The 56,684-nt window shown below is 64.3% G+C and carries 49 protein-coding genes and 4 pseudogenes (2 of these 53 only partly in view); 12 read left to right on the top strand and 41 right to left on the bottom strand.

Annotated features, from left to right (window positions below):
- On the top strand, positions 1-262 hold the 3' portion of the coding sequence (locus tag ACE3QW_RS22580; protein ID WP_374254155.1) for an NHL repeat-containing protein. The gene continues 539 nt to the left of window position 1, outside the view; only the last 262 of its 801 coding nucleotides appear in the window; its start codon lies beyond the left edge, outside the window; its stop codon occupies positions 260-262.
- 312 nt (positions 263-574) lie between these two features.
- Here the strand turns inward: ACE3QW_RS22580 and ACE3QW_RS22575 are convergent, their stop codons facing one another.
- The 6 genes from ACE3QW_RS22575 to ACE3QW_RS22550 all read right to left on the bottom strand — a co-directional run bounded on the left by ACE3QW_RS22575 (position 575) and on the right by ACE3QW_RS22550 (position 8,038).
- Positions 575-1,846 (bottom strand): tyrosine-type recombinase/integrase, encoded by a 1,272-nt coding sequence (locus ACE3QW_RS22575; protein WP_374254153.1) that lies wholly within the window; start codon positions 1,844-1,846, stop codon positions 575-577.
- A 442-nt stretch (positions 1,847-2,288) separates the two neighbouring features.
- Positions 2,289-2,870 carry a terminase small subunit gene (locus ACE3QW_RS22570; RefSeq protein WP_374254151.1) on the bottom strand — a complete coding sequence of 194 codons (582 nt, stop codon included), beginning with the start codon at positions 2,868-2,870 and terminating at the stop codon, positions 2,289-2,291.
- Between the two features lie 338 nt (positions 2,871-3,208).
- On the bottom strand, positions 3,209-4,930 hold the full coding sequence (locus tag ACE3QW_RS22565) for an AAA family ATPase (protein ID WP_374254149.1): 1,722 nt from the start codon (positions 4,928-4,930) through the stop codon (positions 3,209-3,211).
- A gap of 482 nt (positions 4,931-5,412) precedes the next feature.
- A complete protein-coding gene (locus tag ACE3QW_RS22560) occupies positions 5,413-6,282 on the bottom strand; it encodes a hypothetical protein (RefSeq protein ID WP_374254147.1) in 870 nt (289 codons plus the stop codon).
- Positions 6,283-6,531: 249 nt separating this feature from the next.
- Positions 6,532-6,834, bottom strand: coding sequence for a hypothetical protein (locus tag ACE3QW_RS22555; protein WP_374254146.1), 303 nt, complete (start codon positions 6,832-6,834; stop codon positions 6,532-6,534).
- A gap of 616 nt (positions 6,835-7,450) precedes the next feature.
- The gene (locus ACE3QW_RS22550; RefSeq protein ID WP_374254144.1) at positions 7,451-8,038 is read right to left on the bottom strand and encodes a hypothetical protein; all 588 of its coding nucleotides are present in this window, start codon (positions 8,036-8,038) and stop codon (positions 7,451-7,453) included.
- Positions 8,039-8,131: 93 nt separating this feature from the next.
- Between ACE3QW_RS22550 and ACE3QW_RS22545 the strand changes: the two genes are divergently transcribed.
- The 3 genes from ACE3QW_RS22545 to ACE3QW_RS22535 are packed head-to-tail and all read left to right on the top strand — an operon-like array spanning position 8,132 to position 9,421.
- The gene (locus ACE3QW_RS22545; protein WP_374254142.1) at positions 8,132-8,377 is read left to right on the top strand and encodes a helix-turn-helix domain-containing protein; all 246 of its coding nucleotides are present in this window, start codon (positions 8,132-8,134) and stop codon (positions 8,375-8,377) included.
- A gap of 4 nt (positions 8,378-8,381) precedes the next feature.
- Positions 8,382-8,831, top strand: a complete 450-nt coding sequence (locus ACE3QW_RS22540; RefSeq protein WP_374254140.1) for a hypothetical protein — start codon at positions 8,382-8,384, stop codon at positions 8,829-8,831.
- Positions 8,828-9,421: a helix-turn-helix transcriptional regulator gene (locus ACE3QW_RS22535; protein WP_374254138.1), complete on the top strand. Its 594-nt coding sequence runs from the start codon at positions 8,828-8,830 to the stop codon at positions 9,419-9,421. The genes ACE3QW_RS22540 and ACE3QW_RS22535 overlap by 4 nt, the downstream gene beginning before the upstream one ends.
- A gap of 236 nt (positions 9,422-9,657) precedes the next feature.
- On the opposite strand, the gene ACE3QW_RS22530 is transcribed toward ACE3QW_RS22535, so the two are convergent.
- The 4 genes from ACE3QW_RS22530 to ACE3QW_RS22515 all read right to left on the bottom strand — a co-directional run bounded on the left by ACE3QW_RS22530 (position 9,658) and on the right by ACE3QW_RS22515 (position 15,905).
- A complete protein-coding gene (locus ACE3QW_RS22530) occupies positions 9,658-14,193 on the bottom strand; it encodes a hypothetical protein (protein WP_374254136.1) in 4,536 nt (1,511 codons plus the stop codon).
- Between the two features lie 314 nt (positions 14,194-14,507).
- Positions 14,508-15,230 (bottom strand): hypothetical protein, encoded by a 723-nt coding sequence (locus tag ACE3QW_RS22525; RefSeq protein ID WP_374254134.1) that lies wholly within the window; start codon positions 15,228-15,230, stop codon positions 14,508-14,510.
- Positions 15,231-15,421: 191 nt separating this feature from the next.
- Entirely contained in the window at positions 15,422-15,664 is a 243-nt protein-coding gene (locus tag ACE3QW_RS22520) for a hypothetical protein (RefSeq protein WP_374254133.1), read from the bottom strand.
- Positions 15,665-15,731: 67 nt separating this feature from the next.
- Entirely contained in the window at positions 15,732-15,905 is a 174-nt protein-coding gene (locus tag ACE3QW_RS22515; protein WP_374254131.1) for a hypothetical protein, read from the bottom strand.
- A 142-nt stretch (positions 15,906-16,047) separates the two neighbouring features.
- Between ACE3QW_RS22515 and ACE3QW_RS22510 the strand changes: the two genes are divergently transcribed.
- Positions 16,048-21,354 (top strand): hypothetical protein, encoded by a 5,307-nt coding sequence (locus tag ACE3QW_RS22510; RefSeq protein ID WP_374254129.1) that lies wholly within the window; start codon positions 16,048-16,050, stop codon positions 21,352-21,354.
- A 637-nt stretch (positions 21,355-21,991) separates the two neighbouring features.
- Here the strand turns inward: ACE3QW_RS22510 and ACE3QW_RS22505 are convergent.
- The 6 genes from ACE3QW_RS22505 to ACE3QW_RS22480 all read right to left on the bottom strand — a co-directional run bounded on the left by ACE3QW_RS22505 (position 21,992) and on the right by ACE3QW_RS22480 (position 27,468).
- Complete coding sequence (locus ACE3QW_RS22505) at positions 21,992-23,134, bottom strand: tail fiber domain-containing protein (protein ID WP_374254128.1); 1,143 nt, start codon at positions 23,132-23,134, stop codon at positions 21,992-21,994.
- Positions 23,135-23,153: 19 nt separating this feature from the next.
- Positions 23,154-24,959, bottom strand: coding sequence for a hypothetical protein (locus tag ACE3QW_RS22500; RefSeq protein WP_374254126.1), 1,806 nt, complete (start codon positions 24,957-24,959; stop codon positions 23,154-23,156).
- Between the two features lie 2 nt (positions 24,960-24,961).
- Positions 24,962-25,363: a hypothetical protein gene (locus tag ACE3QW_RS22495; protein WP_374254125.1), complete on the bottom strand. Its 402-nt coding sequence runs from the start codon at positions 25,361-25,363 to the stop codon at positions 24,962-24,964.
- Positions 25,353-25,571 (bottom strand): helix-turn-helix transcriptional regulator, encoded by a 219-nt coding sequence (locus ACE3QW_RS22490; RefSeq protein WP_374254176.1) that lies wholly within the window; start codon positions 25,569-25,571, stop codon positions 25,353-25,355. The genes ACE3QW_RS22495 and ACE3QW_RS22490 overlap by 11 nt, the downstream gene beginning before the upstream one ends.
- 65 nt (positions 25,572-25,636) lie before the next feature.
- Complete coding sequence (locus tag ACE3QW_RS22485) at positions 25,637-26,167, bottom strand: hypothetical protein (protein WP_374254123.1); 531 nt, start codon at positions 26,165-26,167, stop codon at positions 25,637-25,639.
- Positions 26,164-27,468 carry a tyrosine-type recombinase/integrase gene (locus ACE3QW_RS22480; protein WP_374254121.1) on the bottom strand — a complete coding sequence of 435 codons (1,305 nt, stop codon included), beginning with the start codon at positions 27,466-27,468 and terminating at the stop codon, positions 26,164-26,166. The genes ACE3QW_RS22485 and ACE3QW_RS22480 overlap by 4 nt, the downstream gene beginning before the upstream one ends.
- A 597-nt stretch (positions 27,469-28,065) precedes the next feature.
- Between ACE3QW_RS22480 and ACE3QW_RS22475 the strand changes: the two are divergent.
- Positions 28,066-28,920 (top strand): annotated as a pseudogene (locus ACE3QW_RS22475) (MBL fold metallo-hydrolase); the annotation flags it as partial.
- A 112-nt stretch (positions 28,921-29,032) separates the two neighbouring features.
- Complete coding sequence (locus tag ACE3QW_RS22470) at positions 29,033-29,323, top strand: hypothetical protein (RefSeq protein ID WP_237355893.1); 291 nt, start codon at positions 29,033-29,035, stop codon at positions 29,321-29,323.
- A gap of 225 nt (positions 29,324-29,548) precedes the next feature.
- Here ACE3QW_RS22470 and ACE3QW_RS22465 read toward each other — a convergent pair whose 3' ends face one another.
- The 3 genes from ACE3QW_RS22465 to ACE3QW_RS22455 all read right to left on the bottom strand — a co-directional run bounded on the left by ACE3QW_RS22465 (position 29,549) and on the right by ACE3QW_RS22455 (position 31,728).
- Positions 29,549-30,313: an alpha/beta fold hydrolase gene (locus ACE3QW_RS22465; protein ID WP_374254119.1), complete on the bottom strand. Its 765-nt coding sequence runs from the start codon at positions 30,311-30,313 to the stop codon at positions 29,549-29,551.
- A 67-nt stretch (positions 30,314-30,380) separates the two neighbouring features.
- Positions 30,381-30,992, bottom strand: a complete 612-nt coding sequence (locus tag ACE3QW_RS22460; RefSeq protein WP_237355891.1) for a 2-hydroxychromene-2-carboxylate isomerase — start codon at positions 30,990-30,992, stop codon at positions 30,381-30,383.
- A 10-nt stretch (positions 30,993-31,002) separates the two neighbouring features.
- Positions 31,003-31,728, bottom strand: a complete 726-nt coding sequence (locus tag ACE3QW_RS22455; RefSeq protein ID WP_237355890.1) for an SDR family oxidoreductase — start codon at positions 31,726-31,728, stop codon at positions 31,003-31,005.
- A gap of 79 nt (positions 31,729-31,807) precedes the next feature.
- Between ACE3QW_RS22455 and ACE3QW_RS22450 the strand changes: the two are divergent.
- The 3 genes and pseudogenes from ACE3QW_RS22450 to ACE3QW_RS22440 form a co-directional block, all read left to right on the top strand.
- A pseudogene (locus ACE3QW_RS22450) lies at positions 31,808-32,107 on the top strand (nitronate monooxygenase); the annotation flags it as partial.
- Positions 32,108-32,167: 60 nt separating this feature from the next.
- A pseudogene (locus ACE3QW_RS22445) lies at positions 32,168-32,377 on the top strand (LysR family transcriptional regulator); the annotation flags it as partial.
- 39 nt (positions 32,378-32,416) lie between these two features.
- Positions 32,417-33,088, top strand: a complete 672-nt coding sequence (locus tag ACE3QW_RS22440) for a LysR family substrate-binding domain-containing protein (protein WP_237356860.1) — start codon at positions 32,417-32,419, stop codon at positions 33,086-33,088.
- Here the strand turns inward: ACE3QW_RS22440 and ACE3QW_RS22435 are convergent.
- The 22 genes and pseudogenes from ACE3QW_RS22435 to ACE3QW_RS22330 all read right to left on the bottom strand — a co-directional run bounded on the left by ACE3QW_RS22435 (position 33,051) and on the right by ACE3QW_RS22330 (position 52,891).
- Positions 33,051-33,317, bottom strand: coding sequence for a DUF2274 domain-containing protein (locus ACE3QW_RS22435; protein ID WP_374254116.1), 267 nt, complete (start codon positions 33,315-33,317; stop codon positions 33,051-33,053). The two genes, ACE3QW_RS22440 and ACE3QW_RS22435, sit on opposite strands and share 38 nt — an antisense overlap.
- Before the next feature lies 1 nt (position 33,318).
- Positions 33,319-34,566, bottom strand: coding sequence for a TrbI/VirB10 family protein (locus ACE3QW_RS22430; protein WP_237355888.1), 1,248 nt, complete (start codon positions 34,564-34,566; stop codon positions 33,319-33,321).
- Positions 34,563-35,615: a P-type conjugative transfer protein TrbG gene (gene trbG / locus ACE3QW_RS22425; RefSeq protein WP_374254115.1), complete on the bottom strand. Its 1,053-nt coding sequence runs from the start codon at positions 35,613-35,615 to the stop codon at positions 34,563-34,565. The genes ACE3QW_RS22430 and trbG overlap by 4 nt, the downstream gene beginning before the upstream one ends.
- On the bottom strand, positions 35,612-36,301 hold the full coding sequence (gene trbF, locus ACE3QW_RS22420) for a conjugal transfer protein TrbF (protein WP_237355886.1): 690 nt from the start codon (positions 36,299-36,301) through the stop codon (positions 35,612-35,614). Before trbF ends, trbG begins: the two co-directional genes overlap by 4 nt.
- The gene (gene trbL, locus ACE3QW_RS22415) at positions 36,298-37,578 is read right to left on the bottom strand and encodes a P-type conjugative transfer protein TrbL (protein ID WP_374254113.1); all 1,281 of its coding nucleotides are present in this window, start codon (positions 37,576-37,578) and stop codon (positions 36,298-36,300) included. Before trbL ends, trbF begins: the two co-directional genes overlap by 4 nt.
- Positions 37,575-37,835, bottom strand: coding sequence for a putative entry exclusion protein TrbK-alt (gene trbK-alt / locus ACE3QW_RS22410; protein WP_374254112.1), 261 nt, complete (start codon positions 37,833-37,835; stop codon positions 37,575-37,577). Before trbK-alt ends, trbL begins: the two co-directional genes overlap by 4 nt.
- A 9-nt stretch (positions 37,836-37,844) precedes the next feature.
- The gene (gene trbJ / locus ACE3QW_RS22405; protein WP_374254110.1) at positions 37,845-38,579 is read right to left on the bottom strand and encodes a P-type conjugative transfer protein TrbJ; all 735 of its coding nucleotides are present in this window, start codon (positions 38,577-38,579) and stop codon (positions 37,845-37,847) included.
- The gene (trbE, locus tag ACE3QW_RS22400; protein ID WP_374254108.1) at positions 38,576-41,005 is read right to left on the bottom strand and encodes a conjugal transfer protein TrbE; all 2,430 of its coding nucleotides are present in this window, start codon (positions 41,003-41,005) and stop codon (positions 38,576-38,578) included. The genes trbJ and trbE overlap by 4 nt, the downstream gene beginning before the upstream one ends.
- Positions 41,006-41,017: 12 nt before the next feature.
- On the bottom strand, positions 41,018-41,290 hold the full coding sequence (locus tag ACE3QW_RS22395; RefSeq protein ID WP_348841475.1) for a VirB3 family type IV secretion system protein: 273 nt from the start codon (positions 41,288-41,290) through the stop codon (positions 41,018-41,020).
- Positions 41,290-41,589 (bottom strand): TrbC/VirB2 family protein, encoded by a 300-nt coding sequence (locus tag ACE3QW_RS22390; protein WP_229646893.1) that lies wholly within the window; start codon positions 41,587-41,589, stop codon positions 41,290-41,292. Before ACE3QW_RS22390 ends, ACE3QW_RS22395 begins: the two co-directional genes overlap by 1 nt.
- A gap of 77 nt (positions 41,590-41,666) precedes the next feature.
- Positions 41,667-42,605 carry a P-type conjugative transfer ATPase TrbB gene (gene trbB, locus ACE3QW_RS22385; RefSeq protein WP_374254106.1) on the bottom strand — a complete coding sequence of 313 codons (939 nt, stop codon included), beginning with the start codon at positions 42,603-42,605 and terminating at the stop codon, positions 41,667-41,669.
- A 183-nt stretch (positions 42,606-42,788) separates the two neighbouring features.
- Positions 42,789-43,302: pseudogene (locus ACE3QW_RS22380) on the bottom strand (transposase); the annotation flags it as partial.
- A gap of 255 nt (positions 43,303-43,557) precedes the next feature.
- Positions 43,558-44,355: a thioesterase family protein gene (locus ACE3QW_RS22375; protein ID WP_374254104.1), complete on the bottom strand. Its 798-nt coding sequence runs from the start codon at positions 44,353-44,355 to the stop codon at positions 43,558-43,560.
- Positions 44,356-44,381: 26 nt separating this feature from the next.
- The gene (locus tag ACE3QW_RS22370; RefSeq protein WP_229646698.1) at positions 44,382-45,533 is read right to left on the bottom strand and encodes a CaiB/BaiF CoA-transferase family protein; all 1,152 of its coding nucleotides are present in this window, start codon (positions 45,531-45,533) and stop codon (positions 44,382-44,384) included.
- Positions 45,534-45,559: 26 nt separating this feature from the next.
- Positions 45,560-46,372, bottom strand: a complete 813-nt coding sequence (locus ACE3QW_RS22365) for an IclR family transcriptional regulator (protein ID WP_229646699.1) — start codon at positions 46,370-46,372, stop codon at positions 45,560-45,562.
- Positions 46,373-46,462: 90 nt separating this feature from the next.
- Positions 46,463-47,209 carry an enoyl-CoA hydratase-related protein gene (locus tag ACE3QW_RS22360; RefSeq protein ID WP_237355881.1) on the bottom strand — a complete coding sequence of 249 codons (747 nt, stop codon included), beginning with the start codon at positions 47,207-47,209 and terminating at the stop codon, positions 46,463-46,465.
- A 60-nt stretch (positions 47,210-47,269) separates the two neighbouring features.
- On the bottom strand, positions 47,270-48,259 hold the full coding sequence (locus ACE3QW_RS22355) for a nitronate monooxygenase family protein (protein WP_237355880.1): 990 nt from the start codon (positions 48,257-48,259) through the stop codon (positions 47,270-47,272).
- Positions 48,256-48,978, bottom strand: coding sequence for an ABC transporter ATP-binding protein (locus ACE3QW_RS22350; RefSeq protein WP_237355879.1), 723 nt, complete (start codon positions 48,976-48,978; stop codon positions 48,256-48,258). The genes ACE3QW_RS22355 and ACE3QW_RS22350 overlap by 4 nt, the downstream gene beginning before the upstream one ends.
- Positions 48,971-49,681, bottom strand: a complete 711-nt coding sequence (locus ACE3QW_RS22345) for an ABC transporter ATP-binding protein (RefSeq protein ID WP_237355878.1) — start codon at positions 49,679-49,681, stop codon at positions 48,971-48,973. The genes ACE3QW_RS22350 and ACE3QW_RS22345 overlap by 8 nt, the downstream gene beginning before the upstream one ends.
- Positions 49,674-50,705, bottom strand: a complete 1,032-nt coding sequence (locus ACE3QW_RS22340) for a branched-chain amino acid ABC transporter permease (protein WP_237355877.1) — start codon at positions 50,703-50,705, stop codon at positions 49,674-49,676. The genes ACE3QW_RS22345 and ACE3QW_RS22340 overlap by 8 nt, the downstream gene beginning before the upstream one ends.
- Before the next feature lie 11 nt (positions 50,706-50,716).
- Positions 50,717-51,589 carry a branched-chain amino acid ABC transporter permease gene (locus tag ACE3QW_RS22335; protein ID WP_237355876.1) on the bottom strand — a complete coding sequence of 291 codons (873 nt, stop codon included), beginning with the start codon at positions 51,587-51,589 and terminating at the stop codon, positions 50,717-50,719.
- A gap of 123 nt (positions 51,590-51,712) precedes the next feature.
- The gene (locus ACE3QW_RS22330; protein WP_237355875.1) at positions 51,713-52,891 is read right to left on the bottom strand and encodes an ABC transporter substrate-binding protein; all 1,179 of its coding nucleotides are present in this window, start codon (positions 52,889-52,891) and stop codon (positions 51,713-51,715) included.
- A gap of 454 nt (positions 52,892-53,345) precedes the next feature.
- On the opposite strand from ACE3QW_RS22330, the gene ACE3QW_RS22325 reads away from it, so the two are divergent.
- Both ACE3QW_RS22325 and ACE3QW_RS22320 read left to right on the top strand, forming a co-directional pair.
- On the top strand, positions 53,346-55,430 hold the full coding sequence (locus ACE3QW_RS22325; protein WP_374254100.1) for a 3-hydroxyacyl-CoA dehydrogenase NAD-binding domain-containing protein: 2,085 nt from the start codon (positions 53,346-53,348) through the stop codon (positions 55,428-55,430).
- Positions 55,430-56,684: the 5' portion of an AMP-binding protein gene (locus tag ACE3QW_RS22320; protein WP_237355873.1), read on the top strand. It continues 455 nt past the right edge of the window; 1,255 of the gene's 1,710 nt are visible here — the first part of the coding sequence; the start codon lies at positions 55,430-55,432; its stop codon lies beyond the right edge, outside the window. Before ACE3QW_RS22325 ends, ACE3QW_RS22320 begins: the two co-directional genes overlap by 1 nt.

Below are 56,684 nucleotides of genomic sequence, written 5' to 3'. Positions count from 1 at the left end.
GATCTTGCGTGGCGATGGTCGCCGGATCGAGACCGGCGAGGCATTACGCACGCCGGGTCCGGGGATCGCGCAGACGGCAGGCGGTCGGGTCTTCGTGGTCGATTACGGCGGAACGGGCATTTATGAGGTCTTCGGCGACGGCCGCACGAGCCTGTTCGTCGATGGTCTTTCCAGTCCCGTGGGCCTGACAGTCTCGCCATCGGGCGATCTCTTCTCGGCCGACTGGGGTCATAGCGCCGTCTTTCGCATCAGACTTGCGTGAGGCTGGCATTCGACAACGCCAGCTGTCATCGGAAAGCTGCACTCTGAGACCACAAACCTGGAACGCACCGAGACAGTCTTTTTGCCCGGAGCCACCTCGCGATTTGGGGGCCGCTCTCTGACGTCTCGGTTTCGCAGAAGATTCAACTGCCTGGGTGGATCTCTCCGCCCCTCGGGGCCATTTTAGCGGACAGTTGACCACCAAACACTGGCGCGCATTGTACAGAGCGGTGGCAAGGACAGCACCCGCCTCATCGAAAGCAAAGTACGGGCATTCCAAGAACCAAGTCGCGATGTGGAAGTCGCCCAGCAATTAGCGTTCCCCGCGTCGAAGGGGATGCCGAACCGACGCCTTGCTGTCCAGGATATCTGCCATTTCGACAGCGACCCGATCTGCCGTCAGCCGCAGCGCCTCGTCGATATGGATATAGCGCTGCGTAACACCGCGCGCCGCGTGGCCGAGCAGAGCCGCGATGGTCAATTCCGAAAAGCCGAGATCGCCAGCCACGCTTGCGAAGGTATGGCGCAGCGTGTGCGGTGTGACGTCCTCCAGCCGTGCCGTCGCGCACACGCGGTCCAGCACACGCACGACACCGACGAAATGCCCATCGCCCCAATCGGCTGAGAAGAAGAAGCGCGATCCGGTCTGCGGCTGCGCCAGCAGGAGGTCCACGGCGGCACGACCGATCACCCGCGTCTGTGCTCCGCTTTTCGTGTCGGGAAAACGGATCGAACCTTCCTCGTCATTGAGCCAAGCACGCTCCAAAGCGAGCCCTTCCATGCGACGCAGACCCGTCATTAGGAAGAAGCGGATTGCCGCGAGGCCGGTCGGGTGCTCCCCATCCTGCTCCGCAGTCCGCATCGCCCTGCCCAGTCTCTCGATCTCGGCTCGGCTCAGCCGGCGGTCGCGAGGTATGCTGGCGAGGCGGCGCACTCCCTTTGCCGGGTTGCTCTGGATTTTCCCAAGTCGCACTGCGTGTTCCAAGATGGAGTGCAATGTCGACATAGTGCGTGCAGCTACACCTTCGCCACCCGTGGTGGCACCTCCACGGCTTCCGGTGCGCCCCTTGGAGGTCTTACCGGCCGCGATGTCGGCTTGGGCGCCTTCGACGTCCCCGAGCTTGAGCGTGCCAATGATCCGCTTGCCCAGCAGTGGTTTTATATGCGCGTCAATTCGGCTGCGATCCATGGCGAGCGTCGACGCCTTGATGGGCCGGCGTCGCTTGCCAAGAATACGCCCGGCTTCAGCCTCAGCCAGATACCAGTCGCAAACCGCCCCCACAGTCAGCTCGTCCGGTTTTGTGGCGGCCAGTTTCGGATCCAATCCTTTCGCAACGGCTGTTAAGACGTCTCTTGCGACCTCCCGCGCCTGCTCTACGGTCATCAAACCATATCGCCCGATGACGGTTCGGCGGTGGCGTCCTTCAGGCGATCGATACTGCACAATGAAGCTCTTGAGGCCGGCCGGGCTGACTCGCACTCCGAAGCCTCGAAGCTCGCCATCCCAGAGGAACTGCTCAGAACCCTGGATCCCAACCTTGGAAGGATTCAGAGCGTCCAAGCGGCGTTTCGTGATCTTTTCCATTTTGTTACAGCATCTTATGTAGTTTTTGCTTCCATTGGCTCCAGCCTAGCTGCCTTGGAAGCTAAATGGAAGCATCTGGAATCAAATCGCGTCGTCCCGCAGGCGGAATTCGGCGGACGTTAATCTCAATAAGTTTATGTTTTATCGGCAATTTTCGATCTCTAGCGCGCGACCGGATAGGGTGGCGGAGGCCCCTCGGGCACCTTGCCAAGGTTGGGGTCGAGGGTTCGAATCCCTTCGCCCGCTCCAGTTTTTCTCAAGAAAAATCAAAGACTTGCAGAGGTGCCGCCTTCGGGCGGTTGCTTGCTGATTTCATCTGTTAGGCACCTGTGAGGCACGTGAGGAGATTTGCGCTTTTTGGAACGGGCGGGCAGATCGGCCGGACGCCCTTCCGACCGATCTCCACATGCCGGGCTTGGCGAGAGCCTCCCGCTCCCGTTCATCAATGCCGCCCACGAAGCTCCAGCTCCTCCTGCGGGGGCACGATTTCGACCGGCCGTATCGACGTGCCCTGCATTTGTCTGACGAACAGCGTCATCGGGTTCTCGGCGTCACCCCTCAGGGTGAGCTTGTCGTTAAACATGCCGAGATGGCGGCCGATATCGACCAGCGCTGCGCGCTTGTCATGGAGCTTGAATTTCACACGCCGCACCGGGCGGGCATCGTCCCCGTTGCCGTCTCTGAATTCCTCGACAGTGATCTCGCTGATAGCCGCCGCCTGCTCGGCCGTCAGCCTGGAAAAGTCGAGGACAGCAGAGCCATCCGGCGTGAGCTTCATGAAGTCGTCCATGTTCGCGAAACCGATCTTGGCCAGCTCGCGCAACACCCGCTCCGCCGTGATCTCCGTTTTCGCCGCCCGTTCGGCCATGGCAACCCGGATCGCCTCAGCCACATAGGGTTTCTTGAGGTTTTCGGCCCCGATGAACGCCGCAGTGCGCTTGCTGTATCCAGCGCGGATTGCAGCCTGGGTGGCATTGAGGTCGGCCAGATATTCGCGAACGAACGTCGCCTGCTTGGGGGTCATCGGAAGTCTCCTATCAATTTTGAAAGAGGTATTAAATTGCCATCTAGCCGGACATTTTGATGTGTCCGGCACCTACCCCGATGTCCGGCCTTTGTGTCCGGCCAAAGTGGTATTACTGCACGGCCGGACACGCCGGACACCGCCCGGACATCTTGACGTGTCCGCCTCGTATCCATCTGTTTTAATTGATCTTTCTCCACAAAGCCGCGCAACCCGGACATTCTCGAAATGTCCGGCTGCACAGTGCGCAGGGCGCCCGGACACGTCGTCCCCAGCACCTATAGGTGCTGGGGACTTGTCCGGCCCGCTGTGTCCGGTCCTGTCCGTGGCAATGGAGTTCACGCCGAAACTCCCCCATCACGCCCAGTCCTTTCTGCCGCCAGCCACACGAGCTGCGTCTCGTGGACCTCTCGACACGCGATCCGGCTTCCGGCCAGCAGCGCATCCTCGCCTCGGCGAAACGCCTTCTGGCGGGCCGATGACAGCTTTCCCGCATCGTCCCCGTCAGCAGGGCGCGACGCGTAGAACTCCCGCCGCACATCCTCCCGATCCGCAGCCACGACCTCCGGCCCCTCGGAGCCGAACGGGCGGACTTTCTGACCGCCCTGGGTCAGCACCACCATAAGCGCGTCGAAATAGGCCTTGGCGTCGCCCCGGAGGGGCCTCGCCTTGAGGATTTCCGTCTCTCCACCATCGCCACGCTGGGGAGGCTGCGCGTCGATATAGCAGGACCCAATCACGCTCCCGTCTTCATCAATACCGCTAGGAATGAACCTCAGATCGAAAGCGGAGGACCATCCCCCTCCGCCGATCCGGCTTTTGGTGACAACAAGGCGGCGGTTGCCCACATGTCCGGTAATCTGGTCTCTGTCGGCTTGGACGGAAAGGACGGCATCGGCGCCGGCTTGCCACGCGCTCGCGCCTCGCAAACCCGTCTCGACGCCCTTCCCATAGTGATGCACTGGCATGACGGCGACAGAGAGCGCCTTCGCAATGCCCTTCATGGATCGAATGATCGCAGATGCCTCTGCATTGTCGTTCTCATCCTTCATCGAAAAGGAGGCGGCCATGGTGTCGATCACCACCAGCCCCAAGCGAACGCCATGCTTATCGCGAAAGGCCTGATCCGCTCCGCGCAGGGCATCGACGGTCGCAGCCATGGATTGCTTATCGTTCAGGTCTGGAACGTCCATCCAGGCGATGGGGAGCCGCCAATCCATCCCGCGCGCCATCCGCGCAGCGAGCACTCGGGAGGCGAGCGTGTCGCCGCCTTCACCAGCGAGAATGACTACCCCGACGCGCTCTTGGACTGGGCAGCCGAAGAAGGTCGATCCGCTCGCAAGAGCTACGGCAAGGTCCACGGCAACAAACGTCTTCCCTGCCCCGCTCTGGCCACCCAGGAAGGCAATGCCGGTCAACGGCACGAGCTTCTTCACGAGCATTGGAGGCGGACTAGCAGAGGCGTCGCCATCAAACGTAAGCGTGAGCCCAGCTTTGCGGGCTTTCATGCCCACACGCTGCCGAAGCAATGCGTCCAGCAGCGTCTCGTGACGGTACTTTATCTCCGGCTTCATGGGACGCGCTCGCGCGATCATTGCTTCCATGGAAAGGGGAACGTACTCACCTCTGTCCACGGCCACAGCGTCGATCTGCTCTGACCAGAAATGAAACGCCGAGAGGTGAAAAAGGCCGGGCAAAATGTAGTTTTTCGAGTTGAACTCAGCCAACGCATTGGCAAGCATCCCGCTGTCCGCGCGAACCACATCCCCATGCGCTAGAAGCGTTGCCTCACGCCATTGAATTCCGTCGCGCCGCCTCAGTCGCCCGATCCTCTCGAACACCGTGATCGGCTCAAGGCCCAGGTGCATGAGGTACGCCAAACGACGCGCCCGCACCTCTCCATCTCTCGACTGAACGTCAATCCGGTCGATATCCTGTGGGAGGGCTTTTCCAAAAAAAGCGGTTCGTTCGGGATGTTTCTGGAAAAATTCAGCGACATACTCGCGGTTTATGCCAGTTTCCGGCTTGCCATAGGCAAACTTTTCGTCCATAAGTTCCATGCTGATACATTCCTTCGCTTATCCGAAAGCCCGCCGCGCCAACGGCGGGTTTTCTAATTTCGATGCCTAAGCTCGAAATTACATGTCGAGGAATGTGCAGGCGATCTGATCACATATAAAGCGCGGTAGTTCTCGTGATCGCGACCCGCTCACGCAGATCGGGTGACGGCTGTTGCCAAGGAGGGCGATAGCCGGGGCTATGCCGAAAGTCGCGCGCAAAGTGCTGGCAGGGCGCCAAGCACAGCGGCGCGTAGAAAGCCGAATGCCGCCCCGATGTGCACCAGAGTGCATGGAGGGCAATCAAAGCTCGGAGAGACGCCCCAACCAATGGCAGGAGCTTCGCGCCCTGTGCATGGTGTGCAGGCATTCCGCTCCGATCGACGTGGATCGCTTCCCGATCTGGGAAGACCTCCTGATGCTGCAGCGGAAGCTGCATTGCATGAAGTGCGGCAACAAGGGATCGAACGTGTTTCTGATAGGACCTAAACAGTCTGGGTGAATTCCCCATCTGGAATAAAGTGTACATCTTGGATGAGGAACTTTCTAAATCGTTCTACAAATTCTGGGCCCCATGTTCGGTGATAGATAAGGGTAAGCCGGTTTCCTTGGTTTTTTGGCCACAAGAATTCAGGTGGGAATTCACTTCCTTCAAAGCAGAAGTCTTTTATCATTCTTTCAATTTTAACGCCGTTGACTGATACTCCAGCTATAACGCCAGATATACCGCTTATGTAGCGCTGGTATCCTTCAGAAACGTTGACAGTCGCTGTCGATATCGCGGATGTTTTATCAAAAACTTGACCTTCGATTCTATCCAGTCGGTCAAGTACAGCATTTTCAAAAGTCCCGCCGGTAGATGCAATATCTATGCGACTCCTGACTGAGGTTACTGGATTTATTACCGTTGTTGATCTGCGAGTTTCATTTATATGATTTATCAATTGTTCAATTGCTAAATTATAGTCAGAAGGCAGTATCGTATTGTACGTAATTGTTCTATATGGGCCAACGTCGAATGGAATTTTAATGTTCGATGTTTTCTTCATCATATGAATTATTGGCTTTGCTACGGTGTGCCGTATTCCCATTTCATAGAAAACATTTGCATTTAATAGCGTCATGTCGGCTATTACTAATTCGTCATCGAGCAAATGCTCGATAATCTGATTAATGATTATTCCTGGGGTGTGGATGTCAGCGCTAGATTTTACATCATATTCAGGAAAATTACGAAATGCCGGGTCAATAATTCCGTGCCGCAACCATTCGTAGTGATGGCGGCTCTCGGAGCCCTCTTCTCCAATTGCGGAGATGATGAAGCAATTCTTGGTCTTCTTGTCGGTACCCGACACGGCATGCTCCGAGCTGGCTTGAATCGCCCGCAACTAAAGCACGGCCGTGCAACCTCAGGAAGAGCTGCCTAACGCGGCTGGCTGCCGCCATCTCCAACCGCGTCGCCAGCCTTAGGCCAAAGCCACTTCGGCACGTCGGCGGTCACGTCAGGCGTTCCGCGCCGAACCCATACGCGCCTTTGGAAGCAACGTAAGCCGCCGGCACTTCCAGCACCCCACGCGCGCCGCACATCAATGGAAGGATGGCTCTTAGACATTCGCCATCTGAAGTTCCCACTTCTTCCGTTGGTATGCGATCGCGCTGTCCGAAACGCCGAAGAATCGCGCAAGTTCAACGTTCTTTTTACCCTCGCCAAAGAAATGGCGGAGTCGCTTAAGGCCAGCGTCGGTGAACGCACCGTCGCGCAAATACTCCCCCTCACCCCCGAACTTGGCCTCGTGGAGCTGCCAAAGTCGGCCCAACTCCTTCTGCGCGGTTTCCAGCGCCCCGCCAAGGCGCTCAAGCGTAGCACGTTCATCGTCGCGCTGATCTGAGATTGTCTTCGCCACCATCGCCACTCTCCGTGAAAAGCAAACTGTTTCGGAAAGATAGAAATTTATTAATGAAAATGCAAGGGGCCGGTTCTCGGTCCGCTGAATGGAATGAGGGAAGGGCGCGATCCGCATGCGAAGGCAGCCCGGGCTTGCTCCGCACGGGCGGCAGGTTCCGAATGCGCCTAGTCTCCGAGTGAAGTTTAGATCAAGGTTGTGCTGTCTTATGCGTTACCCGTCATGGCGCGCCGCCCCCCCCTACACCGGGATTTTGATTGTGGCGTTTAACGACGAGCCGCGCCGCGCCTCTTCGCGTGAAGCAACTTCGATCCGGTGATCGATCGTCACTCTTGCAGCGACTGCCCGCCCCCAGCTCGGACATAGACGCCTCACAAGCTTTGGATAGATTGACCCGCAAGACGGCGAGAGCAATCAGCCAGCGCCAACCACATCACGTCGAAATACGGAGAGCGGCAGTCGCGCCCGGTGAGTGCGTAAAGCCGGTTGCGATGGTGCTTCAGCTCTTCCCGGCTCGCATCCACTGGCGCCGGAGAGCGCAGGCTGAAAACACGCAGAAGGCCCTGATGGTGGGCGGAGTTGAGCATGGGTGTCCCCGTTCGGGTTGAAGTTGGTTCAATCAGACGATGCCGGCGAGGCGCAGGGCTTCGTCGGCAGCGCGTACCTTGGCGAGGGCTGCCGGTACACCGGCCCAAGGCACGAATGCGGCGCGCACCCGCTCGGCGAGGGCGGCGTCGGTGCTGGTAAAGGCGAGCCGATCGGCAGGGCCGATCAGGCGGCCGAACTCGATTCCGTCACGCTTCAGTACGTAGGCGGCGCCATCGCGCTTGGCTGTGTAGGTGGCGGCGAGGCCAGCGGCGGCCTTCTCGGTGCGCAGTATGGCTTCCACGTTGGCGAGGCGCATCAGGTCGTTGGAGCGGTGCTTGCTGCCTGACCATGAGGCAGCCGCTCCCGCCCGGCTGTATTGCGCCGAGCGGGAGCGGGCTTCCGCCAAGGCGTTTTCCAGCTTGCCGATCACCTCGGCCCGGTGCGCACCGCGCGAGATGACGATGTAGCGCTGAAGCACCGCCCAGTCCGTCTCTGGAGCGTTGCGCGCTTCGTGCCACGCCTGCCGCAGGTGGGCAGCGAAGGCGGGCCGGCTGTAGGGCGCCGTGGACTGCCGATGGAGAGCCCAGGCGCGGCACATCAGAAGAGATTTGTTGAGCATGACAGTTGGTCCCGCTTTGATCCAAAGCGTCAATGTGATACCTATGGATCAATCCGAAACATTAGTCAACTCTTAAGGATAAATTTAATCCCTATGGATCACTCGTCGCTAACGGGAAGGCAGATCGCAGCAGCTCGTGCGCTCGTCGGCCTGACGCAAGCTGAAGTCGCCACCACGGCGAACATCTCGGTGCCGACGCTGAAGCGAATGGAGGCGAGCGAAGGGCCTGCGGTCGGCTTGGCGAACAATGTCGCTGCCGTCATGCGCGCCCTTGAAGATGCTGGCATCGAGTTTCTGAATCACGGACAGCCGGGCGTAAGGCTGCGCAAAGTGGTTTGATGACGTGGCCCCTCGCGCGCACAGCGATGAAGCCTATGTGATCGACCTATGCGACCACATCCTCGGGACGAAGGCGCATCGACAATGGCGCTTCCCGTTTCTCCTTAGTGATCTCGGCCGAAACGGAAGATGCGCCCGGCTTCCGGTGGATGCCTTCTATCCTCAGCTTCGCCTTGTCGTGGAGTACCACGAGCGCCAGCACTCTGAGCCGGTGCCCTTTTTCGACCGCCGGATTTCTGCGGTTGGAATTTCGCGCGGAGTGCAGCGCCGGGCCTATGACGAGCGGAGACGCGTCGTTCTACCCGAGCACGGGATGACGTTGGTCGTGATCTGCTGTTCCGAACTGTCGCATAACGGCAGGCGGCGGCTGATGCGGGACCGAGAGCGCGATCAAAACGCCATCCGGAAGACCTTCGAAGCCGCAGGCGTCATCCTCACCCTGGAGCGGCAATGAACTCGGAAAACCCTCTTGATGAACAGCTCCTCAAGCTTCCCGAGGTCGTCGCCATGGTCGGCTCCAGCTCGTCCACAATCTACCGGTGGATCGATGAAGGACGCTTCCCGTCCCAGCTCATTCTCGGACCTGCCACCGTTCGCTGGAAGCTCTCCGAAATCAAAGCGTGGCTCCGAGGTCTTGCACCGGTCAACGAGCACGAAGCACCTCTGTTGCCCCCTCCGACAGCTGTCCCGTCACAGCCCGAGCGCATGCTATCGACGCCATCCCCTGCCGAGAGTGCTCAAATGCCACCCACCAAGCCGCAGCGCCCTTCCCAGGCCGCGCCCGAAGTCATCACCGACGCCGATGGCCGCCGAAACGTGCTGCCCCTATCCCTGCCACCGCGAGGCCTAAGCCGGGTGATGGCTGCGGCCTACATTGGGGTGTCACCGTCCCTCTTCGATGATCTGGTGGCGAACGGGCGAATGCCCGGGCCGAAGCTAATAAACGCGCGCCACGTGTGGGATCGGCTAAGGATAGACGCGGCGTTCGAGGCGTTGCCGGAGAAGGCCGGGCCAAGAAATCCGTTCGCCGAATTCCGAGCGTGAGAAGGCACCGATCGCGGACCGCTGTTGGCGTAGGCTTCTAATTCCTGCGCTCACAAGGAGCCGCCCATGGCCGAACATAGCGATCGCCGCCAGCTACTGCCTCTCTCCCTGCCGCCGCGAGGCCTAAGCCGCGTAGAGGCCGCTACAGCCACTGCGCGCAAGCTTAGCGCCCCCATTAAAAACAAGGGGAGTGGCCCGCCTTCCTAAGAGCAGGCATAATTTGAAAAGCGCGGATCCTATTTCTCGCGTTGTATTCTTTGCCTCAGTACGTCGTTGGCGTGCTTCTCAAACGCGGCGGGGAGCTCGTCCGTCAGAACGTGGCCCAGCCAGAGCGGATCATCGCGGTCCTTCAATAAGTGCGCATCAGCTCCCTCCAGAATGGCCGTGAGCAGGCTCCATCGCTTCTCGTAACCTTCAGTTCTGAACGCATCCAGCAGCGCCCTCAGGCTAGCTTCCTTCCGATGGCACTCCAGCGCCATCAGCGCCGCAAGCCGGACCTCGCTCGCGCTGTCATGGTCAGCGAGTCCGGCGAGGGCGTCGGCAATAGCAGGGGCTGGCACCCAGCCGGCCAACTCGGCGGCTGTCTTCCTCTCGAGAACGGTGCCTCTCATGCGCTCGGCGAGCAGCGGCGCAACGACCGCGGGATCAAGCCGCCGCAAGGCACGCCCCACGGCACCGCGCAGCGAACCTCGCTTAATCAGGACCGCCGCCTTGATCAGCTTTTCAGGCGCCGCGACCGGCGCGAGACGAACGAGCAGCCGGCACAGCTCACGCTCGATCTTCGGGTGGGATTGAAGAGCCAACGCGATTGCATCGACGGCTCGCGCTATGTCGAACTTCGCGAGACCTTTGATTGCGTACAGCGGTTCTGTCACGACGAATGAGCGGGCCGCAAACGCCTTGTCCAAAATCCGGTCCCGCAGCGCGGGATCGCTGGCTTCGGCCGCGATGTCATAAGGCGCATCGCCAAAGTGATGTCCACGAAGGCAGGATGCTACAGCAGCCGCCACAGCCTGCGCCCGCGTTGCCGGATGTGCGTACAGTGCGCGGATTACCAAGGCCTCGTGGTCTGCTCGCGAAGCCGCCTCTGGGCTTTGCAGCCATTCCAGAAGCAGGTCCCTGCCGCGGTCGCCGAGGCTCGACAGTGCATTGAGACCCCATTGCGCGTTTTCCTTTGTTCGGGCAACCTGAAGGACGAGCCTTGCGAACTCCTCCGAGCGGTCTCCAAGTGCGAGGAGCGCGATGCGGGCATACCCAGCGACACTGCTCGCCGAATCCGCCTTCCGCAGCACTGCCCGTACGTTCGGCACAAGATCGACATTGCCGCTTAACCAGGCGACCGCGAGGGCAACGCGCAGCTCGATTTCGGTTGCCGCCTCATTCGCCAGCGTCGCGGCAGCCCTTTCGGTGAGCGTGTTGGGCATTGGGCCTTGATGCGCCCGCATGCTGGCAAGGTCAGTCGGGACTTCCGGCACCCCGCTTTCGAGCAGAATATCGACCAGGGTGGCATCGACGCCGAGCGCCGCCAGTCGGGACATGGCCTGGTTGAATTCGAAATAAGGCTCCGATTCCAGCTTTCCGTTGGCGTCGCGCGGAAGCGGGCGACGGGCAATTGCGGCCAACCGCTCGATGATCCCGTCGTCCCTGCGCACGAAGGCCCAGTTCAATCCACCGTGACGCACCCAGTAGTGCTCGGACTCCAGCTCCTGCCTGAGCAGCGTCGTGATCCCTTCGCCGCCGATCAGGATGAGGAGGTGGCGCGCACCTTCGCGGACATGATCACGCAAGTTGCTGTTTACCCGCAGCCGACTGCAGCCGATGGCGCTGATCATCCGTTCCAACTCACCGCCGGCCTCAGCCTCAAGAATGGCAAGAAGGTCCGGCCGCGTGATGCTCCCCAGGAAGCGCAGCGGATGATCAAGCCAGATCGGGTCTCCCGCGACGGCCGCATCGAAGCCTTCCCGCAAATCCTGCTCAAGCGCGCGCAGCACGAACCGTAACAACGCCTCATTCATTTCGTCCGGCCGCGCGTCGAAGAGCGTTTCAATAATCAGGCGGCCTTTTGGCTTCGATCCAGCGAGCGTGAGTATGCTCTGCCGCGTCAGTTCCGGCTCGGCGCGCAGCAAGCCGGGCAGCCACTGGTTTCGCGTGAGGTCGCGTTCCGCGTCACCGACCTCCATGAGCCGGTCGATCGCAGCACGCGGATCAAGGACGGATAGCGCATAGAGCGCAGCGCCGCTGGCAAAATCCTGAGGCTGTGAGAGGTGCCGCGTGACGAACTCCATCTTTTCCCGGTCGCCAAAACGGGCCATGCAGTACAGCATGCTGCGTGGCTTGCTAGCGGGGACCTTTGCCATCAGGACATCGCGTGTCTCCCTCCAGATGGCCGGCGCTTCAGCGTGCTCAAGGCCGTTCAGCAAATACCCGAGTTCTGATACGGGCTCCGTCTGTGGATCGGCCGAAAGGATTTGCTGTCGCAGCCATTGCGGATTCTGGGCTACCCCCGCGCGCAGGGCGGCGAAGCTCGCCCTGTGGTCCTCGTGCTGCTCGCCCTTCGCCTTGTCTTCCAGCGCATCGACGCGGCCCCGGTGGATCTCCCAGAGACGGTCGAGAAAGACGGCATCGGGGGAGACCGTCAGCACTGCTATCGCTACGCTCTGGCGATCCCGAGTGGTGGACCGCAGCAATTCAGCGACAAGCTGCGTCAGCTCGACATGATCCTGCCGCGCGAGACCGGCAAAGGCCCGACCAATCAGCCTGACGCGGTAATCACCGTTTCCGCCAGAAATGACCGTGTTCAGTCGCGCGAGCAGGATCGGCACTGCCCGCTGCCCCAGTGTGGGAAGGAGATCCGTGTAGAGGTACTCACCGTAACTTCCGAACTCCCGGCAATCTTCCATCCGGGCGACAATAGCGCCTAGTGGTTCGGTATTTTGCTCGACTTCCCCGAGCAGCCAGACCGCGTCCATCGGCACATAGCCGAGGCGCCGCCACACCGCCTGGCCTTCACCGCCATGGTCGTTTCCCAGGATATCGCCAAGACCTTGTACTTTCAGGTCGCCGCGCTGATGCTGAAGGACAAGGAATTTTGCCACCGCCCAGTTCAGCAGGCGGTCATGCGCGAAGGCGATCTCCCCTCGTTCGGTGGCGCGCAGCCACCCCGCGGCGTCCAGCCGTGCGCGGATGTCGTCGGTCAGACCGATCTCGCCCCATCTTTGCCGCGGCAGCGGATAGGGCTGCCCATCCACATATGAAGCGGCCAGCGCGAGTACAATGCCTTGGTCACCGGGGCGTCCCTTCAGGGCAATGCGGGCCCAGAAGGCATCGAAAATCTCGTACTCGCTTCGAGGCGCGCGCTGTACGGAGCCATATGGAAGATCGAGAAAAAGACCAGCCAGAATCGGAGCGCGCAGGAGCGTCTTCAGATCGGGCGGGAGTTCCGCCCAGCTCCGGCCATTCTGCCGCAAGAGACGATCAAGCTCATCGGTCGAGAAATTGCCGACAGGATGCAGGTGAATACGATCGCTGTCAGCTGCCTGCAGCGCGCGCGCCAGGTCGTGCGGCACGGTCATGACAAGACGCATGCCCCATTCGGTCCAGTCCTGTCGAACGAGGGAGCGGGCAACGTCGATGTCCTGAACATCGTCCGCGGCGACGGTGATCCGCCGGGCATTCGCGTGCAGAACCAATTCGCGCAGGAAGTGCGCGACGGCGACGAGAGACTTCTCGGACGTTTCGCCGAGACCAGTCTGCCAGATATCGCGGGCTGCGTCCTGCAGCACCGTTTCTGACGTGTTGGCAGACGGCACAAGGGTGGCGAGTTCCCGGGATTGCGCTAAGGTCTCCAAAAGCCGGCCCAACTGCCATGTCTTACCTGTGCCGCTTGGGCCCGCGATCAGCAGAACCGGCTTATTGCCGGGCCAGTCCGGCGGGCTTCGCACGTCGCGCCCGGCGCGATACCCCACCCGGGCGAGACGACGGCGCGTCCTCTCGCCCATGGTTTCAGCCAGTTGCGCAAGACGAAACAGCCGCTCGGGATTGAGACCGACCTCGTAGAACATGGCGACGATCTTTTCTTGATCGAGCTGCGTTTCACCTTTGCTCAATTTCTCCACAAGGACACCGACAAGCCGTTCGCGAATGCCACGCTCGTCCCCGAGGTTGGGTGCATAGCGGCGCAACAGTTTTTCTACCGCAGCGGCTTGCGCGTCGCCGCGCGAGCCAAATCCCAGCTCCAGCTGCCGCAGTAGATGAAAGACCGTCAAGCGTTCGTCGGGCGCCGCAACCTCGCCGGCCGCGCGGCTGGCCGCCACGACGTGGTCGAAGAACTCGCCATGCGTAAGGACCAGCTCCGCGCTGAACTTTCTTTTCTCCATCCGGTCCAGATCGTCCGGTGTGGCTGCCGACTTCACATCGGCGAGGAAAGTGTCGAGGGGCTCCAGGCGGCCGGGGCGTCCATCGGTGACGAACCGGTAGCGGGCCAAAGCTGGATGCGGGTGGGGCACCGCCTTTCGCAGATCACCGAGAACCGAGACGATGTCGGTGACGGACCACGTTCCGTCTTCGCGGGTCTTGTATTGCTCGACAAGATAGACCCCCCCCGCCTCAGCGCGTGCGTCGCCCCCTTGGCGGGGCTCCAGGACCAGGCGTGCGTCTGTGACCAGCGACCCATCCAGAGTGCCGGACAGCGAAACTTCCGCGATCCACCCCAGGTGATGGAGGATCTGATAGAGGAAGCCGTTGATGGCGGCCGGGCCGCCAGCTTGTGTCATAAGCTTGCTCCGCCAAGCCTGCGCAGGGGACCTTCATAGCAGCACGAGATGAGGTCATAAATGTAGTTACTAGCGGTCGCTGGTCGATCGCTGACAGGTAGGGCGTAGATTGGATCCGTCAGCTTGACTGCTTTTCGCTAGTATTACTCCCGAAGCTGCCAGTCCTCATTCGGCTCCATTCAGGACGTTCATACCCGCTCTTGGCAAGGGCCGCTTCTGGCGCTGGCGCCCCATTTCAGCCGCGCCCTAACCCGGTGGCGCTGGCGGACTGCGCCGGCGCGGCCTCGCGGGATGGAGATGCGGGCAAACGGCCGTCAGGCGCGGGTCGGCGCCTCTTGCGCCACGTCGACCTCATGACGCTCGCCACCCACATTGATCGTGATCCGATAGGCCTTCTGATCTCCCGTCGACGTCTGCGGCGGGTCGAAAACCACCTGCCCGCCGTACCACTCGCCGGGCATCATCGTGTTGTCCTTGATCACATCCCGCTCCAGAGCGGCCATGTTCTGTTGTCCGCGCTCCACCGCAGAATTGATCATCTGGGCATTCTGGTAGGAGGCATTCGCTTGGGCGATGACGTTCGCCGTGGGGCTATAGCCAGAGGTCACGACCGTCGCCGATCCATAGGGCGAGTAGACCCGTGACGTGCTGTTGTAATAGCCGGCGTTGGCCGCAGCCGCGGCGTTGGCACCCGCGGCGACACCAACGAGCACGGCGGTTATCACCTGACGTGTCTGCTCCTCGCGCACCGGCTCTTCGTAGCTGTAGACCTTGAGCGGCTTCACCGGCTGACCATCGATCAGCTGCTCAACCGTGATGTCTTCTGCCCTCAAAGTGATCGCTGCGCCGGTAGCGTTGAACACGCCCACCACGTAGACGGGCCGGGCCCCTGGCCGGAGGCCGCGGGAAGCCGGTCGAACGAGGGCTACCGTCTTCGTCTTCTTGGACACCAAGGCCGGCTGCCCATCGCGCACGATGGCTTCCTGTTGGGCCTTCGGCTGGAACCGGGCCACTTCGGTCGTGACACAGCCAGCCATGAAAAGCGCAGCCGTCGACGCTGCGCCTACGCGAATTGCCCGCCTCAGCATGATGTTCCCACCCCCAACCTTTGGGGGCATCGTCAGGGATATGCAGCCGGCTGTCGAGACGAGTTAACGCAAAGTTAACAACCTGAGGCAGCAGCGTGGCTGTGGCGCCACACCCCCGGTGCGAGGTTGGGGCTCCAAGTCTATTGCCCCACAGCATCCTTGACGCACTTGCTGGTGAAGCTGGTCTGGGCGGCGCCATGGAGCTTCTTGTCGGCCGCCTGGGTGTTGCAGGCCGCCGTCGCGTCCTTCTGGCACTTGGTGAGGAAGCTGGTGCGGGCGGCGCCGGCGAGCTTCTTCGCGTCGGCATTCGCGACGCAGGTGTCAGCCGAGGCGGCGGCAGCCGAAAGCGACAGCAGGGCGAACGCGATTGCGAGCGTCTTCATGATTCCCTCCCACAGGTGGTGACGAAGGCTATCACCGGCCGAGACGACGTACGACGGTGCCTAAACGTCAGACGCCGAACCACCAGCGCCACAGCCGGACGATCGGGTCGAGCAGATAGAGGATCCACGCCCCAACCACGCAAAGCACCAGGATCACGTTTCCGGCCCATCGCTTCCAGCGCCGCGCGTCGGGCGATGTCCACGGCTGGTCCTTCACCGTGCGCCCTTCCGCCAGTCCCACGGGGCCACGAATTCCTAGTCCACATGCCCGCGCAGCCGCGCAATGCCCTTGTCCCTGCTGTGAGCGATCCTCGATCGTGCTATCCCTCCGGCACACAACAATCACCGATCGGCCACGCTCCGATTCGGAGAACGATGCTGCCATGAACTATCGCACTGCGGACGACATTCTGGAGGAAGCGCGGAAACGGGGGATGCGCCGCGCCTTCATCGTGACCGCGCTGCTCCTCGAAATGAAGGCCGTGCGCGCGCATCTCACCGACATGGGATCGGTGCTCGGCAACCACGGCACGATCTACGAGTGCGGTTCGTTCAGCGACCGTGGTCAGGAATGGCTAATCGTTGTCGCCGAGACCGGGGCCGGTACGCACCCCGCACATGATGTTGCCAGCGATGCCCACGTCGTGTTCGGAAAATTTGAGCTGCAAATCCTGGTGGGTATCGGCGGCTCTCGAAAAGCGGATGCGCCGCTTGGAACTGTTGTCGCTTCGGACAAGATTTATTGGCCCTACGGCGGTAAGGCCACTTCTGCCGGCGTCACCTATCGGCCGAACATGTTTCCGCTCGACGCCCGGCTCGTTGGCATAGCCCGCAAGGTCCGCTCCGACGAGGCATGGCCGAGCCGGATCATTCCCCCCCGCAACGGCTCGCTGCCCTCGTTCGATGCATATCCGGTCGACTATCCCCCGACCGGACTTGTTGCTCCGATCGCATCAATAGAGGCCGTGCTGGATAGCCCCAAGAGCGAACTCGAGGCGTTGCTTGCCAAAGCCTATAGCGACACGCACGTCGTCGAGATGGAAGGCTATGGTGCGGTCTACGCGGCGTCGGCCGAGCAGACGCCGAGCATCGTGATCCGCGGCGTCTCCGACATGCGCCAGAAGAAATCGGCCGGAAAAGACAAGCTCCTGCAGCCGATCGCTGCTTGCCACGCGGCCGCGTTCGCGTTCGAGATGCTCAGTCATTTCGGGCTGCTTTACCAGGCACCCGAGCGACGCGAGGACAAGCCGGTAGCAGATCCGCTACTTGCCCCGCTCGCGGAGCCTGGGATCGCCGGGCCAGCGCGCGAGCCTCCGTCGTGGCCCGAGCCCGCTCCCAGCGAAGCCACGCAGAACCGCATCTCCATCGTCCTCAATCTGGCGGTCGATTTCGGCCCCGAAGACGACGCGCGCATCGCGCGCCTTCAAGAATCGTTGCGCGCGATCGCCGCCAATGAGCGGATCGAAATCGTCCGGGCCGAGGCGGGTTCGCTCCGTATGTTCGTGGCGGACCCCGACGCGGCGCTGGCACGAATGGGTGTCGAGACACTTCGTAAGCGCCTAGCTGAGCGCGAGGGTGCCGACCTCATCGGCATGCTGGCGTATGGAGACTATGAGAAGCTTGCCGACATCCGGTCCGCTTTCGCGACGGCGTCGACCGAACTGTTGTCATGGCCCGCCGCCTTGCCTGGGGGCGAGACGATCATACGCCCGGAGATGGCTCAGGTGTGCGCGCGCATCGACGAAACCGACGCTTCCACTACGGCGCTGCTCGGAGAACCCGGCGCCGGCAAGTCGGCATTGCTCGCGACCCTCGGCAACCTCTATACAGAGCGTGGCTGGCCGGTGCTCGCGATCAAGGCCGATCTTCTCGACGCTGATATCGCAAATGAGGACGACCTGCAGGCTCGGCTCGGCTTCCACGCCCTGCCGAGCGAGCTAATCGTCAGGCTCGCCGCCTACGGTCCGGTGCTTCTGCTCGTCGACCAACTCGACGCGCTCGCCCAGCATCTCGACGTGCGGACCGGGCGGCTCAGCATCCTCCTCAACTTGATCCGCAAGCTCGGTGGGCGCGACAACATTCATATCATACTCTCGTCGCGGACCTTCGAGTTTCAGCATGATGTGCGGCTCAAGTCCGTCGCCGCCGAGAGCATCACCCTCCAGCTTCCGGCTTGGAGCAATGTCGTTGCATTGCTCCAAGCCCACGGCGTCGATGCGGGCGGCTGGCCGAGCGATGCTCAGGACGTGCTGCGCCGCCCGCAGGCGCTCGCCATCTACCTCCAGCTTTCGGGGCGGTTCCAGTCGGAGCCGTTCACCAGCTATCAGGCGATGCTCGAACAGCTCTGGTCCGAACGCGTCCTTGTCGGCGAGGCTGCCGCAACTCAGGAGCAACTCGCCGCGGATCTCGCCGACCAAATGGCAGATCGCGAAAGCCTGTGGCTGCCCACCGCCCGCTTTGCCGATCGCCTACCGCAGTTGCGCGCGCTCGAAGGCGCCGGCGTGCTCGCGGTTGTCGATGGCTCGGTGGGTTTCTCGCACCAGACCCTGTTCGAGTTCGCGCTGGCTCGCAGCTTCGCGCGGGAACCCGGACGATTGTCGAGTTTCGTGCTGGGCCGGCAAAGCTCGCTATTCATCCGCCCCAAGCTTTGGGCTGGACTTAACTACCTTCGGGCCGTCGATATCAGCGTGTATCACGACGAAATCCAGACGATCTGGCGCACCGCCAACCTTCGGCCGCACCTTCGCGTCCTGCTAGTCGATTTCCTCGGTGCTCAGCAACAGCCGACCGATCGCGAAGCCATATTGATGGCCAGCATCCTCAACGACGAGGAACTTAGTTTGCGCGGCTTTCACGCGCTCAGCGGCAGCCTCGGCTGGTTCGAGCGCTTCAAGAAGAGCTACATAGCCGAAGCGATGGTTGGGTCCGACGAGGCCGCCAATTACCAGATCGACATCTTGTCGCGGGCGATGGCGTTCGATCCCGACGGTGTGCTCGCGCTCGCCCGAGAGCGCTGGTTGCCCGACCCGCGTCACGACACCCGACTGTGGTGGCTCTTCCAGGCGGTCACGCACTGGACCGATGACATGCTCGCCGTCGCTACCAAGGTGATTGGCCGTGCGGACATCGCGCCGATTATGATTAACAATCTCGCCGCCACGGTAGGTGTCGCGCAGCCGGACGTCGCGCTCAAGATCGTGCTCGCACGGCTGCGCCGCGAACTCGCAGGCGCAGTGGTGATCGCCGCCGCCCGCGCTGCGAAGCCACGCCCCGCCTTCGCCAGTCTCGATGAGGAGCTGGCCTGGCGGATGCGCGAGGATCCACGAGAACCGGTCAAGCAATTGATCGAGCGTCGCGAAGAATGGGACAGTCTGGCCGCGCTCGCCGATCAGGCGCCTGAGATGTTTCTCGACGTTCTCTGGCCGTGGTATCGCGATGTGTTCGACGCGCTGGCGCGGTTTGCCGAGCCACACGATATGCGCGTTGGTTACGCGCTGCCCTACGACGCAGATTTTCGCTTCGATGATGAAATCCATATCGACCTTCCCGAGCACGCCTTGCTCGGGGCGCTTGGGATCGCCGTCGAGCAGCTTGCCGAAAGCGATCCAAATGTCTTCATGAAATGGAAGGCGGACAATGAAGCGGTGCCGCTTGCGCCGGTGCAGCGACTCATTGCGCACGGGATCGCGCATCAGCCCGAGCAGTTCGCCGGCCTCGGGCTGGAGTTCATTCTCGGTGACGAGCGCCGCTACTATCTCGGCTCGATCCGCGATCTCCACAGCACCACCAAGGCGCTGATCACCGCCGCTTCCGCGCACTGGAGTGAGGCGCAGACCGCTCGGTTCGAAACGGCGGTGCGCTCCTATTTCCCGCCCCCGCCACCCGAGATGGACAATCCCAAGAGCCGAATGTCGTGGCGCCATTCGATCAGGCGCACTCAGCTCGACCTTCTTCGCGCGCTTCCGTCCCACCGCCTGTCGGCGATGGCGCGGCGGCAGGTCGCAGAGGACGAGCGGCGCTACGGCAGCCGCCGTTCGGGTGTGACCTTCACCGAACCGCAATGGATCGACTCGGTCATGGACGCCGACGCGATGGCGAAGGCGAGCGATGCCAATATCATCCACGCCTTCGAAGAACTGCCCGACGCGAGTGGCTGGGATCATCCTCGCAGATGGATGGCCGGCGGCAACATCCAGCTCGCGCGGTCCTTCTCTACCTTCGCCAAAGCCAATCCCGACCGAAGCGTCCGCATCCTCGCCGCGCTGGACAAGGATAATGGCACGCGCGCCGCTGCCTATGCGCTCGACTCGCTTTCGGAGGACGCCAAACCGGGGCTGGTGATCGACATCCTGCGCGATGTCGTCGATCGCGGTTTCGACAGCTCCGAATTCCGCCATTCCGCAGCGCGGGCGCTCGAACTTCTCGACCGGCGCGGCGCGGCGATCGACGATACGCTTTTCGCGCTGCTTGAATCCTGGCTGGCGTCGAGCTCGCCCAACGCGGAGGCGGACAGCAGCGATGCCGATGACGGAACCGAGGCGAAAGTGTTCGGCACCGACGAGATCGCACCGAGCAACGCGGGTGCCAGTAGCGTAGGATCCGAGCCCGACGATGGGGAAAGCCTGCTGTGGGGATATGGCGGTTTCGACATCGTGCCGGGCGGCAATTATCCGGTTGTGGAGGCCTTGGTGCAGATGCGTCTGCGCCGAGACGGGCCCGATGCGGCGCTGGCAGTGCTTGTCGATTATCTCGAGCGCAACCAAAGCCTGAAGGAATGGAGTTGGCTCGCCCGATTCCTACCCTATCTGCATCGTGCCGACGGGGGCCGCTTTGAAGCCTTTCTCGAAGCGCTGGTTGCGAAGGTGCCGGGCCTTATCGGCAGCAGGTCTATGGCGCAGTTTCTCGCGCATGTTCAGGCGCAGCATCCAGACTTGGTCGAGCGCCATATCGCCGACTGGCGTGAAGCACGCTCCCGACAGGCCCGGCAAGCCTATGGCGAAATAGTCGCGCTCGCCGCGCTCCTCAACCCCGAAGTCAGCTGGGCCCCCCCCCGGCTTGATACGATCCTCGACGACGCTGGTGCTGTGGACGCACGTGTCGGCGCTGCGCTTTCGGCGGCGCAGCTATTTGCCTCTGGCGAGCGACGCGCCGCGGCCTCCGCGTTACTCGTTCGGCTGCTTGATGCTGGCGAGGATCGAGTCTGGCGTGCGACCTTCGACATTTTCCGGATCGTCGACGAACTCATGCCGGACCAAGGTACCATCACGCTTCTTCAGGCGGTGGCCGATCGGCTAGAGCAGGCGCCGCAGCTTGACGCGACCTTTGTTGTCGAACGACTCTCGAGCTTGCTTCCGCATCACGCCGTGCTAGTTGGAACGCTGGCTCAGCGCTTAGCCGACAAATGGCGAGCCGAGCTGGCCGATGTCCGGACGGCTACAGCGTTGGCGACGTCGGAACTCCTCGACTTGGCCATCACACTTCATCGGTTGGGGCCTGACACCCGTGAGATCGGCACAACGCTGGTCGAGCAGCTGATCACGATGAACGCGTTTCAGGCGCGGCAGATGCTGGACGAGATCGACAGTCGGTTTCGCTCGTCCACGCAGGCGCCACGGCGACCACGGCTGCCGCGAAGGACCGAACGTGGGTATCGGCAGACATCGAGGCGACGCGGATCGATGGTCACCTAATCCGACTAGGACGGTCCCGTAACGGGATCCAGACGTCCGCCCCGGCTGCGTCGGGTCTCATTGATCTACAGCGCTTGGCTCATTCCTTACCCGCTCCGGCGAGGCGCAGCGCGCGTCTCGCGTGCATAGCCTGTCTGCCTACGGCCCATACAAGCCATTCGTGATAACCGCTGCGAACTTCTCCTCCTGGAGCATGCCGGCCGATGGCTATCGGCGAGAAGGCTAAACAGCCTCGATCCAGATATTTCTACAGAGTTTTAAAGGCGCCGACCCTGGCTGGTCACTTGGGGAGGGTTCGGACGAGCTGAACCGGTCACACCACGTTACGGGCCAAGGCCGGCGCCAAACCCCTCCGGGATACCTGGGGACTACACCGACATCGAGTGCCGACGCATCGATCCAGCCTACGGAAGGGCTGGAGAAACGATAAAGCCTAGCCGAGATTGGAGCAAGGCGCTCCTCGGCCGTCAGACAGGCTCGGTGAGACAGTGATTACGACGAGAACGTTGCGCCAACCATCTGCTCGCCGATAAAGGACTCGTCGGACCTCCGCTATCAAGGGGGAGTGAGCGCCCGTGCTGATCTTCAATCGGCTTGCGGTCATCGCCCGTGGACCAGGGAGGTCCGGCATCGCGGCCTATGACGCACCCTGACGGATACCTCGACCACCGCGCCCCACGGCCCCGCCCTTGCGGTCATACGCCGGCATGACCTTGGCCAGCTTCTCCACCTTGGCATCCAGTTCCTTGACCGCCCCCATGGTCACGCCGATTGCGTCGATCACCGGGATGGAATGCCCATCGCCCTTGCCGGTGGCAGCCTTGAAGTCCTGGGCATAGGTGCCAATGTGGCGCCCGCCATCGCCCATGCCGGGCTTGTAGTCCCACTCCTGCACAGGCATCGAGCGCACCGCCTTGAGCGAACCAGTCGCGGGCTCTTTATTCTCCTTGGCGTCCTCGTCGGAGAAGATAAGGCCGGCGCCCGTGCCGATCGCGCCCATCAGATCGCTGTTGGACTGCGACGCGGCATTGTTCTGGGCGTTCCAGGCGGAGAGCTGGCCATTGTACAGGTTCGTCAGCACCCCGGCCTGCTTGCTGTAGCCATCGATGGCCGTCTGGGTACCGGACTGCATGATACCGGCCGTGTTGATGTTGGCGGTATTGGCCGCCGCGACGTTTCCGGTGGCCGAATTGCCGATCTGAGCGCCTGTGGCGAGCGCGCCGGTCGCCTGACTGGCCAGCCCATTCCCCATGCCGATGGCGCTCGCCCGGAGTCCCATGCCCTGAAGACGAAGATCGCTGCGGGCCTTGTTCTCCGCGCCCGCAGCACCAAGTGCCGTCGCATTGTCGGCCGCCCGATCGGCGCCTGCCCATCGGCCCGAGTTCGGGTTGACGCCCATCGACGCCTGCTGGCGCTGGCGTGCAGCGTCCTGGCTCGACGCAGCCTTGACGACATCGCCCCGCGCTTCAGCGGCGGCGGCGGCCTGCCGCTCCGGGCTATCCCACGCCTGCGCGTCTGCGATGTACTGGTCCTGAAGCGGCTGGAAGACCTTCTCCAGCCGATCGCGATCGGCTGCCGCCCATCCGTTCAGCGTGTCCTGCGCTCCGAGCTGGGAACCGACGACCTTCCCCGTCACACTATCGAGGCTCGCCTGCCGATCCTTGGCATCCGCATAGAACTGCTTCGCGAAGTCGAGGTAGCTCGAACCGAGGGAAGCGATCTTGTTCGCCGCCTGCCCGATCTTCGGGCTGGGGAGCGGCATGTCTCCACCATCATCCATGGTGTCTCTCCCTTCAGCGTCAGTTGGAGTAAGCCGGGAGGCCACGGCTTTCGCGGTAGCGGCGTTCGGCCTCCTGCTGCTTCTCGCGAACGCCACGGATGGCCTCATCGCGCTCGCGGTTCTTTCTCTCCTGAGCTTCCCGCCTGAGGCGATCGCGGCGCTCCATCATGTCGGTGTGCAGCTTGATGCGGGCGCTGTTGGCCTTGCGCACCTCCTCCGCGTTCCTGCGTTCCTGCTCCAGCATCTCATTGCCGGAGCGGATGGCTTCATCAGCAAAGCGCTCCATGGCCTCGTCAGCCGGCAGGTCCCGCCCCCGGAGATCCTCCACGGCGCGGATACCGCGGGCACCGGCCTGGGCGACGCTGCCAAGCGCCCTGCGGCCATAGCCGATGTACATGTTGCCGAGGCTGACGGCCGGCTCCCGCGCGGGAGGAGCACTCGCTGGTCTTGCCCCAACCGGAAGCCTCGCTTCATCATCGGCCGATGCGGGCGGCGGCTTCGGCACCGAGGTGGATGAAGCAGGTTGTTCCTTGGGCTGGGACCCCGATGGGGCGGCCTGATCTTCAGGGGTCGGCCGCCAGATCGGGATGTTGCGTGCTGCGCTTCCCACCGTCGGCGGAACGGGACTGCTGCCACCACCGCCACCATACCCTGCAGCCGCGACCCCACGATCCTGCGCCCGCAGCACCTCAACCGCCTTCGCGACCTTCTCGTCGTCCGTGAGCCGGGCATAGGTGAAGTCGTTAGCCAAAAGCGACTTCATGGTGCTGTCCAGCCGCTTGCGAAACTCGACCATGCCCTGCGGCCCCTCCAGGGCGGCCTGCTTCAGGGCAGCTTCCAGCATCATCTTGCCGGTCTCGCGCGCCTCGGTGCGCTTGTCCTTCGCGATCTCGCCGCGCGCCTTGTCGGCCGCCTCCACCTGCTGCATCCCGAACTTGAACACCTGCTCCGGCGCCATCAGCTCGATGCCCATCCGGTAGATGTCCTCGCGGCCGTCGATTGAGCGGGTCCACTTCTTCCCCGTGGCCTTGTCCTCGAATTCGAGGTCCATGCCCACCGTGTTCCCGTCCTTGTCCTTGCGGAGCTTCGCGGTCGTGGTGCGCCCGTCCTCGAAATAGCCCTGCTGATTGTAGGCGGCGGTGATGTGCTTTGCGAAACCGTCAGGATCGTCGCGGGAGGCAGCCTGAAGCGCCTTCGCCCAGCTCTCCATGCCTTTCTGCACGCCCTCGGTCTTCAGCCAGTTGTTGTAGGCTTGGGCCTTCTCGGGCTGCCCGGCGCGCATGTAGGCTTCGGTTACGAGCGGGGCGCTCTTGGCCGTGTAATAGTCCATGAAGGGCTTCACGTCCTTCTCCGCAGCCGCGCGGGCCTGCCCCTTATCCGTAAAGGTGGCGTCGCCGACCTTGAATGCGGGCAGGCCCTTGCCGTCCGGCGTCGGCCCCTGCGCCTCGATCGGCTGGATCGCAGCTTCCGCGTCCGCGTTGCGTGCGGCGTTCGCCTGATCCGCCGCCTGCGAGTAGGCGCCCTTGACGGCATCGTCCCGCTGCCAGTCCTGCCGCTGACGGTCGCGCTGCTCGTTGGTGAACGCCTGGTTCTGACCCTCGGCCGCGATGCGCCGCTGTCGATCCTCCTTGGCGAGAGCGCGATCCTCTCGGACGAAGGAGCGATCCTCATCCTGAAGCTGGATGCGTCGCGCTCGGTCTTCCTTAGCGAGGGAACGGTCCTCGTCTTCAAGGGCGTGCCGGCGATCGCGCTCTTCGACGCCAGCCCGAAATTCCATGCCGCCCTGAAGGCCGCGCATGAACGAACCAATGCCGAGGCTTGCCATTGTCAGGCTCCTATTCCGCCGAGTGCGGCTTCGATTTGAGAGATGCGGGCCATGACGGCCGGGTAGAAAATGTCGGAGAGGTCAGCGCCGGCATCGAGCGCCCTTCGAAGCCGGCCCGCATTGGCTTCTATCCGGCAAAGGCGGCGGTCCTGCTCGACGTCCGCAACCGCCATGAGAACGGCAGGCGGAACGCCAAAGAGGTGCGCAATGGCGTCAACGTCCGATGCGGACGCCTTTCGCTGCTGAACCGGACCGGGAGCATGAACGAGGAGGATGGCCGCGCCGGCAGGGTCCGCGAAGTGCTCAAACGCGCGAGCGCTGCGGGCGAAGGTCAACCAATCAATGGCGGCAGGGCGGGAGGCATGTTCGAAGGAAGCGACGGGAGAGGCGGGGTCACGCGACATGAGCGCCACTCATATCGCTGGTAGAGCGACGGCGATGAGCACCGAGCCACTCGTCCAAATCGATCACGTCGTAAACAACGCGCCGCCCGAGCTTGATGTACTTCGGGCCACCGCCCGTTACACGCCATTTATTCATACTCGACTTAGACACACCCGCATAGGCTGCGGCCGCATCCGTATCGAGACGGGTCTTACCGGGGGAAAGCATATCCACCTCCGCGCTATTCCTTATGCACGGAGGAAACAGCCTAATCGATCACGTGAAAAGCGGCCTCATTTGCGGGATTGGGATTCGAGGTGAGCGGCTGCAAGCTCAATCGCTTCTTCAGCTCGGAGCATGAGGAAGGGATCGGGGCTGGGGAATGTATATTTAATATCGTTACGCTCGGCGTGCATATTAAGCAGACGCCGCAATGAAGGCGCATCTTTACGAGACCTAATCACCTCTTGGGCCGCCTGCTTTGCAGTTATAGGATTTCCACGGCGCTGAGCCTTAGTAATTTCTCCCTCTATCAGCCACACCCAAGAAGGATCAGCTGGAGGTCGCCCTGGCTGCCCTGGCTCGCGACGAGAATAGGCGGTCTTCGCCACCATCCGGCGCCCCTTCTGCATATCGAGAACAAGGTGGAGTGCCAGCTTCCTCCATCCATCTGGCGTCGGCTCGCAGTCATAGGCGGACATCACAGCCTCTAGCTTCTCCATTAGAGGTCCGACTATATCAATTACCTTAGTATCATTTTCAATTTCGACTGGACCAGCATCGAGAACCTCTGCCTCCCAAGGCATGCCATTTTCGTCGCTCACGCCGCATTCTCCCCCGACCCGTCCGAACTTGGTTCGGCCTTCGATTTTGATTTTCCGCCAAGAGCATCCGCTATCATGCCAGACACGCGGTCCGCAGCTTGCTTTGACGGATCGTTCTGCACGTGAGCGTAGAGCGACGTGGACCGTGCATTGGCATGCCCAAGGATCGCGCCCGTCAGCATTAAGGCCTCACCCGAAGAGACGGCGGTGCTGCCCATGGTGTGGCGCAGCGTGTGTGGGGTCACATCCGGCAGCTTGGCCTTCTCCACCACCTTGGGCCAAACCCGCTTTGTGCCCTGGTAGTGACCATCGCCATGCTCGGCAGGAAACACGAAAGGTGAATCCGGATCGCGCGGCAGAGCTTCTAGAAGCACTCGCGCGGATACGCCGAGAGGCCTCACGCTCTTGCCCGTCTTGCTGTCTTCCAGAACGAGCAAGCCCCGATCTAGGTCGACCTCGGACCACTTGAGCGCAGCGATCTCATCGCGACGACAGCCTGTCAGAGCCCACAGCCGGGCGATGGCGAGCGCCTTTGGATTGACCCCCTCGCCCTCCAAATCGTCGAAGGCCTTGCCCAGCCGCGCCACCTCGTCGAGGGTCAGATACCGCTCACGCCGATTGTCAGTCTTTCGCACGGCGGCGGCGTCGCAGGGGTTGGCCGGTACGATCCCCCTGCGCACCGCAAAGGAGAACACGGCCGAAAGATCGCGAACCACCTTGCGCGCGGCCCCATCCCCGCCGCGCACTATGATGCGAATACGGGGACCTGCCTTCTCGTCCTTGGCGGTCTTGCCGCCACCTACGTCGCGCACGAACCGCTCGATATCGCCAGCACCGACCTCTGAGACACGCTTTTTACCCAGCAGCGGAACCACGTGGTGGCGGAGGCGAGCCAACGTGTATTCCTTCGTGCGGGCCTTCATAGGTTCACCCTGGCGGATGCCGCGCTGGACGAAGCATCCTTCATCGGCATAGAGGTCGATCAGGCCTGCTACCGTTATCTCCCTGCCCTTGGCAGCCTTCTGTGTTGCAGGGTCATCGCCGTGCGCAACACTGGCAAGAAGCTTTCGGGCGGCGGCGCGAGCCTCGTCTGGCGTCAGCGTGGCGAAGGGAGCGATGCTGACGCGCCGGGTGGGCGCCGCCCGACCGGTTCCAGCGCGATATTCGACACCCCAAACCCGCGTACCGGTGGGCTGAACCCGAAGGAAAAAGCCGGGCAAATCCTGATCGTAGAAATAGGTGGGGCGATCCACCGGCTTTATGGCGTCCACCCCTCGCTTGGTAAGTTTGACCGTTGGCATGTCATTCCCTGTGTCGGCCCGCCGATCGTGAGGCACCGAAGGGAACCGTTAGGCACCCATTAGGCACGCGAAGGGCAAATCAAGGCAACCGCAGGAAACTCCATACGTGATTTTTCGTTGTAATCAAAAGCCTTTTGCATCACCGTACAACGCAAGGAAAGCCGGCGCTCGGTTGATACCAACCTTGCCAAGGTTGGGGTCGAGGGTTCGAATCCCTTCGCCCGCTCCAGTTTCTCTCAAGAAAAATCAATGACATGCCTTAGAAGGCGTGTCATTTTTGATGGAGACAGCGGCCGGGTTGGCGGCTCTTGTCTCCATATTGTCTCCAAGATGAATCGCAGAATCGGCTCCTCCCGGAAATCCTGGAGCAGGCTGCGGGGTAACGCCTTCCCCAAGCCAGGCTATGCTTCTCAAACTCCACCTCTCCTCACCGCGGACTTTTGCACTCCCGCTGCCGCATCATGGCTTTTCAAGCCCGGAGCGCTGGACGGCACGGCTTCCAGACCTCATGTCCTTAGGGAGCTCCACCCGCTCTGAGTTAGCTGTCTATAAACTCCGGCGACATGGGGCTGCCCACCGGTGAGCTGGTGGGATTGCATGCCGACGGCAGCGCAGCCCTCGAACTCGTACGGCTCCTCGTCCAACCCACGAGCAGATCTCGTATTGATAGACGGGCTCCGAACAATCGGCGGCTTTGGCCGAATGCCTGTAGAAGGCGCAGAGGTAGGATTGCTGGCGGCCGGAGAGGGCGGCTACTTTGCCTGCAATGCTCGTTCAGGATCTGTGGCACCCCCAGCGCCCGACGGAGCGAGAGGCCAAGCGATCCTACAATGTGCAGGCGGGACAGTGATGATGAACGGGGTTGACCAAGTTTCAAGCCACCTCAGCCTAGTCTCTCCGGATGTTCTGCGGATCCAGATCCCCCTTCCCTTTCCTCCTGGCGAGGTCAACGCCTGGTTGCTCCGCGATGGCAACGGTTGGACGCTGATCGATTCCGGCATCGACGATCCTGCGACGCGCGCACTGTTCGAGCACGTCCTGGCCAGCCCGCTCCTCGAAGGCCGGCCCATCGCGCGGCTCCTCGTGACCCATTTCCATCCCGACCATATCGGGCTCGCGGGATGGCTTCACGAGAAGACGGGGCTCGATCTCCACATGACCCGCCTCGAGTTCATGCAGGCGCGCCTCCTCCTGCTCGAGGACCCCGCCGCAGAGATGGCGCACCTGCTCGCCCACGTCCGGCGGTGCGGTGCGCCGCAAGAATTCCTGGATTTCCTGCCGGTCCGCGGCACCATCTATCCCAAGTGGGTCGGCCCGCTCCCGCATCACTACCTTCGCGTTGAGGAGGGCGACGCCTTCACCCTCTACGGCACTACATGGCGCGTCATGATCGGAGAGGGCCACGCGCCCGAAATGATCTGCCTCTACAGCGCCGGGCGCTCCATGCTGATCTCGGCAGACCAGATCCTGGGGCGCATCTCACCCCATATCGGCTCCTACGCTTCCGATCCCGTCTCCGACCCACTTGCGGCCTTCCTGGCTTCATTGACCAAGTTCGGAGGCCTTGCCCGAGGACACGCTGGTCCTGCCCTCGCACGGCGATCCCTTCATGGGCCTCCACCCGCGCATCGCCGCCTTGCGCGCCCACCACAGGGAACGGCTCGACAAGCTGATGGAGTTCTGCACCGAGCCGCGAACCGTGATGGACACGTTGAGCGTCCTGTTTCGGCCCCTTCCCGTACCGCAGATCGGCTTTGGCCTGAGCGAGGCTCTGGCTCATCTGCGTCATCTCGTTCGTGCCGGTGAGATGGCCCAGGTGTTGGAGGGCGACTGCTGGCGCTTCGAGCGCAGATAGCATTGCGATCTACCAAATAAGGCAGGCCCACTTGGCTAACGACGGGCGCCAAGCTGCGCCACTACAGCACAAAGGAACGTATGGGTCACTTCTGTCAGCGATGGTGAGCGGTCCGGAACCCGCGCAACAAGCTAGTAGCCCCTGAGGAGACCTATGCCACATTCTCCATTGTCAGATCGAGATCAAACTCCCAACATTCTTTCGCAAGGAACTATTGGAGGTTCATCAAAACTCAACTGATAGCCTGGAGGCGAAGCGGGAGATGGCCATAGCCAGTAGGCGTGGATTCTCCACATGCGCCCAATGTCCGGATTCGTCTATTATCTCAAAGGCCGGGTTGCGGAAGCGCGGAAGTATAGTGTCTCTGATGAGACGCTTTGTGAAGAAAAAATCCTGCTCTGCCGCGATAATTAATACGGGAACGTTTAAGGGAAAGGACATTTGACCGGCAGGATGCCCACCGGTCCAGGCCCTCAACTGCTCTAACGCAAAGGCTTCGGAGGTATTCAGGGTGGCGCGAACCAACTCGGCAATTCCCGCGTCTCCGGCGTTAGGCGACAGGGCTCGCCACGCAGCTTCGATGTTTGCGGGATTTGTCTGTCTAGCACTTGCTGCGAAGCGTGCATATTCTGCCTCAGGCAATGCATATCCAGCCAGAGGCGCCGGGGTGACTAGCACAAGTCCGGCTAGGCGCTTCGGTGGGAGCTGTGAGGCCGCGAGCTCGGCCACTTGCGCTCCCATGCTATGACCGACGATTAAGAAGCGCTTCGTCGGAGCTACCTTTCCGATCTCAGAAAGTACTTGCATCGCGTAATGATCGAGAATCTGCGCTGATTCTTGCCCAAGACCGGCCTGGCAGAGTTTTATGGCAAGCGTCGCCAGGCCCATCCCTTCGAGACGCGCGCGTACAAACCTCCATGTCTCTGCATCATCGCGATAGCCGTGCACAAATACAACAAGTCGCGCATCTAAGGACATGATCGGAAACATCTCCAAAATTCACGCCGCCTGACAGCTTGCGCCCCCCGGATCCTGCACCGGCCTTAGATTAAGTTTTCTATTTGACGTATGTTCGCCCCCTCAGGGCATCCTCGACAAAATCCAATCGATCTTGCCCAAAAAACATTTCGTCTTTTACGAAAAAAGTTGGAGCTCCAAATACTCCCCGATGGACGGCCGCGTCGGTTAGCGTTCGCAACTTTTCCTTGACGGTATATGCTGAAGCCAACGCTATTAAACCGTCACAGTCTATATCTACATCAGAAATAACACTTCGAAATACCTGCGGATCTCCGAGATTTTTCATCCCCACCCACATCGCACGCCATATTGCTTCTGAGTACCGCTCGAAAACTCCGACCTCCAACGCGGCGACCCCTCCACGCATCAACTGAAGACTATTTATTGGAAAAAATGGATTTTCGTTGAATTCAATTTCATATTTATTCGAAAATCTTCGCAAATCAAACGACGAATTTTTCCGCTTTGCGCTCACCGCCGCCGGCGAATGATTCTGCGTTGCTAGAAATACGGCACCGAGAGCTATTGGGATGTATTCTACGGTGGCGCCCGTACGCTCAACAATGGCAGGAAGCCGCCTATAGGCGAGATATGAATTCGGGCTTCCATAATCAAAATAGAAATCGACGTTGTGAAAGCTGGTGGCCATGGGTGCTCCGTCACCAAGTTTCCATCCAGGGGCGCAAATCCAATTCATGCGTCCAGGCATCACGCGGCTGCTGATGAAGCGTCCAGTAGTTCTCGGCTATGTGGGCCGGGTCGAGAATGCCGCCTTGATCCCTGAGGGCATAGCGTTGGGGGAAATTTTCCTTGATCCAGGCCGTGTCGATAGCCCCGTCGATAATGACGTGGGCGACATGCAGTCCTTGAGGTGCGAACTCCTTGGCCATGCTCTGTGCGGTGGCCCGAAGGGCATGTTTGGCGGCGTTGAAAGCCGCGTATCCCGGACGCCCACGTAGGCTGGCGGAAGCTCCTGTGAAGATAACAGTGCCGCGTCCACGCGGAAGCATCACGCGCACGGCCTCCCGTCCCGTCAAGAAGCCCGCGAAGCACGCCATTTCCCACACCTTTGAGTAGACGCGCGCCGTTGTTTCGAGAAAAGGAAAGGTGACGTTTGCCCCGATGTTGAAGACGACGGCTTCGAGCGGTGCTATCTCCCGCTCGATCGTGTTCACGAGTCCGATGACTGCGTCTTCTTTTCGGGCGTCGACGCTGAACGGAACAGCCTTCCCTCCTTCTGCCTGAATGGCTTCCACGAGGGGTGCCAGCTTTTGACCGTCCCGGCGCGCGACGCAGGCGATATACCCCTCGCGGCCAAACCGGCGGGCTATCGCGCCCCCCAAAGCATCGCCAGCCCCCATTACCAGGATCGCACGATCATCCATCCGGTGACACCTTTTATCGGTCGGTACGAGCCCTAATTACTTCGGATTGCTGGCATTCGCGAAGGGGGAGAGCCGGCTGCGGCTCGTCATGCGCCCGCTCCGTAATACCGAACGAGTATTGAAAAACATTGGCGTCGAGAGACTGCTAAGGAAGGAAGCAGCACTTGGGTCATCAATTATGTTCGAGGATATTCATCAAGAAGTCGTTGGTGTATATCCCCGTGTCATGCAGGAAGGCGACGTGAATGCCGGCGCCTGGAGCTGCGGGATGGTCGCTGGCCTGATCAACGACACCCCCACAGTCAAAGAGCTCATCGACAGGATCGTTGAAGAGGCAAAATTCATAATCCGAAGCAAACTTGAAGTGATTTTGTTATAATTAAATTAGTAACATTTAAATTAGTTGAATTTACATGATAATCGCATCACTCATTAGAAAATGAGAACGTTTCAATTGAAAAAATCAATAAAATACATAAGCACTAAAGGTATAATTTATTTTTATAACTCGGCAATAGCGGGGAGCTTCCGAAAAGCCGCCGGCATTGCTGGCGTCCAAGAATCTGCTGTTAGTCGCCGCATACGGGATCTGGAAGATCAGCTCGTCGCATCATTGTTCTTGAGACACCCAGGGGGTGTAAGCCTCACCTTGGCCGGGCAGCGGTTCTTTCGCCGCGCACATCATGCCATGGAGCAGATCGAAGAAGGAACGCGAGAGGTCCGGGCGATCGGCGGGAGTGCCAGCGGGCAACTCACGGTCGGCCTGTTCTCCTCCCTCGCGTCTGGCTTCCTTGCGCGATTGTTCCATGCATATGACGACAGGTATCCGGGCGTGCAAGTCGATTTCGTGGATGCGTCGGCGCGCGAGCATTCTATGTCCGTCAGACAGCTTGAGACCGACGTCGCCTTTACAATCGGTCGGCTGAACGTGCACGACTGTGATGCCGTTCACTTGTGGACGGAAAGCCTGTCCGTTGCCTTGCCTGTCTCCCATCCCCTCGCGCCAAAGGAGCAGTTGTCCTGGTCCGACCTGGCGGACGAAGTTTTCCTGGTACGTCCAGGGGCCTTAGGTTTGGAGGTGCGGGACTATATCGTGGGGCGTCTCGAAGAACTTAACATGCGCGCAACCATAAAAGTGCAGCGCGTGGGCCGCTACAGCCTCCTGGGGCTGGTCGCGGCCCGGCGCGGCATCGCCCTCGTTATTCAATCGGAGACGACGATCTCCATCCCAGGGGTCGTCTATCGTCCAATCGCAGAGGAAAGACTGCCATTCTTCATGATTTTTTCCGCGCGCAACGACAATCCGGCTGCGCGCGTGCTGATCAGCCTTGCCCGGAAGATGTCTCAGGAAACGGCATAGAGGCGGAGCTCCCTCGCGAACGTTGGGCCTTGGCGAATGCCCGATCCGTCGCGATGAACCGCTCAAGCATCGGCACGATGAGCCTAACCGGATCAGAGAGCGTGCTCCGCTTCTCCTCGCTCAGGACCTGCCCATAAGCGACAAGGTCGCGATGCAGCTTCGCCGGCAGTTCCACCGTCACCTTCACCGGTTTGTCGTCGAGGATCTCGGTCAGCTTCAGCTTCGGCATTTCAGCCTCCATAGGTTTCAAGAACGAGGTCGCGCGTGACGATCACCCGCACCGGGTACCCCGGTCGGATGTTCAGCGTCGGCGCGATGTTGAGCTGGCGCTGGACGATTTGCCGACCGGTCTGGCTGATGCTGTCGGAGGCACCCTCGCGCAGGGCGCTCGCAAGGTCGCTGTCGCTGCCGGACGAGCCTGCGCTCGCCCCGACGCTTAGAATGGTGGAGAGCACCGCGGCTTTGAATAGCTCACCCCAGTGATAGTCGACGCCATCTTCCAGGCCGGCATAGCCCTCGGCGTCGGCGCCTGGCTGTCGCTCCAGCACGATGGAGCGACCATTGGGAAAGATGAGGCGGGTCCATACGAGAAGGACCCGGCGCTGCCCGAAGCCGACGCCGCTGTCGTACTGGCCGATGATGCGGGTACCCTGCGGAATCAGGAGGATCCGGCCGGTCGGGCTGTCATGGACATTCTCGGTCACCTGGGCGGTGATTTGGCCGGGCAGATCGGAACGGATGCCGGTGATCAGCGCTGCAGGGATGACCGCGCCCGCCTGCAGGATATTGGCCGAGGCCGGAACTGCGACGCGGTCGAGCGACACGGTGCGTCGGTCGACCGCCTGGTTGAGGAAGGCCGTCTGCCGCTCCTGGGCCGTCGGGGTCGCCGCCGGCGGGGCGAGGCCGAGGGACGGGAGATCAGGGAGAGGTGCCGCGGCGGTCCCAGAGGCCGCATTCACCTGTTGTGCCATGATGGGGTTCGCCGGCCGTGTATTGGTCTGGGCAAACAGCCGTCCGGTCCGCGCGGCCTCACTCTCCTGCTGCTGGCGCTGCTCCTCGGGACTCAGGGCCGGATTGGGCATGCCGCCCATCGTGGGCATCGGCGGCTGGGTTCCCGTATGCGCATTGAGGATCGGCCGGCCAAGGTCTCCCGGTAGCGGCGGTCCCAGCTTTGGGATCCCGGTGTAGTCCTTCGGCAGGCCGGCAAGCCCGTCCGGTGTCGCCTTGACGTCGGTGGCGTAGAGTTCTTCCCCCGGACCGTGGTCTTTCCGCACCTGTAGGGCGTAGATCAGCGCCCCACCGATCCCGAGGCCAGCAACCAGGCCCAGCCCGGCCAATACCTTTCGGGACAGGCGGGTCACCCGCGGCGGCTCCGGCCGCAACCGCATGGCCGCCCCGGCTTCTCCCGTCAGCGGTCGGGCGCCGTCATCGCCGACCGGTCCCGGCCCTTTCTCCTTCCCGGATTCGATGCCGTTCATAGGACAGGTCTCCCGTCGGTGCGGGAGATGCGCACGCGCTTCTGGTCCTTGTCGGCACCGAAGCGCAGCTCGGCTGCGGCGAACAGCCTATCCACGATCATGTAGGTGCCGCGCACGCGATAGTTCACGAGCTCGGAGGTGTCACCTTGCGGACCGACCACGAACAGCGGGGGCATCTCGCCCTGAGCAATGCCCCGGGGAAACTCGATGAACACCTGCTGGCCATCGTCGAAGGCGCGTAGTGGCCGCCACGGTGCTCGATCGCCGCTCACCTCGTAGCGGAAATTGACCTTCGTGAGGTCGATGCCGTTGGCGACGGGTTGCACCGCCTGGGCCTCGGCATTCTGGCGCCGCAGGGCGATGAGCTGGTCCTGAGGGTACTGCCAGGAGACCGAGGCCATGTAGGTCTTTTCGGTGGACCGCAGCTCCATGTGATAGGTGCGCAGATTGGTGTTGATGACGAGATTGGTGGTGAGGTCCGGTCGCGTGGGCTTCACCAGGATGTGGACCTGCTTCGCTCCGCCCGCCCCGCTCTCGGTGTCGCCAATGATCCAGCGCACCGTGTCGCCGGCAGCCACGGGCCCCGTGCCCACCAACTGCTCTCCGGGCTGCAGCGCGATGTCGGTGACTTGGCCGGGCGCGGCATAGACCTGGTAGAGCGCGCCCTCCACGAAGGGATAGATCTGCATGGAATTGATGAAGCCATTGCGCACCGGCTGGACCCGGGCGGCGGCATTGGCCTGGTTCACACGAGCTGCAGGATCGGTCGCTTCCGGTTCTGCCTTGCCATCCTTTCCCACCGGCTTCAGCTGGCCCGGCAGCGGCAAAGGCTTCGGCAGCTCGACGATGCGCACCGGCCTCGGCGGCTCTGCCTTGAAGACGGCGGGCGGAGCATCGTCATATTCGATCTCGGGCGGCTTCTCGAAGGTGGCGCAACCCGCCAATGCCGATGTGCAAATCAGCAGAACCGGCAAGCCGGACCCACGGAGAACCTGAGACGAGAGGCCCCGGAATGCCGGCCTCCCGGATGTGCGGATGGCCGGCGTCATTGTGCGAGCTCCTTAGACCAGTTGATGGCGTTGACGTAGATCCCGAGTGGATTGGCCCGGAGGCGCTCGGCATCCCGCGGCGCCTGCACCACGACGGTGAGGATGGCGCTCCAGCGGGCGGTGTCGGCGAGGCTGCCGTCCTGGTAGCGACGCTCGATCCAGGCAATGCGGAAGGAGTCCGGCGAGGCCCGGATCACGCTCGAGACCTCCACCGCGACCTGTTGCTTGCCGACCCGGGCGAAGGGATCGTTGGCGCGGGCATAGTCGTTGAGGGCGACCGCACCGACCTGCGTCGTATAGGCATAGGCCCTGAGCCAGTTCTGCCGCACGATGACGGGATCGGCGGAGATGCTGCGCACCTCCTCGATGAAGCGGGCGAGGTGGAAGGCGATCTGGGGATCGGAAGGGCGATAGTCCGAGGTGGCGGGCGCCACCGCCTGAGCCTGCCCAAGCTTGTCCACCTGGACGACCCATGGGACCACCGAGCCGTTCAGGGCCTGCCACGCCAGGGCCCCGGAGAGGCCGGCCGAGAGTGCGAGGCAACCGAAGGCCATGAGGCGCCAGTTCTTGGCCTGGACCCGGGCCGAGCCGATGCGGTCATCCCAGACCTGGGCTGCACGCTGATACGGCGTCTCGGGTTCGGGAGATCGGCCGTAACGGACCGACGGTCGCTTGAAGGGCGTCATGGGCGATCGCTTTCGGAGAGGGAGATGGAGGAGCCACCGCCATGGCTGTCGCCGGATCGCACCGCATGGGTTGCGGTCTGGATGCCATGGGCGACCTGCTGGGAGCGCCGCATGCGTTGGGCCCACTCGGGAACATCACCGGAACAGGCCGGAGTGCTCGGCGAGGTGGAATTGGCTCCAGAGGTCGACGAGACGGAGGCCGATCCGCGCAACGGAGAGGCTGCCGCCGCTGCCCCAGCGCGCGCGACACCACCAAGGCCACCCGCGACGCCAGACACCCCGGATTGACCGGCAGCTCCCGCGCTGTACGCGGATGCGGCTCCTCCGGCGAGGCTCACGCCAGCACGAGCCGCAGCGGCTGTTCCGGCGAGCGCAGCACCTGCCCCTCGCACCGTGAGGCCAGTGGCGCCGGCGCCCGCGAGCCCAACACCTCCCGCAGCAAGGCCGGTCCCGACTGCAGCGCCCGCCCCGAGTTGCGGCGCGCCAGTGATCAGTCCCGTGGCAATTCCTGGCCCGAAGATGCCGAGCCCAAGCAGCGCGAGCGCTGCCAGCACGGCGGACAGGGCCTGGCTGATGGTCGGCTGGGCATCGCCATAGGAGGTGGTGAATTGAGAGAACAGCCCCGAGCCGATACCGACGATGACGGCGAGCACCATCACCTTCACGCCTGACGCGACGACGTTGCCGAGCACTTTCTCGGCGAGGAAGGCGGTCTTGCCGAAGAAGGCGAAGGGGATGAGGACGAAGCCGGCGAGCGTCGTCAGCTTGAACTCGATGAGGGTGACGAAGAGCTGCACCGCCAGGATGAAGAAGGCGATCAGGATCAGGAGCCATGAGACCAGCAGCACGGCGATCTGCACGGCATTGACGAAGAGCGCCACCGGCCCGGTGAGCTGGCTTGCGGCATCCAGCAGCGGCTGGCCGGCGGCGAGCCCGACCTCCGCGAGGCGCCCCGGCCGCAGGAACTCCGCCGTGCCGATCGCGGAACCGCCGGCCTTGAGCCCGAGCCCGGCGAAGCTCTCGAACACGATTTTGGCGAGCGCGTTGAAGTTGCCGATGATCCAGGCGAAGAAGCCGATGGCGAGGGTTTTGCGCACCAGCCGGCGCATCACGTCCTCGTCGGCGCCCCAGGCCCAGAACAGGCCCGCGAGGGTGATGTCGAGGGCGATCAGGATGGAGGAGATGCCCGTCACCTCGCCCTTGATCAGGCCGAAGCCGGAATCGATGTAGCTGGTGAAGGTGTTGAGGAAGGTGTCGATGACGCCGACGTCGTTCATGGCGCAGCTCCGTCCACGGGCCTGCCGAAGAAGCGGCGGCGGTTCGCCTCCCAGAGCGCGGCGCAGCGCGGATCGACGGGATCGGCCTGCTGAAGCGTGGCGCAGCTCTTCAGGTCGGCCGAGGAGACGTTTCCTGCCGGCACGTTGGTCGAGACGACGGGCTCCGTCTCTCGGCCGGCAGCCATGGCCAAGGCCGCGACCACCGCCCCGACAAGCCCGACGACAACAAGGGTTCTGACCACGGTGCCCTGATCCATGGCCCGCCCTCAGTTCTCGCGGAACATGGTGACGGCGGAGGGCTGGTAGCTCGACGGGGTCGAGAAGCGCCGATAGCGCTCCTGTCCCTCAGACTCCGCCGTGGCGCGCTCGGCTTCGGACAGGGCATGCGCCCGGCCATTGGCGGCGACCACGGCGGTGAGGTCCGAGAGCTGCTGGGCCTGAAGCGCCTGGAGCTGGTTGCCCGCCTGCATGGCCTGCAGTGCGCCGCTCGCCGCCTGGCTCTGCCCGACCAGTGTCGAGGCCTGGGTGCGGCCGGTATCGAGGTTGCCGACGACACCCGCCTGCACCCGCAGCGCATCCTGGAGGCCGGCGACCGTGGTCTCCCAGCGGCTCCTGGCCTGGGTGACAAGAGCGGCGTCCGAACTGCTCACGGAGACCGAGCCGTACTGGCCCTGAAACGCCCGATCGATGGCGCCGACGTCATAGGCGATCTTCTGCGCCTGCCCCAGCAACTGCTTCGTCCGCTGAGCCGACTGCTGGAGCGCGCTCAAGGAGGAGTGCGGCAGGCTCGCGAGGTTGCGGGCCTGGTTGATCAGCATCTGCGCTTCGTTCTGCAGGGAGGTGATCTGGTTGGTGAGCTGCTGCAGGGCCCGAGCCGTCTGAAGGAGGTTCTGCGCATAGTTGGAGGGGTCATAGACCACATATTGCGCGGCCGCCGGAGCCAGCGAGTACGCGAGGAGCGGCGCGGCCAGAAGTACCGCCCGCAATGAGCTGCGGATCATGGGCGTGTCTCCAGATTGTCGAGGGTGGGAATGAGGTCGGCGGCCCAGCCGAGGCCGCGATGGTGCAGCCAGGCGGCGAGGAAGCCGCCGCGCCCCTGCTCGGCAAAGATCTGCGAGAGCGCGGCCTGGTCGGTCTTGGACGAAGTGGCGCACAGGGCCAGAGCCACCTGCGACAGGCCGAGCTCGAACAGGCGGTTGCCGCGCCGGGACTGGCAGTAATAGTCCCGCTTGGGTGTTGCCCGGGCGAGGATCTCGATCTGCCGGTCGTTGAGGCCGAAGCGCCGGTAGATGGCCGTGATCTGGGGCTCCACCGCCCGCTCGTTGGGGAGCAGTAGCCGCGTCTGGCAGCTTTCTATGATGGCGGGGGCGATGGCGGAGCCGTCGATATCCGAGAGGGACTGGGTGGCGAAGACGACGCTGGCGTTCTTCTTACGAAGGGTCTTCAGCCATTCCCGGAGCTGCCCGGTGAAGCCCGGATCATCGAGCGCCAGCCATCCCTCGTCGATGATGAGGAGGGTGGGCGATCCGTCCAGCCGGTCCTCGATGCGGTGGAAGAGATAGGAGAGCACCGCCGGCGCCGCGCTAGTGCCGATCAGCCCTTCGGTCTCGAAGGCCTGGACGGAGGCCTTCCCCAGATGCTCGACCTCGGCATCGAGCAGCCGGCCATGGGCGCCGCCGATGCAATAGGGGCGCAGGGCCTGCTTCAGCGCGTTGGACTGGAGGAGGACCGCGAGACCGGTGAGGGTTCGCTCCTCCACGGGTGCGGAGGCCAGCGAAATGAGCGCCGACCAGATATGCTCCTTCACCTCCGGGGTGATGGAGAGGCCTTCGCGGGCGAGGATCGCCACAATCCAGTCTGCGGCCCAGGTGCGTTCGGAAATCTCATCTACACAGGCGAGCGGCTGGAGCGCGATGCTGTCTTCCGCGAGGCTGCCGCCCAGATCGTGCCAGTCCCCGCCCATGGCGAGGGCGGCCGCCCGGATGCTGCCGCCGAAGTCGAAGGCGAACACCCGGGAGCCGGCATAGCGCCGGAACTGCAGGGCCATGAGCGCGAGCAGCACGGACTTGCCGGCGCCGGTCGGCCCGACCACCAGCGTGTGGCCCACATCCCCCACATGGAGCGAAAAGCGGAACGGGGTGGAGCCTTCCGTCTTCCCGTAAAGCAGAGGGGGTGCCGAAAAATGCCCGTCCTGTTCGTCTCCGGCCCAGACCGCCGACAGTGGGATCATGTGCGCGAGGTTGAGGGTGGAAATGGGCGGCTGGCGGACATTGGCATAGACGTGCCCCGGGAGGCTGCCGAGCCAGGCATCCACTGCATTGAGGGTCTCCGCCATGGCCGTGAAGTCCCGGCCCTGGATCACCTTCTCCACAAGCCGCAACTTCTCGTCGGCGATGCGGGGATCGGCGTCCGAGATCGTTACCGTGGCGGCGACATAGGCAATGCCGGCATGATCGGCGCCGAGCTCCTGTAGGGCGAGGTCGGCGTCCTCCGCCTTGTTGGCGGCATCGGAATCCACCAGCACCGAGGCCTCGTTGGTTATCACCTCCTTGAGGATGGCGGCGATGGACTTGCGCTTGGCGAACCACTGCCGGCGGATCTTCGTGAGGAGCCGGATGGCGTCGGTCTTGTCGAGGAGGATGGCGCGGGTGGACCAGCGATAGGGAAAGGCCAGCCGGTTGAGATCGTCGAGGATCCCCGGCGTCGTCGCCGTGGGAAAACCCACGATGGTGAGGATGCGCAAGTGCTCCGTGCCCAACATGGGCTCGAGCCCACCGGTGAGAGGCTGGTCGGCGAGGAGAGCATCCAGGTACATGGGCGTCTCGGGAACACGCACCCGCTGGCGCCGGGTCGAGACGCAGCCGTGGAGATAGGTCAGGGTCTCGGCGTCATCGAGCCAGTGGCACTCGGGCATGAAGGCCTCGACCAGCCGCAGCACCCGGTCCGTGCGATCGATGAAAGCGCTCAGTACCCCGTGGGGATCGACGCCGTCGCGTGCACGACCCTCATAGAGCCAACTCTCCGCCCGTGCGGCATCCTCCGCCGGCGGGAGCCAACAGAAGGTGAGGAAATAGCTCGACTCGAAATGGCTGCCGGCTTCGGCGAAGCCAGCCTTGCGCTCGGCATCCACCAGCGCCGAGGCCGGATCGGGGAAGGTGCTCTCGGGATAGACCCCCGCCTCATGCCGCTGGGCCTCCACGAACAATGCCCAGCCGGAGCCGAGGTGGCGGAAGGCGCTGTTGAGGCGACTTGCCACCGCCACCAACTCGGCCGGCACGGCGGACTCAAGGTCCGGGCCGCGGAAGCGCGCCGTGCGCTGGAAGCTGCCATCCTTGTTGAGGACGACGCCTAGGGCAACGAGGGCCGCCCACGGCAAATAGTCCGCGAGCCGGCTCCCGTGTCGTCGATACTCGGTAAGGTTCATCATGGCGCGCGCCCCTCAGACCGACAAATGGGAGGGGATGCGCAGATGCCGGTGCACCACATCGACGAACAGCGGATCGCGCTTGGCGGCCCAGACGGCGGCGAGGTGGCCGATCGCCCAGAGGGCGAGGCCAACGAGCCAGAGCCTGAGCCCCAGCCCGACGGCGCCGGCGAGGGTGCCGTTGAAGATGGCCAGCGCCCGCGGCGCACCGCCGAGCAGAATCGGCTCGCTGAGTGCCCGGTGGACCGGGACGGAGAAGCCCGGCACCTCGCCGGTATCCCCGGACATCAGACCAGAGCCCCGCCGCTGAAGGAGAAGAAGGAGAGGAAGAAGCTGGAAGCGGCGAAGGCGATGGAGAGGCCGAACACGATCTGGATCAGCCGCCGGAACCCGCCCGAGGTGTCGCCGAAGGCGAGCGCGAGGCCGGTGGAGATGATGATGATCACCGCAATGATCTTGGCCACCGGCCCCTGGATGGACTCCAGGATGGACTGCAGCGGCGTCTCCCACGGCATGGAGGAGCCGGAGGCATTGGCAGCAGAGATCGCGCAGGTGAAGGCGGCAATTGCCGCAGCGGTTCGCAGCAGGCTGCGATGGAGGGAAACAGAGCTCGGCGTCACGGGGAGGTTCCTTCTACGGTAGGAGGGACAGCGGGAGAGATCCGCTAGTCGCCGTCGGGGCCGAGCCCTTCGACGCGGACGAGCTCGGTGAGCTGGCGCGCGGCACCGCGGCCGGACAGCAGGGCGATGAGATCGATGGTCTCGGAGATCAGAGCGCGCGGGACAGTGACGACGGCTTCCTGGATGAGCTGCTCCAGCCGTCGTAGGGCGCCCATGGCGCTGCCGGCGTGAATGGTGCCGATGCCGCCGGGATGGCCCGTCCCCCACGCCTTCAGGAGGTCCAGGGCCTCCGCGCCGCGTACCTCACCGATGGGGATGCGGTCGGGGCGCAGGCGGAGCGAGGAGCGCACGAGGTCGGAGAGCGAGGCGACGCCGTCCTTCGTGCGCATGGCCACGAGATTGGGCGCGGCGCACTGGAGCTCGCGAGTGTCCTCGATGAGGATGACCCGCTCGGATGTCTTGGCCACCTCGGCCAGCAGCGCATTGGTGAGGGTGGTCTTGCCGGTGGAGGTGCCGCCGACCACCAGGATGTTGGCGCGCGAGGCGACGCCCTGGCGGAGGGCCTCGGCCTGCGGTGCCGACATGATGCCGGTGGCGACATAGTCGTCGAGCGTGAACACCGCGACGGCGGGCTTGCGGATGGCGAAGGTAGGGGCGCCAACAACCGGCGGAAGCAGGCCCTCAAAACGCTCGCCCGTCCCAGGAAGCTCGGCGGAGAGCCGCGGCGCTCCGGCGTGGACCTCCGCGCCGATGTGGTGCGCGACGAGGCGGATGATGCGCTCGGCGTCGCCGGGGGCCAGCTTCTGGCCTGTGTTGGCGAGGCCTTCGGACAAGCGGTCGACCCAGAGCCGCCCGTCCGGGTTGAGCATGACCTCGACGACGGTGGGGTCATCCAACAGACGGGAGATCACAGGGCCCAGAGCGGTGCGCAGCATGCGCACGCCGCGTGTCAGGCCTTCCGATCTGTGAGCTGAAGCCGCCATGTCATCCCCGCTTTGGCCGGGAGGAGCGATGCATGAGCTTCCCGGACGGAGATGATCAAAGAAGGGGGAATTGGGGGAGATTCAACAACGGAACGCAGGCATCGCAGCGTGGCGTGCGATTGCCTGAAATCGGCGTGACGTTCGTCCTCGTGACCTTAGACCCTTTTCTCCTCCGGTTCAGGAGAGCCGGCGCAGCTTCTTGTGGTTCATGACGATGCCCTGGCGCCTCAGCATGACGTGAATCCGCCGGTAGCCGAACCGGCGGCGCTCGCCGGCCACGACCTTCATGGCCTCGCGCAAGCCTGCATCGTCGGGACGGACGCTCCGATAGCGCATACTGGTGCGATCGACGCTCAGGGCCTTGCACGCCCGACGCTGGCTCACCCCGTGCTCCGCACAGGCGTGGGCCACGGCTTTACGCCTCGCATCGGGCGTCACCATTTTTTGCGGCGACATCCTTCAGGATGGCGTTGTCCAGCATCTGCTCGGCGAGCAGCTTCTTCAGGCAGGCGTTCTCATCTTCGAGCGCCTTCAGCCGGCGGGCATCGGACACGTCCATGCCGCCATACCTCGCCTTGAACTTGTAGAAGGTGGCCGAGGAGATGCCGTGCTTGCGGCAAACGTCAGCAGTCTTCGCGCCATCCTCATCGACATCCGACGGGCCGAAAGCGCCTGAAACAAAAAAAGGCCCAGGCAACTGCCGGAGCCTCCTCTCGTTCCACACAGCCTGTTCGGCCGCCCCTTTCTTCGTACTCCCTTGCCTCGTAAGCGGAGCCCTTCCCCACCTTTCGCCGGTGAGGTTGAGGCGGTGATGTTCCGAGCCTGGAGGGCTTGGGTATATCGCGATTTCAGAGCTTACGTTTAATTCGAGCGCCGAAGAGCCGGTCCGACGCGCTGGCCATCAAGCTTAGTAAAGCCGCGAATCTATCCGCCGAATGGGGCCAACTCACTGTCAGAACGGCAGCAGAACAACGCCCATGGCGGCATGCCCGAACGTACCGTCGAGATCAACCAGGTCGCCGAAGCCGATGCCAATACCGGTCTTTTGCCATCGCGTCACCGGACGAACTCCTATCCATTCCCCACGCGGCTCACGGGTGAAGTGGATGGCGAGGTCGGTGTTGGGGTAGCCCGCAACTGGTGCTGGTCCCGGCAAGCCAGGACGGGCCATGCCGTGCAAGGTATCGGCGGGAGCAATAGCCGCGAGGAAGGCGGATGCCATTGGTATCACCGGCATGGTCCACCGGAACCAAACGCCGCCGTCTTCGGCCAAACGTGGATCCAGCACGTCCAGAAGCCAGGATTCGCCGTGGCTCACCCCAACATTGCGACGGGGTAAGTCCTGTGGATCTCTATCAGGTGGGGCTGGGTCGGAGGCATAGTCGGCTTCAAGTGTCGAAATCCGGGTTTCTCCCGCGAAGGTCATCGTGCAGCGTGCGGTAACCACACCGTCGACCTCCAGGTGCGCATCGAATAACGCGGTGCGGCGGCCCACCCGCACCGGCTGCACCCTTACCTGAAGCACGCTCCCCAACGGGGTTGGCCGAAGGAAGTCCGTGCGCACCGCAAGGGGCCGCAAACCTTCCGGCGCGGCCTTCTCCATCTCGGCCATCATCGCGGTTGTCACTATGCCGCCATGAACGCCGTCGAACGGACCGCGGGCAAAGCACCCCGCCCACCAGACGCCGTCACCAAGGTTCTCCAAAACGCTCATGGCCCGCTTACTATCGGGTGCGGTGTGGCGTGGCATTGCAGCTCCTTCTGTTTCGCTTCTATTCAATCGTGCCCCAGCGACGGCGGCATCGTACGAATCGGGAGGCGGTGTCCGTCGAAGCGATAAGGAGGAGCCAGGATAGACCTCAGCGCGCTATCGGCCGCGGCGTGCACCACCATGCCGGTGGACCGCGTCCGGTCCGATGTCAGAGCCTCGTGAAGGCCGAGAACCTCGCCGGCGGGAATGCCTTCCGCGCGCAGCTTCGCCAGCAGGTCCCCTCGGCTGTGACGGAGCAGCTCGGAGCCGATCTGCGGCAGCAGCGCCGCCCGGTTGCGCGAGCGTTCGAGATTGGTGGCGAAGCGCGGATCCTCCGCCAGCTCCGGCCGGCCGATCACCGCCGTGCAGAACCGCCGGAACTGGGCATTGTTGCCCACGGTGATGACGAGTGGCCCATCCGCCGCCTCGAACACGCCGTAAGGCACGATGGAGGGATGGGCATTGCCGTAGCGCGGCGGGTCCTTGCCCTGCACCAGCGCCTCCAGCCCGTAATAGGAGGTGATGGCGAGGCCGCAGTCGAACAGCGCTAGCTCCACCTGCCGGCCCTTGCCGGTGCGGGTGCGCTGGTAGAGCGCGGCAAGCACCGCCTGCGCGGCATACTGGCCGGTGAACAGGTCCACCGCCGCCACCCCGAACTTCAGCGGCGGCTGCCCGGCCTCCCCGTTCAGCGCCATCAGTCCGGCCTCGCCCTGCACCAGCAGGTCGTATCCCGGGCGCGTCGCCTCCGGCCCGCTGGAGCCGTAGCCGGTGATGGAGCAGTAGATGAGGCCCGGATTCTCCGCGCTGAGCGCCTCGTAGCCGAGGCCGAGGCGGTCGGCGCCGCCGGTCTTGAAGTTCTCGACCAGCACGTCACTCTCGCGCGCCATGGCCTTGACCCGGGCGAGGCCCTCCGGCGTCGAGAGGTCGATGCCGACCGACGTCTTGTTGCGGTTCACAGCGTCGAAATAGGAGGTGTTGGTGGCGCCGGTTCGCAGGCCCCAGTCGCGGGTGTCGTCGCCGCGCTCGGGGTGCTCCACCTTCACCACCTCCGCCCCGAGATCCCCCAGCACCTGTGCGCACCAAGGCCCGGCAAGGATGCGCGACAGGTCGAGCACGCGCACGCCGGCGAGCGGCAGATCGTCGGCCAGCCCATGGGCGGCGGGATTGGTTTCACTCATCGACGCAAGCTCCAGTTGGCACGCGGTCAGGCCCCCATCACCCCATCGAGCCCGCGCACCATTTCCACGAGCCGCGGGCGCACCTCGTCGAGCAGGAACTGGGGGGCGGTGATGACGGTGGGGGCGCCACAATTGATGGCCATGGGCGGCAGGCCGCGCCCCGGCCGGAAGCCGACGGCGATGGCGCTGACGCTCTCCTGCCACTCGCCGAACGAGCAGCAGCAGCCGAGCGTGGCGTGATCCTCGATCGCCTTCTCGAGAGTCTCCCGCACCTTGGGCCAGGCGAGCGGATCGAGCATGCGCAGCTCCTCGAACAGGGGCGCGCGCTCGGCCGGCGTCAGGGCGGCGATGAAGGCACGGCCGATGGACGAGCGCACCATGGACATGCGCACCCCCACCTCGATGTTGAGCGAGATGGCCGCTGGCCCGCGCATGCACTCCACGTAGCGCATGGAGAGACGGTCGCGCACCGCGAGGCCCACCGTTCCGTTGGAGAAGTTCGCCAGCTCGCGCATGGCGGGCCGCGCGATCTGGCGGACGTCGAGACCGCCCAGCGCCACCGTGCTCAGCGCCATCAGCTGGGTGCCGAGGCGATACTTGCCCACCTCCTCCACGTAATGGAGGTAGCCGAGCTTGGTGAGGGTGTAGGTGAGCCGCGAGACGGTGGAGCGGGGCAGCTTGCAGCGCTCGGTGATCTCGTGGTTGGCGAGGAAGGTCTCGCCGCGCTTGAAGCAGGCCAGCACCTCCAGCCCGCGCGCGAGAGCCGTCACGAAGTGGCGGTCGTCCTTGCCGTCGCCATCGGCGTCGAGATCTTGGGCGGCGTTTTCGGTCTGTCGCATGGTGCTGCTCTCGATGGCATCCGGACACTGCGGCGAGAGGCCCGGACCAACGCCATTATCGGGGATTCGCGGCCGGACGCGTCGCTGGCCCTACTTTCTGAAGAAAGCGGCGAACGCCACCTGCGCGGCCGGCTCCAGCCGCAGGGTGTGGAAGTGCTCGGCCTCCAGCGCCAGCGCATCCGCCACCGGGCCTGCGGTGGCCGCGCGCAGGAGGCGCTTGGTGGTGGCGAGCGAGCGCGGCGGTAGCGCCGCCAGCGCCTGCGCCTTCTCGAGCGCGAGGCCGAGCGCACCACTTTCCGCCGTCACGGCATTGACGATGCCGGCCTCCGCCGCCACCTCGGCGCCGAACACCTCGCCGAGCAGCAGTAGCTCGCTCGCGCGCTTCGATCCGGCGATGCGGGGCAGCAGGTAGCTCGAAGCCCCCTCCGGGCACAGGCCCAGATTGACGAACGGTAGGCGGAAGCGGGCTCCGGCGCCGGCATAGGCGAGATCGAAATGCAGCAGCATGGTGGTGCCGATGCCCACCGCGAACCCCTCCACCGCCGCCACCGCCGGCTTGAGAAAGGCGCTGAGGGCGTTGAGGAAGGTGAGGCCGGCGCTCGGCTCGCCCGCGTTGGAGGTGTCCTGGAAATCGGCGAGGTCGTTGCCGGCGGTGAAGCAGTTGCCGGCGCCGGTCAGCACCACCACGCGCACCGACTCAGCCTCACCGGCGGCGGCGAAGGCATCACCCAGCGCCTTGTAGGTGGCGCGGTCCAGCGCGTTGCGGCGCTCGGGCCGGGACATGGTGAGAAGGCGCACGCCGGGGTGCGGATCGGTGACGATGAGGCTCTGCGTCATGGCGGCGGCTCCTGATCCTTCTGGCGCTCCCCGGGGCGGGGGGCGGTACGGTGTCGGCATTCAGGCGGTAAAGCCCGCCGCATCAACGGCGAGGCGGGCGAGGGCGTCGGCATATTCGCGGGCGAGGCCGGCGACCACCTCGGCCACCAGCGGCGCATCGGCGATGGTGCCCACCCCCTGCCCCGCGCCCCACACGTCGCGCCACGCCTTTACCTTGCCGGAGCTGAAGCTCATGGCGGTCTTGTCGGCGTGGGGCAGGTTGTCCGGGTCGAGGCCCGAGGCGACCACGGAGGGCTTCAGGTAATTGCCCGGCACGCCGGTGAAGAAGGGCGAATAGAGGATGTCGGCCGCCTGCGCGTCGGCGATCATCTCCTTGTAGGGCGGCACCGCGCGGGATTCCACCGTGGCGATGAAGCGCGTGCCCATGTAGGCGAAGTCCGCCCCCAGCGCCTGCGCGGCGAGGATCGCCTCCCCGGTGGTGATGGCGCCGGCGAGCGCCACCGGCCCGTCGTAGAAGCGGCGCACCTCGCCCAGCAGCGCGAACGGGCTCAGCGTGCCGGCATGGCCGCCGGCCCCCGCGCACACCAGGATGAGGCCATCCACCCCCGCCTCCAGCGCCTTTTCCGCGTGGCGCACCGTGGTGACGTCGTGGAACACCACGCCGCCATAGGAATGGGCCTGCCGCACCACGTCGCCGGGCGCGCGCAGGGAGGTGATGATGAGCGGCACCTCATGGGCGACGCAGGTCTCCATGTCGCGCTCCAGCCGGTCGTTGGAGGCGTGGACGATCTGGTTCACCGCGAACGGGGCGATGCGCCGGGTGGGGTCGGCGGCGCGCGCCGCGGCGAGCTCGGCCTTGATGCGGGTGAGCCATCCATCCAGCGTGTCCGGCGCGCGGGCATTCAGCGCGGGAAAGGCGCCGACCACGCCGGCGAGGCATTCGGCGATGACCAACTCCGGTCCTGACAGGATGAACATGGGCGAGGCGATCACCGGCAGCGCGAGCGTGCCGCGGAACGCCGGCGGAAGACGATCTGACGGCGCGATCATCGGCCGGCCCCTTCCTTCGCGCCCTCGCGGGCGAAATAGAGATCATGCAGCCGGTCGAGATCGAGCCCTTCCGCCTTCTCGGACAGGATCACCTTGCCCGAGCGCATGAGGTGCACGTCGTCCGCCACCGAGAGGGCGACGCGGGTGTTCTGCTCGATCAGGACGATGGTGGTGCCCTCGCCCTTCAGCCGGCGGATGATGTCGAACACCTCGTTGACGATCACCGGGGCGAGGCCCAGCGACGGCTCGTCGATGAGCAGGATGCGCGGCTTGGCCATCAGCCCGCGGCCCATGGCCACCATCTGCGCCTCGCCGCCGGAGAGCGAGCCGGCGAGCTGGTGCCGGCGCTCCTTCAGGCGCGGGAAGAAGGCGTACATGCGCTCCAGGTTGGCGGAAAGATCGCCCCGGCAGCGCTCGGGATAGGCGCCGAGGCAGAGGTTCTCCTCCACCGACATGTCGCGGAACACGAGGCGCCCTTCCGGCACCATCACCAGCCCCTGGACCGCGAGGTCCCACGTCTTGCCCTTCAGCGGCGCGCCATCCATCAGGATCTCGCCGCTAAAGGGCAGAAGCCCGGTGAGGGTGCGCAGCAGCGTGGTCTTGCCGGCGCCGTTGGGGCCGACGATGGCGGTGAGCGCGCCAGCGCGGAACGTGAGGTTCACGTCCCACAGCACGGTGATGGCGCCGTAGCCGGAGGAGAGGTTGCGCGTCTCAAGCATGGGCGGTCCCCGTGTAGCTCTCCACCACGGCCGGATTGTTGAACACCTCGGCCGGCGTGCCATCGGCGATGAGCTGGCCGAAGTTGAGCACCACCGCCCGCGTGCACAGGCCCGAGATGGTCTCGATGTCGTGCTCGACGATGACGATGGTGAGGCCGAACAGCGCGTGCAGTTCCTTCAGCTTCAGCATGAAGGAGCGCTTCGCGTTGCTCTCGAGGCCGGCCAGCACCTCGTCCAGCAGCAGCAGCTTCGGCTCGGTGGCGAGCGCCTTGGCGATCTCCAGCCGTTTCAGCTCCTGCAGAGCCAAAGCGGTGGCGGCGTCGGCATCGGCCTTGTGGGACAGCTCCATCACCGCGAGGATCTCGTCGATCCGCTTCTCGTCGTACCGCCCGGCGCCGAACACCTGCGCCACCGCGAGATTCTCGCGCACGGTCAGATGGTGCATGGGCTGGGGGATCTGGAAGGTGCGCCCGATGCCCGCCCGCGCCCTTTTGTGCAGCGGCAGGGAGGTGACTTCCCGCCCGTTGAAGCTGATCCGCCCGCGCGCCTTCACGAGGCCGGAGATGGAGTTGAACAGGGTGGTCTTGCCCGCCCCGTTCGGCCCCACGAGGCCGAGGATCTCGCCTTGCGCGATGCGGAACGAGATGCCGGACAGGGCGGTGAGGCCGCCGAAGCGGACGGTGACGGCGTCGAGCTCAAGCATGGCCCTTCTCCGCGTTCGAGAGGCCGCGGCCGGCGAGGCGCGGCAGGAAGCGGGCGACGAGGCCGGACAGCCCGTTGGGCGCCAGCAGCACCATGATGGCGAGCACGATGCCGAGCAGGATCTGGTGGCCCACCGGAATGAGGCTTTTCGCGATCACCTGGTCGAACAGATAGATCACCACCGCGCCGAAGATGGGCCCCAGCACGCTGCGATAGCCGCCGAACACCGCGGCGATGATGGGCATGACGCTCCAGATGCCGGAGAAGGCATAGTCCGGCTCCAGGAAGCCGATGATGTGGGCGTTCAGCGCGCCGAACACCCCGGCGATGAAGGCGGAAAGCAGCAGCATCCAGGTCTTCAGCACCGTGGCGTTGACGCCCACCACGCGGGTGGCGTCCTCGCTGTCGGCGATGGCGCGCAAGGCGGTGCCCACATGGCTGCGCCTGAGCGCCATGTAGACCAGCGCGAACACCACCACGCAGGCGAGCACCAGCACGTAGCTGCCGGCCCGGTCCGCGAGGTTGAAGCCGAGCACCGTCGGCAGGCCGGGATAGCGCTGCAGGCCGGCCGCGCCGCCGGTGAGCCAGTCGAGCTCGGTGGCGAGGATGCGGAAAATCTGCGCATAGGCGAGGATGGCGAGGGCGAAGTACGGCCCGGAGAGCCGCAGCGCCGGCAGCATGGCCAGCGAGAACACCGTGGCGATCAGCCCGCCCAGCGGGATGGCGAGCAGCACCGGCACGCCGAGCTTGCCGGCCAGCAGCGCCGAGCCATAGGCGCCCACCCCGAAGAAGGCGGCGTGGCCGAACGAGACCATGCCGCCGAGATTGCCCAGCAGCGCCCACGACAGGGCAAGGCCGGCGAGAATCAGCGCCGAGATCAGCAGGCCCAGCATGTAGGGGCTGGCGCCCGCCACCAGCGGCAGCAGCGCCAGCGCGAGGAGGCCCGCGCCGATGAGCGCGCCGCGCCCCCGCTGCGATGCGGCTGCGGGCGCGGCCTGCGCGGATGCGTTGGAAGTGACCGGCATGGCTTCGCCTTTCAGCCGCGACGGGCGCGCGCGCCGAACAGGCCGTTCGGCATCAGGAACAGGACGAGCAGGAACAGCACCATTCCGGCGAGCTCCTGCAGGGCGGACGAGGCGAGCGTCACGGTCAGCGCCTCGGTGACGCCGAGCAGCACCGCGCCCAGGAACACGCCGGGGATGGAGCCGACGCCCGCCAGCACGGTGATGATGAAGGCCTTCACCGTCAGCGCGTGCCCGGTGGCCGGCTGCACCACGCTCATGGTGTAGAGCGCGACGCCGGCGAACGAGGCGAGCGCGCCCGCCACCAGGAAGGACACGGTCTCGATGCGGGTGGGGTTGATGCCCATCAGCTTGGCGGCGCCGCGATTGGAGGAGACGGCGCGCACCGCGCGGCCGTACCAGCTGGACTTCAGCCACCACCACAGCGCGCCCATCAGCACCAGCGAGAGCACGAAGGCGATGATCTCGCTGCGCATGGCGAACAGGTCGCCCAGCGACACCGCATCCTGCAGGAAGGGCGAGGCGGTGGTGCGCACGTCGCTGGCGAACACCAGCAGGATGGCGTTGGTGAGGATGATGCCGATGGCGAAGGTGAGGATGAGCGAGTTCAGCTCGCGGTGGTCCTTGATGCGGTCCACCAGCAGGAACAGCACGAAGCTCGCCGCCGCCACCACCACCAGCGCGAGCGGGATGGCGAAATAGGGATCGAGCCCTGTCCGCGATTCCACCAGATAGGCCATGTAGGCGGCGAGCAGCACCAGCTCGCCATGGGCGAGGTTGATGATGCGCATGGCGCCGAAGGCGAGGGCGAGGCCGAGGGCCACCAGCGCATAGACGCTGCCGATGAGCACGCCGGAGAACAGCGCCTGCAGGATGAGTTCGGTCATGTCACCTCGGATGGGGCAAGGCGGGCGGTACAGAGCGGCGGTGAGGAGCAGGCCGGGGTCGGGGCACCGGCAGGATGCGGCCCGCCGGCGCCGGTGCCGGCGGGCCGCGATGTCAGCCTCGCCTCACCACGGCAGGGCGGGATAGGCGATCTCGCCCGTGGCGGCCGACTTCGGCGACACCAGCACGATCTTGCCGTCGCGGTGCTGGCCCATGGAGAGCGCGAAGTTGGGGTTGTCGCCGGTCTCGTCGAACTGGATGCGGCCGAGCAGGCTGTTGCGGTCGGTCTTGCGCATCTCGGCGGCAAGCCCGCCCTTGTCCAGCGTGCCCGCCTCGGCGGCGCGGACGATGGCCTCGCACAGCGCCATGGTCTCCACGAAGCTCAGGGTGGAGAGATACTCGATCTCTTTATTGTACGACTGCTTGTAGATCTCCGAGAACTTGCGCCCCTCCTCGTCCTTCACTTCCACCGGGAACGGCAGGAAGGAGGTGCCGACCACGTTGTTCATCAGGTCGGGGAACTCGGTGTACATCTTCGGAGTGGCGAGGGACCAGGTGCCGACGATCAGCTTCACGTTGGGCTTCAGCACCTTGGCGGCGCGGATGATGCCCACGTAGTCGTTCTCGTAGGCCGACATCATGATGATGTCCGGCTTGTCCTGCAGCTTGATCTTGTTGATGATCGGCTTGAAATCCGTGATCGCCGGATCGAACTTGTGCACCGTCACGGCGATGCCCTTGGCGGCGAGGTCCTTCTCCAGCCCCTCGGCGAGCAGCGCGGGCGCCTCCTTGGTGGAGGCGACGATGGACACCTTCGCGGGCTTCAGGTCGCCGATGAGGGTGGCGATGCCGCGCTCGTAGCCGGCATTGTTGTTGATGCGGAAGAAGGTCTTCAGCCCGCGCTTGGTCAGCTCGTCGGAGACGGCGCCGGCGGTGATGTAGACCTTGCCGAGCTTGTCGGAGGCGTCGGACGCCGGGCCGATGATGTTGGAGCCGTAGCCGCCGATCAGCGCCACCGCGCCGTCGGACGACAGCTTCTCCACCGCCGAGACCGCCTTGGCCGGAGTGCTCTCGTCGTCGATGAGGTCCACCTTCACCTGGAACTTGGGCGAGGCGGCGTTGCACATCTTCACCGCCACCTGCATGCCTTCGGTGAAGGCTTGGCCGGAGCGAGCAAGCGAGCCGGTGAGCGGCATGTGCGCGCCAATGGTGAAGGTCTTCGGCGCGTCCTGGGCCTCGGTGGCGGTTGCCGCCACGGTGAGGCTGAACACCAGCGCCGCCGACACGATTGTCCTGCCGACCATGTATGTCCTCCCTGAGCGTTTCTGACGCCGGGGCGGCCGATCTCTCGGCGTGGCTGCCCGGCGGGCGCAGACGTATCCGCGACCGGAGCGGCACAAGCCGTCCGCCACGTGACCGCTGCTGCGGTGATCCGGCGGAGAGGGCATGTGCGGGAGGTGTAGCGGCCGCCGCCGCGGACTCGGTGCGGACGGCAAAGACCTCCCCTTCTGCGCAGCCTCTCCGCGTTCTGACCCCGCCACGCGACCGGCGCCCGGGGCTGGAGGATGAATGCCACGCACCGCCGCCACGTGTCAATTGTGCAGTCATCAGTTCTGCATAATGGAACAAGCTATCCAAGACGCTTATCTGGCGCCGCTGACGATTCGAACTGTCTGCTTGACAAGATCTGCTCTGCAAGGCACGTCTTCAGAAAATTGCAGACGGCAATTCTGCATAGCAGAACACAAGGGAGACAACATGGCTCCGGTCCGCACCGAGGTCTCGAACGGCGTCGCCGTGCTCGTCATCGACAATCCGCCGGTCAATGCGCTCGGCGCGGCGGTCCGGGGCGCCATCGCCGAGGGCATCGCGGCCGCTGCCGCCGATCCGGCCGTCAAGGCCGTCGTGCTGGCTGCCGCCGGCAAGGTGTTCGTGGCCGGCGCCGACATCTCCGAGTTCGGCAAGCCCCCCGTTCCCCCTGCCCTGCCGGACATGCTGGCCGCCATCGAGGACTGCCCGAAGCCGGTGGTCGCCGCCGTCAACGGCATGGCGCTCGGCGGCGGGCTGGAGCTCGCCCTCGCCTGCCATGCCCGGGTGGTGGCGCCCGGCGCGCGGCTGGGCCTGCCCGAGATCAAGCTCGGCATCATTCCCGGCGCCGGCGGCACCCAGCGGCTGCCGCGCCTCATCGGCGCCACACCGGCCTTCGGCATGATGCTTTCGGGCGATCCGGTGACGGCGCAGAAGGCGCTCGCCCTCGGCCTTGCCGACGCCATCTCGGACGGCGACCTCCTGGCCGCCGCCATCGATCGCGCGCTCGGCCTCGCCGCCGCCGGCACCTGGCCCCGGGCAAGCGAGCGTGCCGACAAACTCACCAGCGATGACCGTGCTGTCTTCGAGGCCGCCGCCACCGACGCACGGAAGCGTTCCGCCCGCATCCCCAACGTGCCGGCGCTGATCGATGCCGTGCGCGGCGTGTTCGAGCGGCCGTTCGCCGAGGGCCTCGCCGCCGAGCGGGCGCATTTCAAGGCGCTGGTGGCGGACCCGAGCTCCAAGGCCCTGCGCCACGTCTTCTTCGCCGAGCGGGAGGCCGCGCGCATCCCCGGCATCGGCAAGGAGGTGAAGGCCCGGCCCATCGCCTCTGCGGCGGTCGTCGGCGCCGGCACCATGGGCGGCGGCATCGCCATGTGCTTCGCCCAGGCCGGCATCCCGGTGACGCTCATCGAGGTGAAGGCCGAGGCGCTCGACGTGGGCATGGAGCGCATCCGCGCCAATTACGCCACCTCGGTGAAGCGCGGCTCGCTCTCGCAGGAGGCGATGGACGCGCGCATGGCGCTCATCACTCCCAAGGTGGGCCTCGAGGCGGCGGCTGATGCCGACATCGTGGTGGAGGCCGCGTTCGAGGACATGGGCGTCAAGGCAGAGATCTTCGGCACCCTCGATCGGGTGACGAAGCCCGGCACCATCCTCGCCACCAACACCTCCTACCTCGACGTGGACGCCATCGCCGCCACCACCAGCCGGCCGCAGGATGTGGTGGGCCTGCATTTCTTCAGCCCCGCCAACGTGATGCGCCTGCTGGAAGTGGTGCGCGGGGAACAGACGGCGCCCGACGTGCTGGTGACCGGCCTCGATCTCGGCCGCAAGCTCGGCAAGCTGCCGGTGGTGGTGGGCGTGTGCTACGGCTTCGTCGGCAACCGCATTCTGGCGCGCCGCACCGAGGCGGCCGAGCGCCTGCTCCTCGCCGGCGCCCTGCCCCACGAGGTGGATGCGGCGGTGACCGACTTCGGCTTCCGCATGGGCCCGTTCGCCATGGCGGACCTCGCCGGCATCGACATCGGCTGGCGCGCCCGCAAGGCGGCCGGCGACAAGGCGGTGAAGGCCCCGGTGGCGGATGCGCTGGCCGAGCAGGGCCGGTTCGGCCAGAAGACCGGGCGCGGCTTCTATCTCTATCCCGAGGGTGCCCGCGCGGGCACCCGCGATCCAGAGACGGAGGCGCTGATCGCCGCGCTCTCCGCCGAGCGCGGCATCGCCCGCCGCAGCTTCACCATCGAGGAGATCCAGGCGCGCCTGTTCTACCCGATGGTCAACGAGGGCGCGAAGATCCTGGAGGAGGGCATCGCCGCCCGTTCCGGCGACATCGATGTCATCTGGCTCAACGGCTACAACTGGCCGTCCTTCACCGGCGGGCCCATGCACTGGGCCGAGGGCGTGGGCCTTGCCCGCATCGTCGCCGGCCTCGAGGAGATGGCCACCGAGACCGGTGACGACAGCCTGAAGCCGGCGGCGCTGCTGAGGCGCCTCGCGGCCGGGCCCGGCACGTTCGCGGCGGCGGAGGCGGCGTGATGGCGCAAGGCCACTCCCCTGCGCCGTCTCACGCGCCGGGTGGCGAGGCGCCGCCCTGGCAGGCGCATTTTCCGGACGTGTGCGACTGGTCCGCGCCGCTGGAGATCACCACCCTGCCGGACCTGCTCGCCGCCGGTGTAGCAGCCGGAGCAGAACGGCCCGCGTTCGATTTCCGCGACGCGAAGATCAGCTACGCCGCGCTCGGCCGCCTCGTGGAGCGCCTCGCCAGCGGGCTGGCGCAGGACGGGGTGCGGCGCGGCGACAACATCGCCCTGCTGCTGCCCAACACGCCTTGGCACCCCATCACCTTCTTCGCGCTGGCACGGCTCGGGGCGCGGGTGGTGCACATCAGCGCGCTCGATGCCCGGCGCGAGATCATCCACAAGCTGAAGGCCACCGGCGCGCGCCGCATCATCACCACCAACCTGCCCGGCTTCCTGCCGGGCGCGCTGGAGATGCTGGACACCGGCGTGGTGGACGAGGTGCTGGTGGGCGACGACGTCATGTGGGGCGCCGGCGAGACCGCGCCGCTGCCCCTGCCCGCGCGGCCGGGCGTGCGCCCCCTCGCCCGCCTGTTCAGCGATGCTCCGCTCCACGCGCCACTGCCCTCGGCGGACGATATCGCGGTGCTGCAGTTCACCGGCGGAACCACCGGCCTGCCCAAGGCCGCCATGCTCAGCCACGGCAACCTCACCTCGGCGGTGAGCATGTATCGCCTGTGGCGCGACGGCGGCCGCCCGCTGGTGGCCGGCACCGAGAAGGTGGTGGCGGTGCTGCCGCTGTTCCACATCTATGCGCTCACCACCGTGCTGCTGCGCCACCTGCGCGACGGCAACGAGATCCTTTTGCGCCAGCGGTTCGACGTGGAGCGGCTGATCCGTGACGTGAGCGAGCTGAAGGCCAGCCAGTTCTCCGGCGTGCCCACCATGTGGGTGGCGCTGCTCAACCGGCCGGGCGTGGAGGCGGTGGACTTCTCCCCGCTGAAGTCCTGCGTCTCCGGCGGCGCGCCGCTGCCGTTCGAGGTGCAGGCGCGCATCGAGGCCATCATCGGCACCCAGCTCAACAACGGCTGGGGCATGACGGAGACCGGCCCAGCCGGCTCGCGGGTGCCCTTTCGGGTGCCGCGCCGGCTCGGCCTCATCGGCATTCCCTTGCCCGGCCTTGCCCTGCGGATCGTCGCCATGGACGCGCCGGGCGAGGCGCTGCCCCCCGGCGAGGTGGGCGAGATCGCCATTCGCGGGCCCAACGTGTTCA

It is taken from the genome of Xanthobacter sp. (assembly GCF_041911315.1).
GTDB lineage: Bacteria > Pseudomonadota > Alphaproteobacteria > Rhizobiales > Xanthobacteraceae > Xanthobacter > Xanthobacter aminoxidans.
This window is presented reverse-complemented; position numbering and strand designations above follow the sequence as displayed.

Excerpts from the sequence above, each read along its gene's own strand:
- ACE3QW_RS22575 (WP_374254153.1), bottom strand. The coding sequence starts at position 1,846 with ATGGAAAAGATCACGAAACGCCGCTTGGACGCTCTGAATCCTTCCAAG.
- ACE3QW_RS22570 (WP_374254151.1), bottom strand. The coding sequence starts at position 2,870 with ATGACCCCCAAGCAGGCGACGTTCGTTCGCGAATATCTGGCCGACCTC.
- ACE3QW_RS22565 (WP_374254149.1), bottom strand. The coding sequence starts at position 4,930 with ATGGAACTTATGGACGAAAAGTTTGCCTATGGCAAGCCGGAAACTGGC.
- ACE3QW_RS22555 (WP_374254146.1), bottom strand. The coding sequence starts at position 6,834 with ATGGTGGCGAAGACAATCTCAGATCAGCGCGACGATGAACGTGCTACG.
- ACE3QW_RS22550 (WP_374254144.1), bottom strand. The coding sequence starts at position 8,038 with ATGCTCAACAAATCTCTTCTGATGTGCCGCGCCTGGGCTCTCCATCGG.
- ACE3QW_RS22545 (WP_374254142.1), top strand. The coding sequence starts at position 8,132 with ATGGATCACTCGTCGCTAACGGGAAGGCAGATCGCAGCAGCTCGTGCG.
- ACE3QW_RS22535 (WP_374254138.1), top strand. The coding sequence starts at position 8,828 with ATGAACTCGGAAAACCCTCTTGATGAACAGCTCCTCAAGCTTCCCGAG.
- ACE3QW_RS22530 (WP_374254136.1), bottom strand. The coding sequence starts at position 14,193 with ATGACACAAGCTGGCGGCCCGGCCGCCATCAACGGCTTCCTCTATCAG.
- ACE3QW_RS22525 (WP_374254134.1), bottom strand. The coding sequence starts at position 15,230 with ATGGCTGGCTGTGTCACGACCGAAGTGGCCCGGTTCCAGCCGAAGGCC.
- ACE3QW_RS22520 (WP_374254133.1), bottom strand. The coding sequence starts at position 15,664 with ATGAAGACGCTCGCAATCGCGTTCGCCCTGCTGTCGCTTTCGGCTGCC.
- ACE3QW_RS22510 (WP_374254129.1), top strand. The coding sequence starts at position 16,048 with ATGAACTATCGCACTGCGGACGACATTCTGGAGGAAGCGCGGAAACGG.
- ACE3QW_RS22505 (WP_374254128.1), bottom strand. The coding sequence starts at position 23,134 with ATGGATGATGGTGGAGACATGCCGCTCCCCAGCCCGAAGATCGGGCAG.
- ACE3QW_RS22500 (WP_374254126.1), bottom strand. The coding sequence starts at position 24,959 with ATGGCAAGCCTCGGCATTGGTTCGTTCATGCGCGGCCTTCAGGGCGGC.
- ACE3QW_RS22495 (WP_374254125.1), bottom strand. The coding sequence starts at position 25,363 with ATGTCGCGTGACCCCGCCTCTCCCGTCGCTTCCTTCGAACATGCCTCC.
- ACE3QW_RS22490 (WP_374254176.1), bottom strand. The coding sequence starts at position 25,571 with ATGCTTTCCCCCGGTAAGACCCGTCTCGATACGGATGCGGCCGCAGCC.
- ACE3QW_RS22480 (WP_374254121.1), bottom strand. The coding sequence starts at position 27,468 with ATGCCAACGGTCAAACTTACCAAGCGAGGGGTGGACGCCATAAAGCCG.
- ACE3QW_RS22465 (WP_374254119.1), bottom strand. The coding sequence starts at position 30,313 with ATGTTTCCGATCATGTCCTTAGATGCGCGACTTGTTGTATTTGTGCAC.
- ACE3QW_RS22460 (WP_237355891.1), bottom strand. The coding sequence starts at position 30,992 with ATGGCCACCAGCTTTCACAACGTCGATTTCTATTTTGATTATGGAAGC.
- ACE3QW_RS22455 (WP_237355890.1), bottom strand. The coding sequence starts at position 31,728 with ATGGATGATCGTGCGATCCTGGTAATGGGGGCTGGCGATGCTTTGGGG.
- ACE3QW_RS22440 (WP_237356860.1), top strand. The coding sequence starts at position 32,417 with ATGGAGCAGATCGAAGAAGGAACGCGAGAGGTCCGGGCGATCGGCGGG.
- ACE3QW_RS22435 (WP_374254116.1), bottom strand. The coding sequence starts at position 33,317 with ATGCCGAAGCTGAAGCTGACCGAGATCCTCGACGACAAACCGGTGAAG.
- ACE3QW_RS22430 (WP_237355888.1), bottom strand. The coding sequence starts at position 34,566 with ATGAACGGCATCGAATCCGGGAAGGAGAAAGGGCCGGGACCGGTCGGC.
- trbG (WP_374254115.1), bottom strand. The coding sequence starts at position 35,615 with ATGACGCCGGCCATCCGCACATCCGGGAGGCCGGCATTCCGGGGCCTC.
- trbF (WP_237355886.1), bottom strand. The coding sequence starts at position 36,301 with ATGACGCCCTTCAAGCGACCGTCGGTCCGTTACGGCCGATCTCCCGAA.
- trbL (WP_374254113.1), bottom strand. The coding sequence starts at position 37,578 with ATGAACGACGTCGGCGTCATCGACACCTTCCTCAACACCTTCACCAGC.
- trbK-alt (WP_374254112.1), bottom strand. The coding sequence starts at position 37,835 with ATGGATCAGGGCACCGTGGTCAGAACCCTTGTTGTCGTCGGGCTTGTC.
- trbJ (WP_374254110.1), bottom strand. The coding sequence starts at position 38,579 with ATGATCCGCAGCTCATTGCGGGCGGTACTTCTGGCCGCGCCGCTCCTC.
- trbE (WP_374254108.1), bottom strand. The coding sequence starts at position 41,005 with ATGATGAACCTTACCGAGTATCGACGACACGGGAGCCGGCTCGCGGAC.
- ACE3QW_RS22395 (WP_348841475.1), bottom strand. The coding sequence starts at position 41,290 with ATGTCCGGGGATACCGGCGAGGTGCCGGGCTTCTCCGTCCCGGTCCAC.
- trbB (WP_374254106.1), bottom strand. The coding sequence starts at position 42,605 with ATGGCGGCTTCAGCTCACAGATCGGAAGGCCTGACACGCGGCGTGCGC.
- ACE3QW_RS22375 (WP_374254104.1), bottom strand. The coding sequence starts at position 44,355 with ATGCCACGCCACACCGCACCCGATAGTAAGCGGGCCATGAGCGTTTTG.
- ACE3QW_RS22370 (WP_229646698.1), bottom strand. The coding sequence starts at position 45,533 with ATGAGTGAAACCAATCCCGCCGCCCATGGGCTGGCCGACGATCTGCCG.
- ACE3QW_RS22365 (WP_229646699.1), bottom strand. The coding sequence starts at position 46,372 with ATGCGACAGACCGAAAACGCCGCCCAAGATCTCGACGCCGATGGCGAC.
- ACE3QW_RS22360 (WP_237355881.1), bottom strand. The coding sequence starts at position 47,209 with ATGACGCAGAGCCTCATCGTCACCGATCCGCACCCCGGCGTGCGCCTT.
- ACE3QW_RS22355 (WP_237355880.1), bottom strand. The coding sequence starts at position 48,259 with ATGATCGCGCCGTCAGATCGTCTTCCGCCGGCGTTCCGCGGCACGCTC.
- ACE3QW_RS22350 (WP_237355879.1), bottom strand. The coding sequence starts at position 48,978 with ATGCTTGAGACGCGCAACCTCTCCTCCGGCTACGGCGCCATCACCGTG.
- ACE3QW_RS22345 (WP_237355878.1), bottom strand. The coding sequence starts at position 49,681 with ATGCTTGAGCTCGACGCCGTCACCGTCCGCTTCGGCGGCCTCACCGCC.
- ACE3QW_RS22340 (WP_237355877.1), bottom strand. The coding sequence starts at position 50,705 with ATGCCGGTCACTTCCAACGCATCCGCGCAGGCCGCGCCCGCAGCCGCA.
- ACE3QW_RS22335 (WP_237355876.1), bottom strand. The coding sequence starts at position 51,589 with ATGACCGAACTCATCCTGCAGGCGCTGTTCTCCGGCGTGCTCATCGGC.
- ACE3QW_RS22330 (WP_237355875.1), bottom strand. The coding sequence starts at position 52,891 with ATGGTCGGCAGGACAATCGTGTCGGCGGCGCTGGTGTTCAGCCTCACC.
- ACE3QW_RS22325 (WP_374254100.1), top strand. The coding sequence starts at position 53,346 with ATGGCTCCGGTCCGCACCGAGGTCTCGAACGGCGTCGCCGTGCTCGTC.